The 57671-nt window shown below is 57.0% G+C and carries 47 protein-coding genes and 2 tRNA genes (1 of these 49 running past the window's edge); 14 read left to right on the top strand and 35 right to left on the bottom strand.

Annotated features, from left to right (window positions below; translation table 11 throughout):
• Positions 1 to 1467: the 5' portion of a type I restriction-modification system endonuclease gene (gene hsdR, locus FZF01_RS18105; RefSeq protein ID WP_150277061.1), read on the bottom strand. Its footprint begins 2052 nt before the window's first position; the window shows 1467 of its 3519 coding nt (coding positions 1-1467); its start codon is at positions 1465 to 1467; its stop codon lies off the left edge, out of view.
• Between the two features lie 349 nt (positions 1468 to 1816).
• Here hsdR and FZF01_RS18100 point away from each other — a divergent pair, with 349 nt between their 5' ends.
• Positions 1817 to 2509, top strand: coding sequence for a DUF433 domain-containing protein (locus FZF01_RS18100; protein WP_150277127.1), 693 nt, complete (start codon positions 1817 to 1819; stop codon positions 2507 to 2509).
• Positions 2510 to 2677: 168 nt separating this feature from the next.
• Here the strand turns inward: FZF01_RS18100 and FZF01_RS18095 are convergent, their stop codons facing one another.
• The 4 genes from FZF01_RS18095 to FZF01_RS18080 form a co-directional block, all read right to left on the bottom strand.
• Positions 2678 to 3619, bottom strand: a complete 942-nt coding sequence (locus tag FZF01_RS18095) for a cation diffusion facilitator family transporter (protein ID WP_150277062.1) — start codon at positions 3617 to 3619, stop codon at positions 2678 to 2680.
• Positions 3616 to 4509 carry a cation transporter gene (locus FZF01_RS18090; RefSeq protein WP_373286444.1) on the bottom strand — a complete coding sequence of 298 codons (894 nt, stop codon included), beginning with the start codon at positions 4507 to 4509 and terminating at the stop codon, positions 3616 to 3618. The genes FZF01_RS18095 and FZF01_RS18090 overlap by 4 nt, the downstream gene beginning before the upstream one ends.
• Positions 4510 to 4593: 84 nt before the next feature.
• Positions 4594 to 5085, bottom strand: a complete 492-nt coding sequence (locus tag FZF01_RS18085) for a M48 metallopeptidase family protein (RefSeq protein ID WP_150277063.1) — start codon at positions 5083 to 5085, stop codon at positions 4594 to 4596.
• A complete protein-coding gene (locus tag FZF01_RS18080) occupies positions 5082 to 5492 on the bottom strand; it encodes a PH domain-containing protein (protein ID WP_150277064.1) in 411 nt (136 codons plus the stop codon). Before FZF01_RS18080 ends, FZF01_RS18085 begins: the two co-directional genes overlap by 4 nt.
• 152 nt (positions 5493 to 5644) lie before the next feature.
• Here FZF01_RS18080 and FZF01_RS19655 point away from each other — a divergent pair, with 152 nt between their 5' ends.
• The 5 genes from FZF01_RS19655 (at position 5645) to FZF01_RS18055 (ending at position 14072) form a co-directional block, all read left to right on the top strand.
• Positions 5645 to 5806, top strand: coding sequence for a hypothetical protein (locus tag FZF01_RS19655; protein WP_223825401.1), 162 nt, complete (start codon positions 5645 to 5647; stop codon positions 5804 to 5806).
• Positions 5807 to 5829: 23 nt separating this feature from the next.
• Positions 5830 to 7173: a metal-dependent hydrolase family protein gene (locus FZF01_RS18070; RefSeq protein ID WP_223825402.1), complete on the top strand. Its 1344-nt coding sequence runs from the start codon at positions 5830 to 5832 to the stop codon at positions 7171 to 7173.
• A gap of 161 nt (positions 7174 to 7334) precedes the next feature.
• A complete protein-coding gene (locus tag FZF01_RS18065) occupies positions 7335 to 9485 on the top strand; it encodes a sulfatase-like hydrolase/transferase (RefSeq protein WP_223825403.1) in 2151 nt (716 codons plus the stop codon).
• A gap of 79 nt (positions 9486 to 9564) precedes the next feature.
• A complete protein-coding gene (locus tag FZF01_RS18060; RefSeq protein WP_150277065.1) occupies positions 9565 to 11739 on the top strand; it encodes a sulfatase-like hydrolase/transferase in 2175 nt (724 codons plus the stop codon).
• 254 nt (positions 11740 to 11993) lie between these two features.
• Entirely contained in the window at positions 11994 to 14072 is a 2079-nt protein-coding gene (locus tag FZF01_RS18055) for a tetratricopeptide repeat protein (protein ID WP_223825404.1), read from the top strand.
• An 80-nt stretch (positions 14073 to 14152) separates the two neighbouring features.
• Here FZF01_RS18055 and FZF01_RS18050 read toward each other — a convergent pair whose 3' ends face one another.
• The 4 genes from FZF01_RS18050 to pedF form a co-directional block, all read right to left on the bottom strand.
• Positions 14153 to 15142 carry an alpha/beta hydrolase gene (locus FZF01_RS18050; protein ID WP_150277067.1) on the bottom strand — a complete coding sequence of 330 codons (990 nt, stop codon included), beginning with the start codon at positions 15140 to 15142 and terminating at the stop codon, positions 14153 to 14155.
• 282 nt (positions 15143 to 15424) lie between these two features.
• Complete coding sequence (locus tag FZF01_RS18045) at positions 15425 to 17197, bottom strand: PQQ-dependent methanol/ethanol family dehydrogenase (RefSeq protein WP_150277068.1); 1773 nt, start codon at positions 17195 to 17197, stop codon at positions 15425 to 15427.
• A gap of 219 nt (positions 17198 to 17416) precedes the next feature.
• Positions 17417 to 18271: a substrate-binding periplasmic protein gene (locus FZF01_RS18040; RefSeq protein ID WP_308420813.1), complete on the bottom strand. Its 855-nt coding sequence runs from the start codon at positions 18269 to 18271 to the stop codon at positions 17417 to 17419.
• A 45-nt stretch (positions 18272 to 18316) separates the two neighbouring features.
• Positions 18317 to 18748, bottom strand: a complete 432-nt coding sequence (gene pedF, locus FZF01_RS18035; protein WP_150277131.1) for a cytochrome c-550 PedF — start codon at positions 18746 to 18748, stop codon at positions 18317 to 18319.
• A 373-nt stretch (positions 18749 to 19121) separates the two neighbouring features.
• Here pedF and exaA point away from each other — a divergent pair, with 373 nt between their 5' ends.
• Together exaA and FZF01_RS18025 are read left to right on the top strand one after the other, a co-directional pair.
• Positions 19122 to 20993: a quinoprotein ethanol dehydrogenase gene (gene exaA / locus FZF01_RS18030; RefSeq protein ID WP_150277070.1), complete on the top strand. Its 1872-nt coding sequence runs from the start codon at positions 19122 to 19124 to the stop codon at positions 20991 to 20993.
• A 67-nt stretch (positions 20994 to 21060) separates the two neighbouring features.
• On the top strand, positions 21061 to 21732 hold the full coding sequence (locus FZF01_RS18025) for a pentapeptide repeat-containing protein (RefSeq protein WP_150277071.1): 672 nt from the start codon (positions 21061 to 21063) through the stop codon (positions 21730 to 21732).
• Positions 21733 to 21747: 15 nt separating this feature from the next.
• Here FZF01_RS18025 and FZF01_RS18020 read toward each other — a convergent pair whose 3' ends face one another.
• Complete coding sequence (locus FZF01_RS18020; protein ID WP_150277072.1) at positions 21748 to 22389, bottom strand: response regulator; 642 nt, start codon at positions 22387 to 22389, stop codon at positions 21748 to 21750.
• Positions 22386 to 23675: a sensor histidine kinase gene (locus FZF01_RS18015; RefSeq protein ID WP_150277073.1), complete on the bottom strand. Its 1290-nt coding sequence runs from the start codon at positions 23673 to 23675 to the stop codon at positions 22386 to 22388. The genes FZF01_RS18020 and FZF01_RS18015 overlap by 4 nt, the downstream gene beginning before the upstream one ends.
• Before the next feature lie 156 nt (positions 23676 to 23831).
• On the opposite strand from FZF01_RS18015, the gene FZF01_RS18010 reads away from it, so the two are divergent.
• The 5 genes from FZF01_RS18010 (at position 23832) to FZF01_RS17990 (ending at position 28461) form a co-directional block, all read left to right on the top strand.
• On the top strand, positions 23832 to 25013 hold the full coding sequence (locus FZF01_RS18010; RefSeq protein ID WP_150277074.1) for an ABC transporter substrate-binding protein: 1182 nt from the start codon (positions 23832 to 23834) through the stop codon (positions 25011 to 25013).
• A 48-nt stretch (positions 25014 to 25061) separates the two neighbouring features.
• Positions 25062 to 26087 carry a YVTN family beta-propeller repeat protein gene (locus FZF01_RS18005; RefSeq protein WP_150277075.1) on the top strand — a complete coding sequence of 342 codons (1026 nt, stop codon included), beginning with the start codon at positions 25062 to 25064 and terminating at the stop codon, positions 26085 to 26087.
• Positions 26084 to 26821, top strand: coding sequence for an ABC transporter ATP-binding protein (locus tag FZF01_RS18000; RefSeq protein ID WP_150277076.1), 738 nt, complete (start codon positions 26084 to 26086; stop codon positions 26819 to 26821). Before FZF01_RS18005 ends, FZF01_RS18000 begins: the two co-directional genes overlap by 4 nt.
• Positions 26818 to 27624, top strand: a complete 807-nt coding sequence (locus FZF01_RS17995; RefSeq protein WP_150277077.1) for an ABC transporter permease — start codon at positions 26818 to 26820, stop codon at positions 27622 to 27624. Before FZF01_RS18000 ends, FZF01_RS17995 begins: the two co-directional genes overlap by 4 nt.
• A gap of 174 nt (positions 27625 to 27798) precedes the next feature.
• Positions 27799 to 28461, top strand: coding sequence for a response regulator (locus FZF01_RS17990; RefSeq protein WP_150277078.1), 663 nt, complete (start codon positions 27799 to 27801; stop codon positions 28459 to 28461).
• Here the strand turns inward: FZF01_RS17990 and FZF01_RS17985 are convergent.
• The 6 genes from FZF01_RS17985 to ercA all read right to left on the bottom strand — a co-directional run bounded on the left by FZF01_RS17985 (position 28446) and on the right by ercA (position 39361).
• On the bottom strand, positions 28446 to 31082 hold the full coding sequence (locus tag FZF01_RS17985) for a hybrid sensor histidine kinase/response regulator (RefSeq protein ID WP_373286443.1): 2637 nt from the start codon (positions 31080 to 31082) through the stop codon (positions 28446 to 28448). The genes FZF01_RS17990 and FZF01_RS17985 overlap by 16 nt on opposite strands.
• Positions 31066 to 32214, bottom strand: a complete 1149-nt coding sequence (gene nosP / locus FZF01_RS17980; RefSeq protein ID WP_150277079.1) for a nitric oxide-sensing protein NosP — start codon at positions 32212 to 32214, stop codon at positions 31066 to 31068. Before nosP ends, FZF01_RS17985 begins: the two co-directional genes overlap by 17 nt.
• A gap of 155 nt (positions 32215 to 32369) precedes the next feature.
• Positions 32370 to 33536, bottom strand: a complete 1167-nt coding sequence (locus FZF01_RS17975) for a porin (protein WP_150277080.1) — start codon at positions 33534 to 33536, stop codon at positions 32370 to 32372.
• 117 nt (positions 33537 to 33653) lie between these two features.
• The gene (locus FZF01_RS17970; protein WP_188434416.1) at positions 33654 to 36347 is read right to left on the bottom strand and encodes an insulinase family protein; all 2694 of its coding nucleotides are present in this window, start codon (positions 36345 to 36347) and stop codon (positions 33654 to 33656) included.
• Positions 36348 to 36456: 109 nt separating this feature from the next.
• Positions 36457 to 38214, bottom strand: a complete 1758-nt coding sequence (locus tag FZF01_RS17965) for a PAS domain-containing hybrid sensor histidine kinase/response regulator (protein WP_150277082.1) — start codon at positions 38212 to 38214, stop codon at positions 36457 to 36459.
• The gene (gene ercA / locus FZF01_RS17960; RefSeq protein ID WP_150277083.1) at positions 38198 to 39361 is read right to left on the bottom strand and encodes an alcohol dehydrogenase-like regulatory protein ErcA; all 1164 of its coding nucleotides are present in this window, start codon (positions 39359 to 39361) and stop codon (positions 38198 to 38200) included. The genes FZF01_RS17965 and ercA overlap by 17 nt, the downstream gene beginning before the upstream one ends.
• A gap of 215 nt (positions 39362 to 39576) precedes the next feature.
• Between ercA and FZF01_RS17955 the strand changes: the two genes are divergently transcribed.
• A complete protein-coding gene (locus tag FZF01_RS17955; protein ID WP_150277084.1) occupies positions 39577 to 41730 on the top strand; it encodes a NosR/NirI family protein in 2154 nt (717 codons plus the stop codon).
• A 241-nt stretch (positions 41731 to 41971) separates the two neighbouring features.
• Here FZF01_RS17955 and FZF01_RS17950 read toward each other — a convergent pair whose 3' ends face one another.
• The 18 genes from FZF01_RS17950 to FZF01_RS17865 all read right to left on the bottom strand — a co-directional run bounded on the left by FZF01_RS17950 (position 41972) and on the right by FZF01_RS17865 (position 57398).
• Positions 41972 to 43876, bottom strand: coding sequence for a S9 family peptidase (locus tag FZF01_RS17950; protein ID WP_150277085.1), 1905 nt, complete (start codon positions 43874 to 43876; stop codon positions 41972 to 41974).
• Positions 43842 to 45002, bottom strand: coding sequence for a pyrroloquinoline quinone biosynthesis protein PqqE (pqqE, locus tag FZF01_RS17945; protein WP_150277086.1), 1161 nt, complete (start codon positions 45000 to 45002; stop codon positions 43842 to 43844). Before pqqE ends, FZF01_RS17950 begins: the two co-directional genes overlap by 35 nt.
• The gene (gene pqqD / locus FZF01_RS17940; RefSeq protein WP_150277087.1) at positions 44974 to 45252 is read right to left on the bottom strand and encodes a pyrroloquinoline quinone biosynthesis peptide chaperone PqqD; all 279 of its coding nucleotides are present in this window, start codon (positions 45250 to 45252) and stop codon (positions 44974 to 44976) included. Before pqqD ends, pqqE begins: the two co-directional genes overlap by 29 nt.
• A complete protein-coding gene (pqqC, locus tag FZF01_RS17935; RefSeq protein ID WP_150277133.1) occupies positions 45249 to 45986 on the bottom strand; it encodes a pyrroloquinoline-quinone synthase PqqC in 738 nt (245 codons plus the stop codon). The genes pqqD and pqqC overlap by 4 nt, the downstream gene beginning before the upstream one ends.
• Before the next feature lie 25 nt (positions 45987 to 46011).
• Positions 46012 to 46923 carry a pyrroloquinoline quinone biosynthesis protein PqqB gene (gene pqqB / locus FZF01_RS17930; RefSeq protein WP_150277088.1) on the bottom strand — a complete coding sequence of 304 codons (912 nt, stop codon included), beginning with the start codon at positions 46921 to 46923 and terminating at the stop codon, positions 46012 to 46014.
• A gap of 69 nt (positions 46924 to 46992) precedes the next feature.
• On the bottom strand, positions 46993 to 47064 hold the full coding sequence (gene pqqA, locus FZF01_RS17925; RefSeq protein ID WP_081941331.1) for a pyrroloquinoline quinone precursor peptide PqqA: 72 nt from the start codon (positions 47062 to 47064) through the stop codon (positions 46993 to 46995).
• Positions 47065 to 47318: 254 nt separating this feature from the next.
• Positions 47319 to 48839, bottom strand: coding sequence for an acetaldehyde dehydrogenase ExaC (gene exaC, locus FZF01_RS17920; RefSeq protein WP_150277089.1), 1521 nt, complete (start codon positions 48837 to 48839; stop codon positions 47319 to 47321).
• 341 nt (positions 48840 to 49180) lie between these two features.
• Entirely contained in the window at positions 49181 to 49525 is a 345-nt protein-coding gene (locus tag FZF01_RS17915) for a YggL family protein (protein ID WP_150277090.1), read from the bottom strand.
• Between the two features lie 158 nt (positions 49526 to 49683).
• A tRNA-Pro gene (locus FZF01_RS17910) sits at positions 49684 to 49760 on the bottom strand.
• Positions 49761 to 49848: 88 nt separating this feature from the next.
• Positions 49849 to 50208, bottom strand: coding sequence for a MerR family transcriptional regulator (locus tag FZF01_RS17905; RefSeq protein WP_022964137.1), 360 nt, complete (start codon positions 50206 to 50208; stop codon positions 49849 to 49851).
• Entirely contained in the window at positions 50189 to 50491 is a 303-nt protein-coding gene (gene ihfA / locus FZF01_RS17900; protein WP_036992243.1) for an integration host factor subunit alpha, read from the bottom strand. The genes FZF01_RS17905 and ihfA overlap by 20 nt, the downstream gene beginning before the upstream one ends.
• Positions 50492 to 50494: 3 nt before the next feature.
• Positions 50495 to 52876: a phenylalanine--tRNA ligase subunit beta gene (gene pheT, locus FZF01_RS17895; protein WP_150277091.1), complete on the bottom strand. Its 2382-nt coding sequence runs from the start codon at positions 52874 to 52876 to the stop codon at positions 50495 to 50497.
• A 40-nt stretch (positions 52877 to 52916) separates the two neighbouring features.
• The gene (gene pheS, locus FZF01_RS17890; protein WP_150277092.1) at positions 52917 to 53921 is read right to left on the bottom strand and encodes a phenylalanine--tRNA ligase subunit alpha; all 1005 of its coding nucleotides are present in this window, start codon (positions 53919 to 53921) and stop codon (positions 52917 to 52919) included.
• A gap of 104 nt (positions 53922 to 54025) precedes the next feature.
• Positions 54026 to 54382 (bottom strand): 50S ribosomal protein L20, encoded by a 357-nt coding sequence (rplT, locus tag FZF01_RS17885; protein WP_150277093.1) that lies wholly within the window; start codon positions 54380 to 54382, stop codon positions 54026 to 54028.
• Between the two features lie 22 nt (positions 54383 to 54404).
• On the bottom strand, positions 54405 to 54605 hold the full coding sequence (rpmI, locus tag FZF01_RS17880) for a 50S ribosomal protein L35 (protein ID WP_022964142.1): 201 nt from the start codon (positions 54603 to 54605) through the stop codon (positions 54405 to 54407).
• A gap of 61 nt (positions 54606 to 54666) precedes the next feature.
• Positions 54667 to 55218: a translation initiation factor IF-3 gene (infC, locus tag FZF01_RS17875; protein WP_188434448.1), complete on the bottom strand. Its 552-nt coding sequence runs from the start codon at positions 55216 to 55218 to the stop codon at positions 54667 to 54669.
• Complete coding sequence (gene thrS, locus FZF01_RS17870; protein ID WP_150277095.1) at positions 55215 to 57140, bottom strand: threonine--tRNA ligase; 1926 nt, start codon at positions 57138 to 57140, stop codon at positions 55215 to 55217. The genes infC and thrS overlap by 4 nt, the downstream gene beginning before the upstream one ends.
• A gap of 181 nt (positions 57141 to 57321) precedes the next feature.
• Positions 57322 to 57398, bottom strand: a tRNA-Val gene (locus tag FZF01_RS17865).
• Positions 57399 to 57671: the final 273 nt, after the last annotated feature.

Below are 57671 nucleotides of genomic sequence, written 5' to 3'. Positions count from 1 at the left end.
CATCAGCCCGATGATGGTGTGGGTTTTACCAGTACCGGTGGCCATGGCCAGCAGCGCCACACGAATTTCTTTAGCCAGTGTGTTTTCTACCGCCACAATGGCCTTTTGTTGATAGGCGCGCAGTTTCAGGTAACCGAAAGGCTCGGCCTGCAATTGGGCTTGCGCGGCCTCTTTACTACGCGTTAGCAAATCGCGCAGGCCCTCTGGGCTGTGGAAGCTGGGCAGCGCTCTTCTGGTATTGGCCGGGTGCCGCACGTCCCGAAACCAGGTACCTGACTGTTCTGCCAGCTGCTTAACAAAGGGGCGCCCGTTGCAGGAGTATACGAAAGGCACTTTGTAATGGCCGTCTTCGTCATCGGGCCAAGCAACGGTCTGCCCTGCCTGCTCCCAGGCGCCAATAAGCGGCGCGGTGACGCTCAAGCCCTTGCTGTAACGCTCGGCCTGGCCAATCTTTCCGGCAACATTGGTGTTTTCCTTTTTGGCTTCCACCACGGCGATCGGTGTCAGGCCAGCAAACAGCAAATAATCGGCGCGGCCGTTCTCGCCTTTGTACTGGGTTGGCCATTCGGCTATGGCGAGGTTCTTGCCCTTCTCCGGGCGGGCTCCGCTCTTGTAGGTGAGGGCTTCACTATCAGCTTGCCATCCCGCTTCAATCAGCTGCTGATCAATCAAAATGCGGGTGAGGGCTTCATCCAGAACAATATGCTGGGTGGCGGCTTGCGTGTTGCGGCTGAGTGTCTGGCGTTGAGCGGTTTGTGTCTTGTCATCCTGTGACGTCAGTTCAGCTTGAAGGGCTTTGATACGGGCTTCATAAGCCTGCTGTTGCTGATTGAGCGCCTGCTCATGGGTGGCAGCTTGCTGGGCCAGGGCTCGCGACTCTTCATCCATAGCATGGGCCAGGGCTTCGTATTCGTCCTTCTCTTTGGCGATCAGCTCATTGAGCTGCTGGCTCGAATCAAGGCCCATATTGGCTTGCTGCAGCTCGTATTTCAGCTTGCTAATTTCAGTCTGCAGGTTGCGCAACTGTTCGCTGGGATCAGCAGGCGGGATAAAGGGGCCGGGCTTGAAGTGCACACCGGTTTTGCCAAAGGTTTGATGAAACCAGATGGCCAGTTTGCGGGCGACTACCAGACCGCTGATGGCTTCCTTGTGCAGCGTCTTGAATTGGTGCGTGGCTTTGTTGCCCTCGATACGCAGGGTATGAAACAGCTCGCGCACCACCGGTTCCAGCTTGAGCTCACGGTTGATCTTGAACAGCAGATCGGCCTGGCTGGTTTGATCGTCGAACTCGATACCGGCCCGGGCAGCAAGGTGCTGGGCCAATGCCTCACCCAGCTGACGCAATTTGATCAGAGTGGTGTTGGGGTCGCCAGCAAAGGCCCGCTCGGCGGACTGGGCAATTTCGACAAAAAGCGGATCGTGTTCTGCCAGAAAACCAAAATTGCTGGTGGGTTCAGGCGATGTCATCAGTAAGAAACTCCCTTTCAACCTGAAAGCTCGGCCGTTCCAGTTCGGACACGTTCTCTCCAAAATCCTTGTCAGCACGAATACGTTACCGAACAACACTCAGGTAGCCGGTTTGTTATGTGATCCACTTTGCATTATCTGAGGTCCGTTGTCTCTAGGGACAAACATAAGCGGCTTGATCCGGGCGCGGATCGAGCGCGATCTAGTGACTAACAGACCTCGCCGTAAAAGCATTTCGATTTAGGCACTCATCCTAGCTGCCTGTTTCCGAATTATGGCTATTGGTCCATACTTCATATCATTACGCATCAACACGGAGCCAAGGATGGCAATGATCAGTACCTTAATCATGAAAACCCCAGAACCTCTAAGCCCTTTGCTCGGCGTTGGTCTCTACAGCCTGCCCGAAGCTTCCAGTTACACCGGTATTCCGGCGGATCAGATCAACCGCTGGGTCTTCGGTTACCGTGCGGGCGGAAAAAGCCACGCTAGCCTATGGCAACCTGCACTAGGAGAGCTCGAAGAGAAAACCCTGAGCTTTCATGACCTGCTTGAAATCCGTTTTGTGCATGCTTTCCGTCAATATGGCGTCAGTCTGCAGTCCATCCGAGCGGCTGCCGGTCATGCACGAGAGTGGTTTGACCAGCCCTACCCCTTTACCTGCAGGCGCTTCCAAACCGACGGTCAGAGTATTTTTGCCACGGTCATGGAAGAGACCGGTGACGAAACTCTTATCGATCTCGTAAAGCGCCAATATGCCTTCAGGCAGGTTATCAGCGCCTCGCTTTACGCTGGCATCGACTATGACAGCGATGGCGAGGCCCTGCGCTGGTATCCTCTCACACGGAGCAAGGCCGTGGTGCTTGACCCAGCGAGACACTTCGGCAAACCCATTCTTGCCAAGTCCGGTGTGGATACAGAAACCATCGCCGCCGCGTACCAGGCCGAAGACCAGAATATCCGCAGGGTCGCCCTGATTTACGATCTAACCCCTGCCGAAGTGGAGGCAGCCATCAGGTTTGAGCGCAAGGATGCCGCGTGAAATTTCTTCTCGATAACAACCTGCCACCACCTCTGGCCAGAGCATTGGAAGCGGCGCTACTAGGAGAAGAGTTAACTATCTCGCATCGATTTACCTTGATGTAGCTTTAATGGCTACAGTTGTAGCTTAAAAGGCAATACATCAAAACCGTCATTACTTCTTGCTGGTCTAACGGTGAACATGCGCACCGTCCGAGCCGCACCCAACACCAACCACACACCCCAACCGAATCTCCGCATCCTCCGGCTGCAAGGTGCTGTGCTCAATGCCGAAGCGCTCCCGCAGCACAGTCTGCATTTGCGGTAATACCCTGTGCCACTGGGTCATGGCATCCAGGTCCACATGGGCGGCCATGGCATGGCTGGTGGAGGACAGGCTCCAGATGTGCAGATCGTGAACGGCGCGCACCCCTTCTATCTCTGACAGAGCCTGGCTGACGTCGCCTGGCTCTATCCCCTGTGGTACGCCTTCCATCAGCACCCGGGTGACTGCGCCCAGCAGCCTGACAGCAGACACCAGGATAAGCACACACACGAACACCGACAGAATCGGGTCCATGATGGCTGGGCCGCCAAAGTAGATGATCGCCCCTGCAGCTACCGCAGCCACTGAGCCGAGCAGATCGCCCATCACGTGGAGCAGCGCGCCACGTACGTTCATGGTTTGCTCACCGCGCATCAGTACCCAGGCGACGATGATATTGACCAACAACCCCAGCCCGCCGATCAGCAATACCGTGCCCCCGTCTACCTCCGGGGTATCGAGCATCCTGAGGATAGCTTCGTAGGCGATATACACGATCACCAGAAACATGAAAATCACGTTGAACAGCGCGCCCAGCACCTCCGCACGTTGCAGCCCGAACGAATGCCTGCGTGAGGCGGGCTTGTTGGCGAGCCAGGCGGAAAAGGCACCAACGGCAAGTGAAAGCGAGTCAGTGAGCATGTGCCCGGCATCAGACAACAATGCCAGCGAGTTGGCCATCAGCCCTGCAAAAACCTCGACGATGGCGAAAGCTGTAGTAAACACCAGGGCAAAAAGCAACGTTTTGCCGGTGCCGTGGTTATGGTTGTGATGGGCATGACCGTGATCGTGGCTGTGTTCGCTCATGATTTCAGCGCCAATATACGGCGCGCTCCGTTGAGTACAATAAGGCCTACGACTGTACCGATCACCAGGTCAGGCAGATTGGAGCCGCTCCAGAGCACCAGCACTCCGGCGGTGATCACGCCCAGGTTGATCAAGACGTCGTTGGCCGAGAATATCCAGCTGGCTTTCATATGCACACCGCCGTGGCGATGCTTGTGAATCAACAGCAGGCAGATGCTGTTGGCGATCAGGGCGACAAAGGCAACGGCGATCATCGCGCTGGATTGCGGGTCGCTGCCAAACAGGAATCGACGCCCTACGTCAAGCAACACGCCCAGGGCCAGGACCAACTGCAATACACCGGCAAAGCGCGCCGCATTCATCTGATACCTGGCAGCACGCCCTACCGCATAAAGCGCGAGACCATAAACCGCGGCGTCGGCAAACATATCCAGGGAGTCGGCAATCAGACCGGCAGACTGGGCGATGAGCCCTGCAGTCATTTCAACAACGAACATGACAGCGTTGATGCCCAGCAACCAGCGCAAGGTACGTGACTCTGCAACCTCGGTGAGTGCAGAGCCTTCCGCTTGCTGCACCTGATCGGCGTTGGCAGGCTGAGTCTGCAGGAGCTGAGCCCCGAGGTTCAGGGTCGCCAGTTTGGCGGAGATCGGATCTACCGGACCATCATGCAGTACGGTCAGTTGGCGATCGGCCAGATCAAACAACAACGCCTGAACCGTATCGGAGCCGTTAAGTGCCAGCCGAATAAGGCGCTCCTCTGATGGGCAATCCATTTTGGGGATCTTGAACAAGCTTGCCCACTGGGCAGAACCTGCGTGCACGGTATTTACCTGGGCAACAGACTCACTCGAACAGCAGCAGGGGCTGGCAACACTGTCGTCCTTCACTCACTTGCGTCCTTTTCCCGGATTCGATTGCGCCATTAAAAACCATATAGCTACTGGAGGGTCAAGCGGTGCATATCGGGCTGTTCAACCGCGCAGGGTCAGATACAGCCGCAAGTCGAGTTCCAACTGATGGTAGTCGGGCTCCATGTGCTGGCAGAGTTGGTAAAAGGCCTTGTTGTGATCCTTTTCGCGCAAATGCGCCAACTCATGCACCACGACCATGCGCAGCAGCGGTTCCGGGAGGGATTTGAGGAGTGCCGAGACCTTGATCTCGTTCTTGCGCTTGAGCTTGCTGCCCTGCACCCGACTGACAAACTGATGTTGACCCAGGGCGTTGTCGATGACGTGCATGCGCGTATCGAAGAAGACCTTGCTGACCGGTCCGCTGCTACGCATATGTTGCTGTTTGAGGCGCTGGGTATAGTCATAGAGAGCAGCATCGGTCTGAACGCTGTGCCCACTTTCCGGCGGGTAACGCTGCTCAAGCCAGGTGCCCAGCTGATTATTGTCGATCAGCCGCTGCACCTGCTGCCTGACATCCGGACTGTACCCGTTGAGGTACTTGAGCGCTGTCACCCTACTGGATTGCTCACGCTTTCAATCTGGCGCTTGACCGTCATCGGATCATCAATCGCTTTGAAGATCACATCGCTGATACCGCGACCGGTGATTTTGACGGTGCCGTAACCAAACATGCGTCCGCCAATACCCTGGTCGATCTCGACCGTTTCGATTGACTGCAGCTTCATTTCATCGGTTTTGCGACTGATGATGCCGCGCTTGAGAATGACGCGCTTGTTGGTCACGCCCTGCTCCATGTGCTTGAGTTTGAGGTACTCATAGAGCGCTAACAGCAAGGTGATACCCAGAGTCGGTATGGCCAGTACGATCCAGAGGATCATTGGCAAACGGGCGAACCAATGCAAAGGGAAAAGTGCTTCGACTTTCTCTCCCGCTGACAGGGATTCTTCGATATAGGTCATGTAAAGGGCTCCGTAGGCGCATTGATTCTGGGTCAGGGGGCGAGTTTACACCAGATTCGTCGCGCCCCACTCCCGGACTACGTCTTCACACGCATTGATCGAATAAATGTGACTAGAAGTAAACAGGGTTATCACACATAGGGAGTCGGATCATGGGTACATTTAGAAGCTACCGCGCGCCTGGCCCAAGCCCAGGGCGCAAGCGTATTGATAACCAACGAATGATCGCCACGGCGCTGGATAAATCCGAGCGACTGGACTGCGTTTTTCTGAATGCGGGCATTGCGCTCAGTGATGAATTCATTGATAAATAACCAGCCCCCACCGGAGTCTTGCCATGATGCGCCTACCCGTTGTGCTTGTATTTTTTGTTGCCCTGCTGGGCCCTGTAAGTAGCCAGGCAGCCCCGCCCGTAGCCCGAGACATGCTGCTGCGGAACGTCTATGTGTTTGATGGCACATCCGCCGAACGCAGCAGCGCGCCGATGCATGTACTGGTGCGCAACGGTAGAATCGACAATATCAGCAGTACCCCCATCGAATCCGCAGCGAATGATGGCCTCGTGGTCTTTGATGGCGGGGGCCGTACGCTCATGCCGGGCCTGATTGATGCCCACTGGCATTCAGCCCTGGTCAGCCCATCCTCGATCGGCGCAATGACTGCGGATATCGCCTACATCCATCTCCTCGCCGGTCGGGTGGCAGATGCCACTCTGATGCGTGGATTTACCAGCGTAAGGGACATGGGTGGGCCGTCCTTTGGCTTGCGCCGCGCCATTGAAGAAGGGCTGGTAACGGGACCGCGCATTTTCCCCTCTGGGGCCATGGTTTCCCAGACCGGCGGCCATGGTGACTTCCGGCTACCCCACGAAGTACCCCAGGCGCAAAACGCTCCCTTGAATTACGCCGATCGCGTTGGCGTTACGGCGATTGCCGACGGGTCCGATGCGGTACTGAAGCGGGTGAGAGAACAATTGATGCTGGGCGCCACGCAGATCAAGCTGATGGCCGGTGGCGGCGTTTCTTCAATGTACGACCCGCTGGATGTGACCCAATACACTGCGGATGAATTGAAGGCAGCGGTCGATGCTGCAGAAAACTGGGGCACCTATGTCGCCGTGCACGCCTATACCTCCCGTGCAGTCACCATGGCGCTGGAAGCGGGCGCGCGCAGTATTGAGCATGGGCAACTGGTAGACGAGGACACCGTGCGGCTGATGGCAAAAAAAGATGCCTGGTGGAGTCTGCAACCCTTCATCGACAACGAGCTGTCCAACCCGAAAACAGGTGCGGCGCGCCTCAAGCAACAAATGGTGCAACAGGGCACCGATCGCGCCTTTGAATTGGCGCGCAAGCACAAGATCAAGGTCGCCTTTGGCACCGATATGCTGGGCACCGGCAATCTGGGTGAAAGCCAGAACGCGCTTTTGGTGTCCATGCAACGCTGGTATACCCCTGGCGAGGTTCTGCAAATTGCCACCGGTAACAATGGCGCGCTAATGAGCCTGGCCGGTCCACGTTATCCGCTGCCCGCGCCGCTGGGCGTCGTCAAGGTCGGCGCTATTGCCGACCTTTTGCTGGTAGAGGGTGACCCGACCGCAGATCTCGCGCTGATCGCTGACCCCGAGCAGAATTTTCGGATGATCATCAAGCAGGGAGTGATCTATAAAAATACACTTTAGGGCAAGAGCATGGCTCCTGAAACGCGATCAGGGGCCTCTGAAGCGAATCAAGTGCATACATGTTCATGGCACCGGGCTAGTATTGGACACACACCCACCAGCAGAGCAATTCTCACTTGGCCGACCATCCAGGCGCCTTAGAAGAACACAAGAATCTTCACTTGGTACGCATACTGGCTTTGATGCTTTCGCCCCTGTTGCTGACTGCCTGTCTCGACAGCGGTGGTAGCAGTGCATTATTAAAGAGCCCGGCGCCGGACAGCGGAAACAAACCCAATCTGATTCTGATAATTGCTGACGATGTGGGCGTCGATCAGTTGAGCAGTTTTGGCTTTGGCGGTACGCAGCCGCCAGCCACGCCTACCATTGGCAACCTCGCTGCCACTGGTGTGAGCTTTTCCAATACATGGTCCATGCCTACCTGTTCGACCACGCGTGCAGCCCTGTTCAGCGGCCGCTATCCGCCGCGGACCAATGTGAACACGGCGATCGTTTCTACCGATTTGGTCAACTCGCAGACCTCACCCTTTGAAAAAACCCTGCCTCACGTTCTGGCAGCCGAGGGTTATGTCAGCGCCTATATTGGCAAGATTCACATTACAGGTTCGGATGTGAATCCGGCCAACCACCCTTTTGGTGATGAAGCGATCAGGGCCCTGGGGTTTGATTATTTCGCCGGTTATTTTGACGGTGGCCCGCGCCCGATCGATGTGACGGCAGGGTTGGACAACCTCGATAGCAGCGCCGCCCCCTTCAGTTGTGGCTTCGTACCCCTGGCCTCTGATCATCCCCAGGGCGCCGATACCGGGGCCTGCTATCAGCCAAGCGGCAGTTGTGAATTGCTGACGACTGGCAATGCATCCGTACCCGGCAAGGTGTGCCTGGAGCGCGGCGGCCTGTTTGATCCCGGCCAGCAATGCGCTGCGCAAATACCCACTTATCTCGACTTCACCCGTCAGAATGCCTATTACACCGCCGAAGTCGTGATCAGCGACGAGAACAGTTCACGGCGCCTGGACGTGGATGACCCCGCCTCAAGACTTTATCGCACGCAACTGGAGTCCAACCTTGCCATCGACTGGATGCAGGCGCAGGCGGACGACCAACCCTGGATGCTTTCGCTTGGCTACTCGGCCTCACACGCACCGCTGCAACCAGCACCCGCCAGCCTGGCACCCGTAGCCGGTGCGCTAGATACCGGCATTGACTGTGACAACGACGCAGACACCCGCCAGTTGATGAATCAGACCATGGAAGCGCTGGATACCGAGCTACGCCGTGTGCTGCTGGCGGCAGGGGTCTTTATCGAAAACGATGATGGCGAGTTGGAATACAACCCAGCGAGCAATACCGTGGTGGCCTTTGTGGGTGACAACGGTACCTACGGCCCGGTAGTCAAGGAGCCATTCCTGCCTGCCCGCAGCAAGGGTACGGTTTACCAGGGTGGTATCTGGGTGCCGTTGATCGTCACTGGCGCCACCGTCGAACAACCCGGCCGCTCGGTGGGCGCTATGGTCAACTCCACCGACCTCTATCACCTGTTTGCCACACTAGGCGGTGCTGACCTGAGCGCTCCGGCCGTTGCTGACCGACTGGATGCCCAGCCAATGGACAGCTACCTTGCCAACCCGGATGCGCCGCCCGTGCGCGACACCAATTTCTCCATGTCGGGACGCAACCTGGCTGACAGTATTCCGCAGCCCTGCGTGCTCACCGACGTCAATATCTGCCTGCAGCTGTTCCCGCAGAAAGGCCTGTGTCTGTCCGAGGGTGGCACCTGGTATGGCGATGACGGTGTGGTGCCCGGCCAGTCCTTTAGCTCCTGCTGCGCGGTAAACACCTACCGGGAAAACGGCGGCGAAGCGCCTTTCGATATTCTTGCCGAAACCCAGCGAACGGTGCGCAATGATCGCTTCAAGGTGCTGCAGCTGGAAGAACCCAACTGTGCAGCGGGTGATGGCAGCCTCACGCTGCGCAACCAGTTATATGAAATAAACGAAAGCGGCTCCCTTCAGGGTCTGGACAACTTTGCCACCCAGGATCTGCTGACCCGCCCAGCGCTGACCTCGGACCAGCAGCAGAATTACGAAACCTTGCTGGCGGAGCTGGACAGCATAGTCACTAGCGAACCGCCCTGCCCTGGCGATGGCAATCTGGATCGGGTCGTCAACCAGAAAGACCTGCGCGACTGGGCGGTGTTCGCTCAACTTAACCAGGGACGCTCCAGCTGGTACGACTTCAACCTGGATGGCCTGACTGATGCCGCGGACCGGCAGATCATCGAGGACAACCTCGGTCTGGAGTGTCTGTGACCGGCCATGCAATAATCAATACCTGCAGCTCAACTAGCACTTACGCTTGGAAAAGCTCGAATAATTAGAAGAGATTCTCATGAAATCAACACTAGGCGTCAAAGTGCTGCTGTTGGCTGGATTATTTGCCCTTGCTTCCTGCCGATCGGACTCAGGGGGTGACAACTCCCCTCCTGTCAGTGGCGCCGAGACCCCGAACATTCTGTTCGTAATCATGGATGACGTGGGTGTCGATCAGCTCAGCACTTTCGGCTACGGTGGCGCGGAAGCGCCGAGCATGCCGACCATCGGTGCTATCGCTGATGCCGGGGTGCGTTTCCGCAATACCTGGTCGATGCCCGAGTGTTCCCCGGGGCGCTCCGCTCTGATGACCGGGCGCTATCCCTTGCGGACCAATATCAAACTGGCCATAGGCCCTAACGACCTGGCCAATTCGCAGACCGATCCAGAAGAGATCACCGTTGCCAAGCTATTGGAGCCGGCCGGTTATACCAGTGCGATGTTTGGCAAGTATCACCTGGCTCAGGCAGGGTTCAACGAGGCCGGTAACGGCGCGCCAGCCCAGAGTGGCTGGGGGACGTTTTACGGCTGGGTCGACGGGGTGCCCGACTCGATCGATACCACGGCTGGCGGTGTTGCCGCGCCCGGGACGTACAACTGCGGATACATACCGGATGAAACCCAACCCAACGGCGCTAGCTATGGGGCATGCTATGTGCCTACCGATAGCGGTAGCCAGTGCACGGAAATCGTCGGTGCCAGCGCACTGGGAGATTCCGCCGGCCTGCAGTGCGTGTCACGCGGCGGCGTGCTGGTACCCCAGGCGACCTGCCAGGCTGACGCACCCGCCGAGGTGAATTTCCAGCAGGCCAATGCACATTATGTTTCGCCTCTGGTGGTGAACGCAGGGGGCAATGTGCTCGAGGCGCCCTTGAGCGATACGCGCGGGCGCGGCTACCGTTCGACCATTGAGGTGAATGCGGCGATTGAATGGATCAACGCCCGCAACAGTCAAGCCGACCCTTGGATGACCACCCTGAGCTTTAGCTCGGCTCACACGCCGCTGCAGCAACCGCCTGCCGAGCTACTACCATCCGGCATCAACGCAGAATTGACCAGTGACTGCAGCGACTCGCTGAATCAGCGCCGCCTGTCCGATGCAATGATCGAAGCCATGGATACCGAACTGGGCCGTTTGCTGGTCGAAACCGGCATCGCTCAGGTACGGCCTGATGGCTCCCTTATCTATGATTCGGCCGCGAGCAACACCATGGTGGTTGTGATTGGCGATAACGGCAGCTTCGGCCCTGTAGTCAAGGCGCCCCTGGACCCCAACCGCGCAAAAGGCAGCACTTATCAGACGGGTGTCTGGGTACCGTTGATTGTCGCCGGCCCCATGGTGGAAGCACCTGGCCGGGCCGTGGAGCATATGATCAACGCAGTTGATGTGTTTCAGCTGTTCGGCGAGACGGCCGGTATAGACGTATCTGCCGCGGTACCGCGTGGCGTGGACTCGGTAAGCATGCAGCCCTACCTTGCAGACCCCGCGCAGGAAAGCCTGCGCGAGTACAACTTTACCCAGGGGGGCCTGAATATCCAGGTTAACGGCGGGCGCAACGGGCCCTGCGTATTCTTCGGCAGCTCCTGCTCACACACCCCCATCAGCAAAAGTGTGTGTGAGGACAACGCTGGCGTCTGGTGGGGTCTTGGTGCCGACGACCCAACGGTTCTCAAGGGTGCTCTCACCCAATGCTGGGAAGTCAATCAGGCCATCTACGATAACGATCCTGCCAATTACGACACCAACCGCATTGTCATGAGCCCGACTGGCACCCAGGCGGTGCGCAATGACGCGTTCAAGCTGGTGCGTAATCAGGCGCTGGATTACGACGTCACTACCGACACTGGGGTTGAAGTGGTCTCGGAAGAGTTCTATGCCATCGATCAGAATCCGATCCTGCCACAACTTGACAGGGCCGGCCTTGAACTCGATACGCAAAATCTGAACCCACAGGAGCAGAGCAATCTTGCGCTCTTGCAAACGGAGCTCAACACCGTTCTGGCTTCACAGCCAAGTTGTCCCGGAGACGGTAATGGCGACGGCGTGGTGGATGATCTGGATCTGAGCGCCCTGGCCGTCGTGCAGGCGCGCTGGGGTGGGTCCAGTACCTATGATTTCAATATCGATGGTTTTACCAATGACCTGGACCGCGACATCATCAATGCCAATCTTGGTCCTTGCCCGCAACCATGAGTAGGCGTTGGACCTGGCCGCTGGTCCTCCTGCTGTTAGGTGCAGCAGCGACGGCGTGGTGGGCAGTGCCCTCGCCCACTGCACCAATACCTGAGTCTGAGTCTGAGTCTGAGTCTGAGTCTGAGTCTGAGTCTGAGTCTGTAGCCGAGCACAGCACCGCCATAACCCCGCCCGAGTGGGTTAATGAAGCCCAATGCCAGAGCTGCCATGCCGCGGCTTTTGCAGACTGGCAAGGCTCGCACCACCAACTGGCGATGCAGCCGGCCGCCGAGCATTCGGTCCTCGGCGACTTCAGCGGGCAGCAGATCGACAGCGATACAGAGAGCAGCCGGTTTCTACGCGACAACGGAGCCTTTGTTATTCAGACCCCGGGGGCTGACGGCCAGCCCGTAGACGCCAAGGTGGCCTACACCTTCGGTATTGAGCCACTGCAGCAGTATCTTCTGGAAATGCCCGGCGGCCGTTTGCAGGCCCATGGCATGGCCTGGGATACGCAGCAGCAGGCCTGGTTTCATCTGTATCAGGACCAGGGTGTGGACCACCAGGATCGCCTGCACTGGACTGGTAGCGTACAGAACGCCAACTTCATGTGTATCGAGTGCCACGCCACTGACTTCAAACGCAACTACGATGCCGCCACCGACACTTTCGCCAGCCGCTGGCAAGCCCCGGGCGTGGGCTGCCAGAGCTGCCACGGTCCTGCGTCGGGGCACCTCGAATGGGCCGCAGACACTCCAGCAACCGAGCCCGATCAGCAAAATAACTCCATGGGGTTCGCCACCAGCCCGAGCATTGCATCCACTGAAGAAGTGGAAGTCTGTGCCCGCTGCCATAGCCGTCGCTCGCCGCTGGATGACGGTTACCAACATGGCAATGCATTGATGGACGACTTTCTGCCGAGCATTCTCAGTGCGGACCTCTACGAGGTAGACGGCAAGATCAAGGCCGAGGTGTTTGAATACGGCTCCTTCAAACAGAGCAGGATGCACGCCGCCGGAGTGGTCTGCTCCGATTGTCACAACCCGCACAGCGGTGAGCTACGCGCATCGGGCAATGGCGTATGCACCCAATGCCACAACAGCAATGCGCAGCCGACCCGGGCCGCAATTCAGGGCGGCGGCCTGCAAGCAAAGAACTATGATTCACCAGACCACCACAAGCACCCAAACGGCTCGCCAGGCGCGCAGTGCATCAATTGCCATATGCCCGGCAAGCTTTACATGACCAACGACTTGCGCCATGACCACAGCTTCACCTCGCCCAACCCGGCGCAGGCACTGGAGCTGAGCCATAGCGATGCCTGCCTGGGCTGCCATCAGCAGGTCGAGCCTGGAGAGCTAGTCGCGCAGTTTCTGGCGCAGTATCCCGAGGCGCTGCCACGCGATGGCGGATATGCTCAGGATATGGCCGCTGCACGTGGCGGCAAGCCTGGCGCTGCAGCCGCCCTATTCAGGCAGCTCGCCCGTGACGATCAACCGGCTATCAGAGTGGCCACGCTGGTCAGCGAACTGCCCCGCTACCCTTCCCTCGCTGGACTACAGCAACTGGCCCGCGCAGTGCGACATCCTGATCCCAGCGTGAGGGTGGCGGCCATCAACAGCTTGCCCGCGCTTGCCAGCGAAACCCAACTGCGAGACCTGCTCGCGCCGCTGGCAGCCGATCCCGTTCGTGCCGTGCGTCTGGCAGCTGCCTGGCAACTGGCCCAGTTGCCCGCGCAGACACGATCCGGGCTGACTGCCTGGCCGGCACTGCGCGCTGAATACGAGCAGGTGCAGAACAATCTGCTGGAGCGCGCTGACGCGCACTTCAATCTGGCCATGCTGTATCAACTCAGCAGCCGTGAAGATAAGGTTGAGGCTGCCCTGCGCGATGCACTTGAACGCGATGCAGGTTTTTTCCCCGCCATAATCATGCAGGCGCAATGGCAGGAGCAGTACTTTCGCCTCCCGAAACGGGGCCTGACGCTGCTGCAACAGGCCATCGCACGGCATCCAGACGAACCCAGCCTGCACCACGCGCTGGGGCTCGCTCTGGTACGCCAGGGCAACCTCGCCGAGGCCCTGCCAGCGCTTGCCCTGGCCCTGGCCCAGCAACTGGGCTCTGATAACGCCGACTACGCATACGTGCTGGCAGTCGCTCTGCATGACAGTGGCGAGCGGGACAAAGCGCTGCGGCTACTGGAAGAGAACCTGGCTGCCGATCCTGCCAACCGCCAGGTGCGGCTGGCATTGGTCAGCTACCTGAGTGTGCAGGCGCCGGCAAAATCGAAGGCACTGATGGAAGAGCTTCGAGCGCAGAATCCTGATGATCCGGCAGTTCAAAAGTTGCGGTAGCTATGGCCGTAAATATAGATTCTGCATCCACTGCAGACAAAGCGCTCTAGCTCGCCTTTTTGAGCACATGAATAAACCTGTCACCTTTTGCTGCGCAGATTATCCAGATCACGCAGCTCACTCATTGCTGCAATCAGGGCGTTGAGCGCTGGCTGCATAAGCGTCAGCCCCACGTGATTTGCACCTTCAACAAGCGTAACCGGCACTCTCCTTTCAGCTGCACCAAACACATCGACAAACTCCGCCGGATAAAACATCTCGTCCTGAGCTCCAACTAGCACCTGTGTAGGCTGCTGAATCCCCTTTATCACCTCGACGTAATCGGCCTGTGGTCGATAGTTCTCTGCAAGGTTGAAAGAGTATTCCGGCGTCAGCGATTGACGTGCTTGCTCACTCAGGGCGTAACTCACTACAGGCAGGTGATTGAATTGCTTAATACCCATCTGGTTCAGAATGGCTAGCGCCACATAGCGAGGCAGACCCACGTTCACCCAGCCGCCGCTGCCCGAGCGATAAGTGGGAGCCTCATGACTGACGAACGGAGCGAGAAGCAGATAGTGATCAAAAATCGCGGCATGCTCACCGCCCGCTACACGTAAGGCGAAGCCGCCACCGGAAGAAAAGCCCACCAGAGTGACCGGCGCAGCCGGCTGTACTTGCTCCATGAAGTCCTGGAGGTCGTCCTCGAGCTGGCCCACATAAGCGACGTGCCCCTTGGCCCCCGAAGCGCCATGCCCGCGCACATCCAGAGCATGCACGGCAAAACCTGCGTCTACCAAAGCCTGTGCCATCAGATGCATGCTACGACTGTCAGCGGATGAGCCGTGGAGCAGCACCGCACTGCCCTGCGGATTCGCGACGTCATATCGGCGAAACCCCAGATTCTGGCCGTCCCGAGCGGCGTAGTTGCTTAGCTCGGGTAAGCCGGAATAATCCACTGAATCAAATGGGTTGTTTGCCGACGCCATAACCGACGGCGCGGAGGGACCGCCGAAAACGACCGACAATACCAATGCACCAACAAAAGACACTACAACGACCGCCAGCGTGGCGAGCAGAGGCTTTTTCATGACTTATTCCTTTATGTGAAAAACAGCTAGTCCGTGCTCAAGATGTGAACTCTATCACAGGCTGGAGACAAGTTAGCAATTCAGGATTTAGTCATATACTGATACATAGTTATTTTTTATCCCGCTCAGTGCGAGGTATCCGCACCGGCGCTGCAGTTGATCCCAAACAAAAGGCCAATCATTTATGATTGGCCTTTTGTTGGCTATTGGCAGGAGCTGATTGATTCGAACTCCCAGCCCTTACCTCCTACCTACACACCTGTTGCTGGTTAAACCATGTACTCAACGCTTGGCCACCGTAGATGATGACGGAATTTTGAAGGTCCACAGCATGCCGCCCTGGTTGAAGTCCTTGACGATCTCGGCTACCTGGCCGCCCCACAACGGCACCGCGCCGCCCCAACCTGAGAGCACGGATACGTATTGTTCGCCATCCATGTCCCAGGTGACCGGGTTGCCGATTACGCCAGAGCCGGTGTTGAACTCCCACAGCTTTTCTCCATTTTTGGCGTTGAAAGCCATCAGGTAGCCTTCCGGGTTGCCGGTAAAGACCAGGTTACCTTTGGTGCTCAGTACCCCACCCCAGAGTGGCGCCGGGTTCTTCACGCGCCAGACTTCCTTGCCGGTTCTGGGGTCCATTGCCCTTAGAACACCAATGTAGTCATCGTGGATAGGTTTGATGGTGAAGCCAGCGCCCAGGTAGGCGGCACCCTTTTTGTATGCGGTGCTTTCGTTCCAGATATCCATGCCCCATTCGTTGGATGGAACATAGAACAGGCCGGTATCCTGACTGTAGGCCATGGGCTGCCAGTTCTTGCCCCCAAGGAACGCAGGAGCCGCGTAAACGGTTTTCCCCTGATCACCCGATTCTGTGGGCGCACCTGGACGGTGATCCTCGCTGTAGATTGGCCGACCGTTCTTGTCTAGCCCTTTGGCCCAGGTGATGGTGTCAACAAAAGGAAAACCTCGGATAAACTTGCCATTAGTGCGGTCCAGCACATAGAAGAAACCATTACGATCAGCTGTCGCGGCAGCCTTGATTTCCTTGTCGCCCTCCTTGTAGTTGAAGGACACGAGCTCGTTTACTCCGTCGTAGTCCCAGCCATCATTCGGCGTGGTCTGAAAATGCCATGTGATGGTGCCGTCGTCGGGGTTGAGCGCCAGTCGTGAGGAGCTGTAAAGGTTGTCGCCCTTGCGCATATGCGAGTTCCAGGGCGCGGGGTTACCGGTACCGAATAACAGCAGATTGGTTTCAGGGTCATAGAAACCGCCCAGCCAAGGCGCACCACCACCGGTCTTCCAAAGATCGCCGGGCCAGGTTCTGTTGGCTTCGCCACCGGAAATACCTGCCTCGATGGCTTTACCGTCCTTGTAGGTATAACCCATGTGACCTTCGATGGTCGGACGAGTCCAGAGCAGCTCTCCGTTGGTCGGGTCGTAGGCTTCAATCTTGCCAACAACCCCAAATTCACCACCCGACACGCCGGTAATCAAGCGGCCGTTAACTATCAGCGGCGCTGCGGTAATGGCATAGCCTGCCTTGTAGTCGGCTACGGTCTTGCGCCATACAACCTTGCCGGTGTCCTTGTTCAGTGCAACCAGTTTGGCGTCAAGCGTACCGAAGATCACCAGATCATCGATCAAGGCAACCCCGCGGTTGATCACGTCACAACAGGGCATGATGCCATCTGGCAGGCGGGCGTCGTATTGCCAGAGTTTCTTGCCGGTGCGGGCATCGACTGCAAACACACGAGAATAGGAGCCGGTGATATACATCACGCCGTCCTTGATCATCGGCTGTGCTTGCTGGCCGCGCTGTTTCTCACCACCAAGCGAAAAGGCCCATGCAGGCTGCAGCTGGCTTACGTTGGTGTCGTTTACCATGGTTAGTGGGCTGTAGCGCTGGCCCTGGGTACCCATGCCGTAGGAGACAATGGAGTCGGTTGTGGTCGCGTCGTTGGTGATATCGTCATAGGTGACGCCAGCGACAGCCAAGCCGGAAAAACTCATGGCGGTTACCAGGGCGGTCAAGGCGAAGGATGAGCGGTGTGTCATTGCTGCTACCTCAAAGATGTATTGTTGTGATGGTCGAGTCAGCGAAGAACCGGGAAATTTTCCCGCCTCAGGCCCTGATTGTTCGCTGCGAGGATCTTCTCAACAATGCAACCCAGGGGTGATTTACCTCATCACTTGGTAGCAATACCCTGATCGCGGGCACAAAAAAGCCGGCTGGCATGGCAAGACTGCCATGCCAGCCGGCAAGCATGAACCGGTTCAGATATCGGCGTAATAACTCGGTAACATGTAACGCAAACCATACTCGGCATAGAGCGCTGCCATGCGTCCATCCAGCACCATGGCTTCAGTGATATCACCCAGGGCATAAGCCAGCTGGCGGTTGGAGTCATGGACTGCCATCCCCAGATCCCAGACCTGTTTGCCCATATTCGGATAGGCATTTTCGGTCAACTGCATGCCGGCCTCGGCATTTCTGGCAAGTAGCCAGTCAATCTCGGCCTGCGTGCCCATCACCGCGTGTACCTCCCCAGTCTTCATAGCCTCGAAGGCGAGAGCCAGGTTGCGATAATGGCGGGTCATTTTGCTTAATTGACCATTCATGACACTGGCCAGGTAGAACGAGGGAATCGAATCCTCTTCAACGCCAACAGGGTGATATTGAAAGATCGCAATGCTGGGCACCGCGTCTATCTTCTTCGGGTTATAGGCAGCTTGCCAACGCTCCTGTTGATACGGGCCGAACATGTGAACCAGCTCGTGAGCAGGCAAGCCAAGGTCATCACGCATTGTGCTGTACGCTTTGTCGTTGGGTGCCCGCAACATCACATCGGCGATCTGACCAGGGCGCAGGTAATGACCTTTCCAGAGGTGATTGCGCAGGTCACCGTCAAAGGTTTCGTCCGGCTTCATCCATTGCAGCCGCAACTCCAGGTCAAGCTCTGCAGCCAGCACCTTGGCCAGCTCGACGTCAACGCCTCGAGGCTGACCATCGTGCATAAAGCTATAGGGTGGGTAGTCTTCATAGACGGCCACCTTGAGATAACCGGAATCGATAATTTCATCATGGTCGCGGATATGCGTGATGTTGAACGCCAGCGCCGGCATGGCCATCAACAAGCAACACCATAAGCCCACAATCCTCAGGGAAAGCATGCTTTATTGCTCTACCGCAACAGTTTCCAACCAGGTACGAATTGCCCACAGAGCTTCCTGGCTGAGCACGTCGCCCATACGCGGCATATACACCCGGCCGTCGCGTACAGCGCCATTGACGACCCGCTCCTTGAACCACTCATCACCGTAATCACCGGTCTCAAGCTCTCGTAAATCGGGCGTCATACCCCCAGAGATGGCTTCCAGTCCATGGCAGGACGCACAGTTCTGGTTATAGGCAGAAGCACCTATTTTTACTGCTAGGTCATGTTGCGGATGATCTCGATAGGGGTTGGTTTCAAGCCACTCCTCGCCGAGTTTCTCCAGGTTTTTGGTATCCACTGACTGTGGCGTGACGTTGCCGTGCGCCAGGGACTGGCCAGAAGCCAATAGTAATCCCAGGGCGCTTATCTTCAGGGCTTGTTTGAAATGCATCATTAGGCTCACCTCTCGGCCGTGTCAGGCACGGATCATTATTTGAGTATCCGAGGGCCATGGTAGGAACGGACCGACCTGACCCCAATGCTGCTTTGGTGGCCGCAAATTAGTCCGTTGGTATTAAACACTTCAGCCACCGCACCGGATTCTCAAGCCAGGCAAAGCCGCTTTTAACAGCTAGAACAGCCAAAAGCATTGATTTGCTCCGTCCAAAGTAGCGCTCCAATTGAGGGCATCCCAAGCGCCAGCTACCCGGGGTTTTTTCCCGCAAACCCCGGGTCATTTTCCGTATCACCGAAAAAGACGACTGACCAAGATGGGGACGTGGACCAGCATTGCTGCCCTAATCCAACAACAAGGAAACACTGCCATGAAAACAAGAAAGTTAACTGCTCCAAGCCCTCTCGCCCAGGCCATCAAATGTCTGACAATGGCTGCCAGTATCAGCCTGGCTGCGCCCTATGCCATCGCCAAACCTGTCACCTGGGACGATATTGCCAACGATCACACCTCAACTCATAACGTGCTGCAATATGGCATGGGGACCAACGCCCAGCGTTGGAGCCCGCTGAAACAGGTCAACCGGGACAACGTTTTCAAACTGACGCCGGCTTGGTCTTTTTCCTTCGGCGACGAAAAACAGCGCGGACAGGAATCCCAGGCAATTATTCATGAAGGCATTATTTACGTAACGGGCTCCTATTCACGTATTTTTGCACTCGACGCAAAGAGCGGTGCCCGTTTGTGGAGCTACTCGCATCGGTTGCCCGACGACATTCGCCCCTGCTGCGACGTGGTAAATCGCGGCGCGGCAATCTATGGGGACAAGGTCTTCTTCGGTACCCTCGACGCTGGGGTAGTGGCTCTGAACAAGGACACGGGCAAAGTGGTCTGGCGTAAAAAATTCGGGGACCATAAGGCTGGTTACACCATGACTGGCGCCCCAACCATCATCAAGGACCAGAAGTCCGGCAAGGTCATGCTGATTCATGGATCCTCCGGTGATGAGTTCGGCGTAGTGGGGAAACTCTTTGCGCGCGACCCTGAAACGGGTGAAGAACTGTGGATGCGGCCGTTCGTTGAGGGCCACATGGGCCGTCTTAATGGCGAAGAGAGCACCCCTACTGGCGACGTAAAGGCGCCGTCCTGGCCTGATGATACAAACTCGCCCACCGGCAAAGTTGAGGCCTGGAGCCAGGGTGGAGGTGCCCCTTGGCAGAGCGCCAGCTTCGACCCGGACACCAATACCATTATTATCGGGGCTGGCAATCCCGCGCCCTGGAATGGATGGGCGCGCACCTCAAAAGACGGCAAACCGTCCGATTACGATAGTCTCTACACCTCAGGTCAGGTCGGCGTTGACGCCACCACCGGCGAGGTCAAATGGTTCTATCAGCATACACCCAACGACGCCTGGGACTTCTCCGGCAACAACGAGCTGGTGCTGTTTGATTACAAGGACAAGGACGGCAAAACGCTCAAGGCCACCGCACATGCTGATCGTAACGGCTTCTTTTATGTCGTGGACCGCAATAACGGCAAGTTGGCCAACGCATTTCCCTTTGTGGACAACATCACCTGGGCAAGCCACATCGATCTGAAGACCGGCCGACCGGTAGAAAATGAAGGGCAACGCCCTGCCCGGCTCAAGCCTGGCCAGGAGCGCAGCGAAGCGGTAGAGGTATCACCCCCTTTCCTCGGCGGCAAGAACTGGAACCCCATGGCCTACAGCCAGAATACCGGACTGTTCTACGTGCCAGCGAACCATTGGAAGGAGGACTACTGGACCGAAGAAGTCAGCTACAACAAAGGCTCTGCCTACCTCGGCATGGGTTTCCGGATCAAGCGCATGTATGAGGATCACGTCGGCATTCTGCGTGCAATGAACCCCACTACAGGCAAGGTCGAGTGGGAACACAAAGAACCCTTGCCCCTCTGGGCTGGTGTGCTGGCGACAGCAGGCAATCTGGTCTTTACCGGCACGGGTGACGGCTATTTCAAGGCCTTCGACGCCAAAACTGGTGAAGAGGTCTGGAAGTTCCAGACCGGCACCGGAATCATCTCACCGCCGGTTACCTGGGAATTGGATGGCGAACAGTACATCGGTGTTACCACCGGCTACGGCGGCGCGGTACCACTCTGGGGTGGCGAGATGGCTGAGTTGACCAAGCCCGTTGCGCAGGGCGGCTCGTTCTGGGTATTCAAGTTGCCTGGCTGGGATACCAGCAGCGCCAAGCGTTGAACCTCTAACTCCTTTAACCCTTGAGGCACGCCCGGCAAGACCGGGCGTTGCCATAGGAGCTGCGACAATGAAATCACTATTTGCCACAAGCTTTATCGTTCTAGGGATCATTGCTGCCCAACCTCTTGCCGCGCAAGATGCCGACTTTGCGGAGGAGGATGTGGTTACTGTCAACGGTTGTGCTTTGATGCCAGGCACACGCTGTCCTGGCGTTGACCTGCGTAATCTTGACCTGCGCCATGTGGACCTGCGCAAGGCCGACCTTGTTGGTGCAGACCTGCGCGGAGCAGACCTGCGACATGCCCGACTGGATCAGGCGAAGCTGGACAATGCCCGGCTGGACGGGGCCAATCTCAACCGGGCGAGCCTGCAACAAACCGCAATGCGTGGTGTAAGCGCCGTGGGTACAAGCTTTGTTGGCGCTCAGGCCTGGAACCTGACAGCCCAGGGAGGGCATTTCAAGGATGCTGACTTTACCGGAGCCAACCTTGAGTTTGCCCGCTTCAGTGGTGCCAGCATGCACGATGCCACTCTGCGTGCTGTGAACCTGGAGATGGCCTGGTTGCCCAAGGCGGATCTGAAGGGTGCAGATCTGCGCGATGCCAATCTGCAGGAGTCAAAGATGAATCACGCGAATCTGGAATCTGCCGATATGACCGGTGCCCGACTGCATTACGGCACCTTTCTCAACATGCACATGAGCAACTGCACTGCCTGCCCTTTTGACTGGGAAAAGTGACATATACTGACGTGCTCAGGCCACCTGCACTCGAATTACTCCTGTATCGATAGCCAGGTGGACCAGTTCGGTGAGAGAACTGACATTCAGTTTCTGCTTGAGCACGGTCAGATTATTCGAAACCGTTTTGCTGCTGATGCACAGATGACTGGCGATGCGCCTGGGTGGCGTGCCCTTGGCGAGCATGACAAAAATCTCGAACTCCCGCTGAGTCATGCATTTCAGCCGCGGGTCCAGGGTGTTGTCGGGACCAGCACAGGCCAGCTGCGTAGCCAGTTCCTGTTCTATATAGCGTTGCCCACCCAGGCAACGCCTCACCGCCTCAAGCAACACATCCGGTGCTGCGCCTTTGGTGATGTACCCCAGTGCGCCAGCAGCCAATGCCTGGCGCACCAGCGGTAACTCATCATGCATACTGAAAAACAGAATGCGCAGTGAGGGCCACCGCAGCAGCAGACGCCGGGCAGTTTCGATGCCGCTGATGCCCGGCAATCCGATATCCAGCACCACCAGATCAGGCACCTTTTGTTGCGCGGCGCTGATGGCCTCTTCTCCACTGGCGGCCTCACGGATGTCAGCCTGGGTGAAAGTCATACCCAGCAGGCTGGTATAGCCTTGACGCACAATCGCGTGGTCATCGACCAGAAGAATATTCATGCGGCGAGCCCCTTCAGTGGAATAGTGAGCGACACCAATACACCCACGCCTGGGCTTGAGGTGACTTGCAATGCGCTTTGCAGACAGCGAGCGCGTTCGCGCATTGATCGCATGCCCACTCCGCAGGATTCGTTTTGGTCTTTCAGACCGTCGCCGTTATCCCGCACACTGACTTGCAGCACGTTGCCCTGAAGTACCAGCCGCACCCATACCGAGCTGGCTTTGGCATGCCGAGCGACATTGGTCAAAGCTTCCTGCAATAGACGATATAAATGCGTGCGCTGCTCTGTTGCCATATCAGGCAAAGGGTTATCCAGCTCCAGCACACACTGGATGCCCTGTTGTTGCTGCCACTGCCCTGTCAACTGACGTAGAGCCTGTTCCAGCCCTAACCGGTCCAGCACGACTGGATGCAGATCCTTGACCAACGCCCTGAAGCCACGCTGTAAACCATTGCATGCCTCTAAAAGATGTTGCGCGTGCTGCCGAATCAGATCGGGCTGACCAGATGATTCGCCAAGCATATAGGCCTGGGCCCGGATGCCGGTCAGGTATTGCCCCAGATCATCGTGCAGGGCGTGAGCCAGGTGCATCCGCTCCTTCTCCTGCAGGGTCATCAATGCACGGGTCAGTTGCTGGTTGCTTGCTTCTGCCCGCTCCAGGGCCGTGGCCATGAGATTGAAGCGGTTGGCCAATTGATTCAACTCAGTCTGGCTGCTAGGTGACAGGCGTGCCTGCAATTCACCAACCCCGATAAGCTCCAAAGCTTCAAGCAGATGCCGGTATGCTCTTAGCCCACGACGCAACGAGAGATGGATGACTACCAATGACAATACAAGAGCAACAGCAAAAACGCCGAGCAGCAGGAGCAACGACTCCCACACCTCCTCAAGCTCGTCGACTGGATCAGGACTGACCAGCCATCGCTGGCCATCGGCAAAGTCCAGAGATACAGGTGCAAATGACTTATCTATCACCGGCTGCATCCAGCGCAGCAACCACCCTGGCACTGCACCAGAAGTTTGTTGAGCAATATCATGGCCGACACTGCCAGTCTTCGCGATGCGCACATGGCGGAGATCATCGAGAACCTCAACCGCGGGAGAGACCCGCCGCTGAGCCATGTTTTCGAGCAAGCTCAGTGCCATTGCCCGGCCGCTCTGCAGCTCACGCACGACATCCTTTTCAGCCTGCCTGAGCAACACACCCATGGTGACCAATAACACTATGCTGAAGGCCACACAAACCCAGGCCGTCAGGCGAGTTGCAGTCGAAATAGAGCGCATTGGCTAATTCCTGGACGAATCTAATACAGTCCGCCCTATCGTACGGTTTGAACAAAACCTCGGAATAGTACCTTGGTACTGGCCGATTGGTACTTTCTTCGGATTTACCAGGCACCTGCCAGCTTCCATGCTGGACTCAAGATAAAAGGAGTCCACATGCGCTCAACGGTTTTGTATTCCCTGTTCTGTTTTATGACAGTCATCAGCGCCAGTGCAGTGGCCACGAGCAGTCAGGTCCAGACGCTGACGGTCAATATGGCTTATGTCAGCTGGACTCCAGACCCAGGCCCGATCATGTCTAACGTCATTCCTGAACCGCCCGATGCGGGCCTGCAGGGTGCGCAGTTGGCATTGGCAGACAACAACAGTACTGGGCGCTTTCTGAAACATGACTATCAGTTGCTGGTCGCCGCTGAAGCGGAGTTGCAGGCTACTCTGGATGCCGCAAGAGCGCTGCATGCTCAGGGCGTAAGGCTGTTCGTCATCAATTTGCCCAGCCAGGCGCTGTCCGAGCTGGCAAACGAGTTTTCCGCTGATAGCTTGCTGATCAACGCCGGCAGTCACGATGACAAGCTGCGCACTGAGCAGTGCCTGCCGAACGTACTGCATACACTCCCCAGCCGCGCCATGCTGACCGACGCGCTGGCGCAGTTTCTGACCGTACGCAAACTCACGCGCTGGCTGCTGATCAGTGGCCCCACGGATGACGACCTGGCCTATGCCGCCGCTTTGAAACGCTCCGCCAAACGGTTCGGCCATAAAGTCGTGGCTGAAAAAGTCTGGAGTTTTGATACCGATCTGCGCCGCACCGCACAGGCGGAGGTCCCCCTGTTTACCCAGACCTCCGAGTATGACGTTGTGGTAGTGGCTGACGAGCGCGGTGATTTTGGTGAATACATCCCTTACAACACCTGGTATCCAAGACCAGTAGCTGGCACACAGGGCCTCACCCCACTGGGCTGGCATAAAGTGGTCGAAACCTTCGGCGCTGCCCAGTTGCAAAAACGTTTTGAACTCCAGGCTGGCCGCTGGATGAATAGCCTGGACTTCGCCGCCTGGCTGGGTATTCGTACCTTTGGTGCAGCTGTCACCACACTCAATAGCACCGATCCAGCGGCGATCAAAGCGCTGAGTCTGTCCGACGATCTTCCGCTGGACGGATTCAAAGGCAGAAAGCTGAGTTATCGCGACTGGAGCGGACAACTTCGTCAGCCCATCCCCTTGGTGCAACCCCGCGCACTGGTAAGCAACTCACCACAGGAAGGCTTTCTGCATCCCGAGACCGATCTTGACACTCTGGGGTTTGACCAACCCGAGAGCAAATGCCGGCTGCTGTGAATCTGGCCCGGTCACCCAAAATCCCAAAAACAAGAACCTGGAGTACCCATGTACAAGAAAAGCCGTCACACCTCTGCTGTACTCGCGCATAGTCTGCCGATCAGGAAGTTCAGTCTGTCACTGCTTGCAGGCGCTTTGTTGACCAGCACGTTCAGTCTGACTGCCCTGGCCGAGACGGCTTACGTTACAAACGAGAAAGACAATACCGTTTCTGTTATCGACCTGGACAGCATGCAGGTAGTGGAAACCATCGATGTGGGACTGCGTCCGCGCGGGGTCTTGCTCTCGAGCGATAACAAACTGCTGTATATCTGCGCCAGCGATTCGGATCGGGTACAGATCATCGACCTGGCCACCCGCAAGATAATCAAGGAACTGCCTTCAGGCGCTGACCCCGAACAATTCGCTCTGCATCATAACGATCGCTGGCTGTATATCTCCAATGAAGATGATGCACTGGTGACGGTAGTTGACGTTGAAACCAGCGAAGTGCTTGCACAGATCGATGTAGGTGTCGAGCCCGAGGGCATGGGCGTCAGTCCTGATGGCAAGTGGGCCGTCAATACCAGTGAAACCAGCAACATGCTGCACTGGATCGATACCAGCACCAATACACTGGTAGCCAATACTCTGGTAGATCAGCGCCCTCGACATGTGGAGTTTACCAAGGACAGTAGCTTGCTTTGGGCGTCGGCCGAGATCGGCGGTACGGTCAAGATAGTCGACGTAGCCAGCAAGGAGGTCACCCATACCATTGAGTTCGCGATCAAGGGAATTCATCCGGATCGCGTCCAGCCGGTCGGGGTCAAGCTGAGTGACGATGGCCGATACGCCTTTGTTGCTCTGGGCCCTGCCAATCATGTGGCTGTAGTGGACGCCAAGACCTATGAGGTGCTTGAGTACATTCTGGTAGGCCGCCGCGTCTGGCACATGTCGTTCAATACCGACCAAAGCAAACTCTTGACCACCAACGGTGTAAGCGGAGATGTCTCGGTCATCGATGTGGATTCGTTGAAGGCAGTCAATACCATCAAGGTCGGCCGCTATCCATGGGGCGTGGTGGTCACTCCTTGAACGCCTTGCAAGTTGATCAGGTCAGCTTCAGTTTTGGCGACAAGGTCGCACTGGACCAGGTCAGCTTCGGCATCGAGACGGGCCGGCTGAATGCCCTGCTGGGCCCCAACGGCGCAGGTAAAAGTACCCTGATAGCCTTGTTCAGCCGGTTATACCGGCTGCAACAGGGCGATATCCGGGTTGGCGGGGTGTCACTTCGGCGGCAGCCCCGCCAGGCACTGCGGCAGCTCGGGGTGGTGTTCCAGCAGAGCACGCTGGATCTGGATCTCAGCGTACATCAGAACCTCGCTTACCATGCCGCCCTGCATGGCCTGAGTGCCCGTGCGGCAGCACCGCTCATAGAGCAGGAGCTAATGCGTCAATCATTGTTGGCGCACCAGCACCAGCGCGTACGCGAGCTTAATGGGGGGCACCGCAGGCGAGTGGAGATTGCCCGAGCACTGTTGCATCAGCCGAGCATTCTGCTTCTTGATGAGGCCAGTGCCGGCCTGGATCCTGCGAGCCGTCTGGCACTGAATCAGCATATTCGTACTCTATGCGCCGAGCAGCGGATTACCGTTGTCTGGACGACCCACCTTATGGACGAAATTGCGTTGAATGACCCTGTTGTAGTCCTGCATGGCGGGCGGGTCCTGGCGGCGAGCAGCGCTGAAGGCATTATTGCCAAGACCGGCCACACCAACCTGAATGACGCTTTCCGGTACATGACCCAGACCGCCGGGGCATCAGCATGAGCCCGGCAGCTTATCTGGCTTGCCTTAACGGCGTACTCAAGCGTGAGTGGTTGCGCTTCTATCAGCAACGGTCGCGTTTTCTCAGCGCCCTGGTACGCCCACTGCTCTGGTTACTGGTCTTTGCCGCCGGTTTTCGCGCAGCGCTGGGTGTCTCGATCATGGCGCCTTACGCCACCTACATCACTTACGAAACCTACATACTGCCTGGGCTATGTTGCATGATCGTTCTGTTCAATGGCATGCAGGCCTCGCTCTCAATGGTTTACGACCGTGAGATAGGCAGCATGCGGGTGCTCCTGATGAGCCCCCTGCCCAGACCTTTTCTGCTGATCAGCAAACTGGCTGCCAGTGCATTGATCTCTCTGATTCAGGTTTATGCGTTTCTTGCGATTGCCTGGATGTTTGATATTCAGCCACCGCTCTGGGGTTTGCTGGCGGCTGCCCCGGCACTCCTGCTAGCGGCGCTGCTGCTAAGTGCCCTGGGCTTGTTGCTGTCCAATGGCATACGTCAGCTGGAGAACTTTGCTGGCGTGATGAACTTTGTCATTTTCCCGATGTTTTTTCTCTCATCGGCACTCTACCCGCTGTGGAAAATGCGCGAGTCCAGTGAATGGCTCTATTGGTTATGCAGCCTCAACCCCTTCACTCACGCGGTCGAGCTGGTGCGCTTTGCCTTGTACCTGCAGCTCAATGGTCAGGCGCTGGTCGTATGTCTGGTCCTACTGATGGTGATTACCAGCGCCGCAATCATGACTTTCAACCCGCAACATGCCGCGGTGCGGCGTCGACCTCAGGGTGACTAGCGCAGGATGACAACGAAATTTACTACTTTAGTACTGCTTTAGTGTGCCAATGTATCATTTGCAATACAGTCGGCACGGGTTGTAATGCTCAAGTAGCAATGCCAAATCACTAGAAGGCTTTCTACTGCGAGCCGAAAACATAAAAAAACAACAACAAACAGGTTGAAACTGGCCATGTACAAGATACTGATAGCCGACGATCATCCATTATTCCGTGAAGCCATCTGCAATGTCATCACGACGGGATTCGCTGGTTCGGAGCTTATTGAAACCAACGATCTGGACAGTGCACTGGTCATCGCCCAGGAGCAGGACGACCTGGATCTGATCCTGTTGGACCTGAACATGCCTGGCATGCATGGCCTGAACGGCTTGATCACGCTGCGTAACGAGTCGCCTTCCATTCCGGTGGTGATTGTCTCTGCCGAGGAAGACAAGCAGGTGGTGTTGCAGGCGATCACTTATGGCGCCGTGGGTTTTATTACCAAGTCCTCACCACGGGCGGAAATGACCAGGGCCATCGAGCAGATAATGGCCGGGAATGTATACCTGCCCTCAGACATCATCCGCTCCAATCGTGTGATTACTCGCCGGCACCCGGAGGAGCACCCTGTATCCCCTGAGCTGCTGTATGCCCTGACGCGCAAGCAACTGCTGGTTCTGGAACGCATGGCCAAGGGCGAATCCAACAAACAGATTGCCTATCACCTGGAGATTGCGGAAACCACCGTCAAGGCTCATGTCTCGGCGATCTTGCGCAAGCTCAATGTACACAATCGCGTGCAGGCAATCCTGTCCGCGAGCGATGTCGATTTCAGCTCCTATCTGAGACGCTGAACGTCCCTTGGCTGGCCCGCCTGAGTGGCCAGCAAGTGCCCCATTGCGGTCTTCAGTTTCAGCGGCTTCACGGGCTTGTGCATCAGCACATGCCCCAACTCGCGCACCTGAAGCTTGAGGTCGTTACTGTAGTTTGCCGTTATCAGTAGCACTGGCAGTGGATGCCCCCGTCTACCGTTGATAGTGGCGACCACATCCACTCCATTGACCTCGTTATCCAGATGGTAGTCGGCTATCAGCAGGTCAGCGTGGGCATGGAAGTTGTCAACCTGGCTGGCGAGGTCTTCTTCAGACAGTGCCGTTACTACATGACAGCCCCACCCTTCCAGGAGCGTACGCATTGCTGCACAGATCGATGCATCATTATCCAGCACCCAGACGCGGGCATCCTGCAATCTTTGCCCCTGCATCATCGGCGCTGCGGAAGGTTGATCGAGCCTTGTCTGCAGCTGACCGTAGGGTAGATCGACCGAAAATACCGAACCCCGCCCTTCCCAGGAGCGCACACGGATGCGGTGACCCAGCATTCGCGCAATCTTGTCCACAATTGCCAGCCCCAGGCCCAAGCCGCGGTCTCGGGTGTTTGCGCTGGGATTTACCCGTTTGAATTCCTGGAAGATCTCGAGCAACTTATCTTCTGGGATGCCCATACCGGTGTCCCATACTTCAATGCGCAGACCGTGGGCCTGGCGACGACACCCCAGCAGCAATTTTCCGGATTGAGTATAGCGAATCGCATTGGTGAGAAAGTTTCGGAGAATGCGCGCCAGCAACTGTGCATCACTACGCACGACCGCATCGCTGCCGACAAAATGCAATTCAAGGCCCTCCACGCCTGCTATCTGGCGATACTCGTTGGCCAGATTATCAAGCAGCTCAGAGAGCTTGAAAGGGGCGATATCGGGCTTGATAACGCCGGCGTCCAGCTTGGAAATATCCACCAGTGTCTCCAGGAGATTTTCCACATCCTCCAGGGAGTGACTGACCTGCCTGATCAGCGGGGCACTTACCTCAGGCACCTCATGCTCAAGTAGCGCACCGGTAAACAGACGTGCTGCATTGAGAGGTTGCAGCAAGTCGTGACTGACTGCCGCCAGGAACTTGGTTTTCGACATATTTGCCTGCTCGGCCTCACGCTTGGCCTCCCGCAGACGTGACTCAACCTGGGCCCTTTCACTGATTTCCTGTCGCAGTTGGGTATTGAGCTCGGTCAGTTCCTGCGTGCGTTCGAGGACACGCTGCTCCAGGTGCTGATAGGCTTCGCGCAGGGCTACGGCGGTATGTCGTCGTTCAGTGATATCGCGGATCAATACAAAGATACCGATCACCTTGCCCTGCGCATCGCGGTTGGGCACATAGGATCGCAACAGATACCGCTCAAGATTCTCCGCGTTGCATTCGTCGAATTCAAAGGTGACGCTCTCGCCCTGAAATGCACGCTCTATATAAGGTTGCAAGCGCGCAAACTGCTCCTGGCTATGAATCCGACGCAAGCTCTTGTTCTGGCTCTCGCCACGCCGCCAACCGTACCACTCGTCATACACCTTGTTGGTGAACTGATAGGTCAGATCCTCGCCCACATAGGCAATCAGTGCGGGTACATGATCAGTAATCAGCCGGACCCAGCGCTCGCTCTCCAGCAAGGCCTTGGCGTAAAGATCACGCTCGGTAATGTCAGTATAGGTATTGACGTAACCGCCCGTCGGCATCGGGTGAGTGCGCACTTCCAGCACCTTTCCGTTGGCCAGACGCTGCTCGCAGGTCAGTTGCTCGCTTCCCGAAATGCCGTATCGGCCCGGAACAAACAACTCCAGCTCGCTTTCATCCATCACCTCGGCAAAAGGCCGGTGGGGCTCAATTGGCGCCAGCCCGGCCAATTCAAGGAAACGCCCATTCCAGACCTCGATACCGCCTTGCTCGTTGATCACTGCCACGCCCTGGGACAGACTGTCGACTGTGCGCTGGAGCAGCCGGGTTTTCTGCGCCAGAGCCTTTTCTCGTCGCGCAGTTTCTGATTGCTTGAGATCGGTGATATCCGTGTACATTATTACCAGGCCGCCTTCACTGGTCAGCCGCTCACTGACCTGTACCCAGCGTTGGCCGCGCAGCTGATACAGAACATGACCGTCAGCTGCCGCGTCGACCTCGGTTACCAGTCCAGTGCTTACCGCAAGACGCTTGATCTCGGACAAGGACGTTCCAGCCGTGACCTCCGCTCGCGTGCCTTTCCAGAACGCGGCAAAACGGCTGTTGAAAAGGACGATACGCTCGTACCTGTCAAACAACACTAATGCATCAGAAACGCTTTCTATGGCATCTGAAAGGTGATGGTGTGCGCGCTCAGCGTGCGCCCGAGCATCGATCAGCAGTCGATTGCTGGCCTGGAGTTCAGCCATGGTTTCGTTCAAGGCATGGGTTCGCTCCCGTACCTGCTCGGCCAGTTCGACCGAGTGCTGGAACGCCGCATAGCTTTCGGTACGTTGACTGGAACTGGATTCCACGCGCTCGATCAGTGCCGCATTGATGCGCCGCAGCTTATTGTTCTCGGCCCGCAGTCTGCGCACTTCCGCGTTATCAGAAGACTCCTGAGAGGATGCAAGCGGTTCAGTCAGGTAGGGCAAAGGCCACCCCGGTAAACGTCTGGTTGATGTGCATACCGTTGTATTGTTCGCCGTAGGTATTGAATCCCACTACCTTGCTGCTTGCCAGAAAGGCAGAAAGCGCCTGGTCTTCGCCGCGCAACTCGGCTTCCTTGCGGCGCAGAAAGCAATCGCAGCCGAGAATCAGCACCGGCTCGCCCAGGCGCTGACGTAATATCTCAAATTGAACCTGTAAACCCGGCAATAGAGGTCCAGGACGCATCGCGGTCAACACTATTCCGGTGTCTACCGCGCAATAAAAGGTCAAGCTCAGGTCGGCATTGACCCTTTGAATCGAGCGCACATAGAACTGGTCACGAATACGTACAGCCAGAGCGTTGAGAGCAAAGGTGGAAAGGTTCAGATCCTCTACTGCCACCCCGACCAGACGTGCGTATTCCTCGGCCGCAGGCTCTGCATTGAGCTCCAGAACAGTGCGCGTATCGCTGTCTGCCGCGGTAACAACCAGCTTGTTTTCCATCGGCTGCATGTGGTGCGTGGTGAATACCTCGAAATCCAGCCAGGTATTGAACATGATTACCACTGCAGCCCCGGTATGGAAGACGCCCTGGTAATACACATGGGTATGACTCAGGTGATTATCATCACCCGCAGAGCCACCAAAATTGGGAATGCTGCCCAGGGCAGTACTCAGGGTCGACAGCACCACCTCCTCCCGGCTTGAAAGCCCGTCGAGCAAGGTCAGGGCAAATGTCTGGTCCTTGATGGGCGCAAGGCCGATACCCCGGCAATGGCTGAGCATCTGGTCAACAGCTGACTGCGCGTCGACCAGCGTAAAATTGTCCAATGCCTGAATCAGGGTGCAATCCACAGCAAAGGCGGACGAGTCAAAGCCAACAGCACTGATACAACCTCGCCCATACCCATCGGACGTTATCTCACCAGCGCTGGTGCAGCCGATGACCATCACCCCGGAAAAAACACGCTCCAGCGCCTCGGCCAGTGGCGCCAGCGAGTATTCCGCAGAACAGAAAAACAGGACGCAACCAAGCCCCGGATGCCGTAACTGATCCGCCAATTCGGCAGCGGCCAGCTCAGGATCCTGTACGCAGGTCCTGGCTGTGAGAAAACACTGCGTCACTGTGCGATGCATGAAAGGCTCCGTGGCTGGTTCATCCGCCATAACATCGATTCTAGTCAGGCGTAAAGTCGATCAACATGCTACTTGAGTACTGTCTCAGCACGCCTTAAGACGCAAACAAAACAACCGAAGCCAGGCTTCGGTTGTGTATGGAACTGCCAAATTACCTACCAGCTGAGCACAACACCCAGGGCAATGGTGTCTGTCTCCTCAATGGTTTGCTTGGTGGTGGTGTTTTCTATCTCGAACTGATTGTATTCGGCAACCAGTGTCAGGTTGTCATTGATGCTGTGGAATACACCCAGACCACGAGTCTCATAATCCGCCTTGAAACCCAGTCCGTTGCCATCATCCTCGGTCTTGCCAAACGACAGGGCCACGCGTGTCTTGTCCGCAAATTTGTAGGATCCCTGCAGCAGGTATCCGGTGCTGTCGATCTCACGCAGAACCGGCTCCCCAGCGTTGTTGGTGAAAAACGGGTTGACCCCTTCGGCGTCAAAACCCGAAGCTGTCAATGACATGTTCCCCATCTTCGCCTGCAGACCGTAACCCAGACCCTGGGAAGTGACTGAATCAACGGTGGAGTCGGTATTTTCGGATTTCTGATGCATACCGTTTACCCAGCTGAACAAATCAACGCCACCCAGTTGCGTCTGGTAGGTAATCTCTGATTCAAAGCGCGGCGTGTCCTGGTAGTTCTTGCCCACAACGGAATCATCGGTTGTGTCCACAGGATCCATGATGCCGACCGCAACCCGGAAACCACTCATGATCGGAGAGCGGTAAGTGATCTGTGCCGTGGGAAACGGATAGGGGTAGCCGGTACCGATATTACCGAAGGACACACCGCCGCCATCGACCAGGCCCAGGGTGTCGCTCACCTGACCGTAACCGGAAAGAAATTCATCAACAAAAATGTTCGAGCGGGAAAACAAGCCGAAATCCTTGCCGACCAACACCTCGCCCCATTCACCCGCGACGGTGCCGTAGAATTGCCGTACGTCGATTGCGGTGCTGGTGCCATTGGTTTCGCCATCATTGATGGTGACCCAGAACGACGAACGTGCACCCATCGTCAGGTTGTCCATCTTCTTGCCCATGTTGAAACCGATATAGTTGGGCAGGAAACCCATCTTCACCCGGGATTGGTCCCGGTCCAGGGTGTCATTGATATTGTCTGTGTCGGTCTGAACGTAGAAGGCGTTGACGTAGCCGTCTGCGGAAAAGGTGGTGCCGTCTTCGTCATACAGAGTGATTGCTGCACTGGCCGGGGCGCTCAGGATGGTTGCTGCGAGGGCAGTCAGTACTGGGTAGACCGATTTTTTGTTTTTCATTTTTACTCTCCGATGTGATCCATGGCTGACGGATTAGAACGTCCAGCCGATTATCGGAAAGCTGCGGGCCAGGCCCTATTGTGCCTGGGGAGCAAAACCGGTGCGCTTTGGTTGTGCCTATAAAGCGCCGGTACTACTGTGCTTTTGCAGGTGTACCTGGTGCGCTACCTTGGTATTGGTTTCGCTGGCCAGACGCAGGCGCAACGCTCTCTCCCAGAGTTGCGACTGAACGACCTGCCATTGCTCCGCTCGCATACCTCGCAATACTTCACACTCCGCCTCAAGACTCTGGCCTTCACGCCCGAGCAGTGTGCTCCAGCACTCTTCAAACATGCGGTCAGCGGCGCTTTGCTGAGCCTGGAGGGCCTGTGCCAGGCGCTCAGCCTGGGCCTTTATGAGGGCAAAAGGCATAGCCGCTACCAGCTCTTGCTGCTCGAGGAGAAACTCGTCCACTGCGCGGGTTATCTGCTTGTGGTCATGACTGGGAGATTGGACCAGAAACAATAACCCAGGTACTCCCGAAATCGGATGATAGCGAGCTACAACCCAGTAACCCAGTTGCTGTCTGGTTCGCAGATCGTCAAAGAAGGGGCTGGCCAGCAGTTGCTGCAGAAGCCGCCAGCCAGCGCGCTCAAGCACACCACCACTGGGCGCCTGACAGTACAGCAACTGGCATCTATCCGGGGCCAGCACGGGAATAGAGAGTGACTCGATACCTGCTTGCAATACTCTGGGACGAGGTTCAGCCCAGCCAAAGCTCCGCTTCAGGCCCGGAAACCCTGATGCCATGAGGTAGCCGTCGAGCGTGCTCGCATGCAGGCCAGAGGGTTTCAGCCAGAGCAGTTGTGCCTGCTCGCTTAGATGGCGCCACACATTCAATGCCGTTGTCGCAGTCATCTGATCATCCAGACTGAAGCCACACTCTGCAGCGTCGGCAAGCAGCCATGCATCCAGCTCCGACAGGCAGCGATAGGCCGGCAGTTGCGCAGCCTGCTCCGCCTGCCAGCAGTAAAGTCGATGACAGGCAAGGTCCAGCAAGCCGGGCGCAGGGGGCTGTGTGATAGCACCGATTACGCTACGCAGAATGCCTGGCACAGAGCTATCCGTCCCATCTGCCAGGCCTGATAGCGTCAGGCTGAGCACGCCAGCGTCCTGCTGCCAGGCGATCCTGACGCCTGACAGTTCTGCGCGGCGCGCAATGGGCTCGATCTGCAAAGCCCAGCACGATTGCAGCAAATACCGCTGCGCCCGGGTGCTCTGCCCCATAGGCCAACACCAGGCCAGACGTGTTTGTACCTGCTGCCCTGAGTGTTCGGTGTGGCCGTCTCGAGCAGGCAAGTCGTGCTGCCGAAACCCCGGCAATTGCGTAATACAGACTATCGGGTTGTTGCTGCCCATCGCACAGTCGAAATCGGGCCCCTGGTCAGATTGTAATGGCGCTTTCAGAACCGGCGCACGCCATGTCAGTTCACTAAGCGTATAACCGGTGCCGGTCCATGGTGTTCTCTCAGTCCATGTGGCATTGCGGCGCGGCTGTACAAGCAGCAGTCTGGTCGGCTGCAGCTGGTCCAGCAGGCGCCGCCAACGCTGGGCATTGACGGGTTGCCGGTTTGCCGTTGGTTCAAGCAGATGGTCAACCGGTAAGCGCATCAACCGGTGTGCAAGATCCTTGAGCCACTCGACCGGGTCACCCTGGCGCCCCCGGGCAAAGGCCTGATCCAGCAGGCAGGTTCTGGCTGCAAACGGCCAGCATTGCGGGTCCACCTCCAGCAGCCAGTTCAGCCAGCTCTGCCATGCATCCAGCAATTGCTGGTAATTCTCCAGCTTGAGTAGTGGTTCAAGTTCGACGTAGAGCAACGCCTGGTTGTCCGCCATCACCTCAATCCGGACATGCAGTTCGGCAATCAGGCCACACTCACGCAGCCAACCCAGGGCACCCGCGGGACCAGGACTGGCGATCCACTCACACAACCACGCGCCACTGCTGTCGTGCTCCAGCCAGTCGAGTCCGGTCAGCGGATAGACCAATTGCCATCTGGGCGACCCCTGTGCTGTCTCACGCTGAAGGCGGCAGGGCAATCTTTTGGGGTCAAATAACGGCGGTCGACAACGTTTCGGTCGCCCGCCCGGTATTTGCCGGTCTGCAAATGCAATGGCCAAACTGAGTAACGCTGCGGGCGTTTGCTTGGCATGAAGCACCAGAAGCATGTCTGCCGCGCGATAATACTGCTGATGAAAGCCCCGCAAGTGCTGCACCAGATCAGCGTCAGTGCCGGTGAGGCTTACTGCGTTTCCGGCGCTGAAACGGCTCATCGGGTGTGCCGGATCAAGAGCTGCAGCCATGGCTGCCTGCTGATGCAAGGCATCATCTGCCAAACGCGTATGAAATTCCGCGTCTATGACCTGACGCTCGGTACCCACCAGGGAGGGTTCAAACAACGGTGCGCAGAGCATGTCGCCCAGCTGCTCAATACAGGGTGATAGCCCATCGGGGCCAACGCTGAAAAAGAAGCGGGTAATTTGTGCCGCGGTGCTGGCATTGAAACGGCCCGCATAGCGATTCACAAGTGCGGGGAAAGAGCCGGGATGCGGATAACCCTCGGAGCCCATGAACAACATGTGTTCCAGCAGATGGGCCAAGCCGGAATGGCCGCCTAGCTCGTCTTCACTGCCCACGTCTACCTGGGCTACACAGGTTGCAAGACTGGCCTCAGGGTCGCTGATCAGCAGGCAGCGCAAACCATTGGCATGCTGATAAAGCCGATAATCACGACCATCGCGGGGAGTGGCAGCCAGAGGAATACAATGCACTGAGCGCTCCTGGGCGGATCTTGGCAGCCCAGAGTAACCCCGCAAGCCGGGCTTTTATTCCCAAATGCCACCAAAGTAGTAATGAGTGACACTAAAGCACTAGGTGCGGTTACTCCTTGAGCATCTGCCCGAGCATCGCGCGTAGCTTGGCTGCCTTCAATGGCTTGCCAAGCACCGGAATACCCAGCTCACGGAGGGTCTGCTGACAGTGCTCACTGCGATCGGCTGTGATCATGATCGCCGGTACCACCTGCTGCCAATGCTCGCGCAAGCTACTTACCGCGTCGCAGCCGTTGCGGCCCTCATCCAGGTGATAGTCGACCAGAACCGCATCCGGGACGGATCCGCCAAGTTGTTCCAGCGCGGCTTCATGGTGAACCGCCACCCGCACATTGGCGCCCCACTGTTCCAGCAGGTCGCGCATGCTATCGAGAATGATCTGTTCATTATCTATTACCAGCAAAAGCCGTCCCTGCAGCGGTGCAACAAGCTGCTCCAGAACCCTGGCGGAGGGCAGCGGCGCGGCTGGCGCCATGGTAGCCAACGGGACACTGACCGAAAATACCGAACCCCGGCCAACTCTGGAGCGCACCGTCACGCCGGCCTCCAGAAGCGTGGCGATACGTTCGACAATCGCTAGCCCCAACCCCACGCCTTTGCGCTTTCCCTGCAGGTCTGACTGCGGAAGATTTGCCGACTGGGAGAGCTGATTGAACTCCTTGAAAATCGCGCGAAACTGCTCGACAGGTATGCCGCGCCCGGTATCCCAGACCTGTATTTCCAACCGACCGCCCTGCCTGCGAGCCCCGATCAGCACCCCTCCCCGATCCGTATAACGGATGGCATTACTCAGGAGGTTACGCAAAATCCGGCTGAACAGCCGGTAATCGGTATGCACCGCGCAGTCCGAGGGATGCATGCGCAAGCGGATGCCATTGAGGTCGGCCAACCCCTGAAACTCGGCAACCAGCGGCTCGATCAACTCCGCAAGACTATAGTTGCCGAGCTCCGGCTTGACGTTGCTCTGATCCAGACGGGCGATATCGAGCAGGTCGGTGAGCATGTCCTCGGCGCTTTCCAGCGCGCAATGGGAACGCTCGACCAGTTGCGCCTCGTCTGCCGGCAATGTCCGCTCACGCAGGGTCGACATCAACAAACGCGCTGCATTCATCGGTTGGAGCAGGTCGTGACTGGCCGCAGCGAGGTAACGATCCTTGCTCGTATTGGCCTGCTCAGCGGCATCCCTGGCTTCGCGCAGCGCCCGTTGAACCCTCTCACGCTCGATAATCTGGTGGCGTAAATCCGTATTCAACGCTTCCAGTTCCTGAGTGCGCGCCTGCACTCGCCGCTCCAGATCCTCGTTCAGCCGCTGCATGCTTGCCTGGGCGTTCTTGCGCTCGGTGATGTCGGCGACAAACCCCTCGACCACAGGCCCCTGCGCATCGGGGCGAAGCAGCATATTGATGCGTACATCCAGGTGCCGTCCATCGGCGCGAACCAGGCGCGTTTCGTATCCGGCCAGCTCACCCTGGCTCAACAACGCGCGGGTGATGGCCTGGAGCTCCTGGTCGCCATCAACAAAAACAGCTGCCCAACCCTTGTCGTGGCCAGCAATCACGGCTTGTGCATCGGGATAGCCGAGCATGCGGGCCAGGGCCCGGTTGACCGACAGAAATCCCTGGTCGAGCCCCGCCTGAAAGATACCGTGAAGCGCATTCTCGAACAGCCATTTGTAGCGATTGCGCTCGGCTTCCAGGTCCTCCAGTCGCGCCAGCAATTCGGGATAATAACTCTTGCGCGACGACTGGGAGCCCAGCCCCAGCAACCCCGTCAGTACTTCCCGGCGTGGGTCAGAGGGCTTCTGCATACACAACCTCGACGTCCTTGAGGCTGGACTCACGGGGATTGGTCAGGATGCAGGGGTCATGCATTGCGTGCATTGATAACATGGGAAGATCCGACATGCTGACGCCATGCATGGCCAGGCTCTGCTCGAAGCCCACAGCCTTCTTCAGATCGATCAGGTGTTGTACCAGCCGTTGCCGGATCTGTGGCGTTGTGAGGCCGCGAGTATCGATACCCAGGGTTTGAGCCACGACCTTGAATCGGTCGGGTGCCGAGGCATAGTTGAATGCGACCACGTGCTCGACCAGGATGGCATTACACAGTCCGTGGGGCAAATCGAGAAACCCCCCGAGACTGTGCGACATTGCATGCACTGCGCCAAGGATCGCGTTGGAAAATGCCAGTCCGGCCTGCAAGCTGCCAAGCATGATCTTTTCGCGCAGGGCAATATCCTGGGGGCTCTGGATCATCGCCACCAGATTGCCATTGATCAGACGCATGGCTTCCAGGGCGTGGGCGTCCGTCATCGGACCACTGCCGGTTGATACGAATGCCTCAATCGCATGAACCAGTGCATCGACTCCGGTACAGGCGGACAGAAACGGGTCCATGGTCGAGGTGGTTTCCGGATCGATCAGCGACACATCCGGGACCACGGCCTTACTGATGATGGAAAACTTTACCTTCTCCTGCTGGTTGGAAATGATCACGAACTGCGACACGTCGGCCGAGGTTCCGGCCGTGGTCGGCACCATGATCAGCGGCGGGATGGGCGCGCGTATGGTGTCGACGCCCTCGAAGGTGAGAATGTGCCGATCATGCGCCACCACGATGCCGATTGCCTTGGCACAATCCATGGGGCTGCCGCCGCCTACGGCAACAATCACGTTGCAACCGGCGGCTCGATACACCTCGGCGCCGAGCATGATCTCTTCGACACGTGGATTGGCGGATACCTGGGTGAAGAGCACGTAATCAATACTCTGCTCCTGCAGGCTCTGCTCGACATCCGCGAGCCACCCGGCAGCCTGTACGCCAGGATCGGAGACCAGCAAGACCTTTTTAGCGCCAAAGGTGGAGGCGTAGTTGGCGACGGTCTTGCGCGCGCCGGCACCAAAGATAATCTCCGGCGTAACGAACTTGCGTAACTGACTTATATCGTAGGACATGGCGATTCGACTGGCTTGTTATTGTGGGGCAAGAGTACCTGATTAACCGCCGCACCATAAGCATATTGCCCTTGAATCGGCCTCTTCCTACCCATCTGGAAGCCGCTTGGCAGGCGTACTAAGACCTAAGTATCTGCCGGGTTACCTGCAAGTCGCATGGTCGTCAAACGCCCTGCCCCGCAACATTGAAAAAAACCATAAATCCGGGATCAGCCATGCAAGCGCATTCAGTTCTGTCAGTTGCTCTGCGGGCAGCGTGTCTGCTTTGGCTCTTTTTCAGCCAGACACTCTACGCATCAGTTGATAACAGCGAGATTCAGGCACTGTTTCCCAAAGCCACGCGTATCGAACCAAAACAGGACAACCCTCCTGTCTACAGTGTCTATCAACTGGATGACTTGCTTGGCTACGCTTTCGAGTCCCAGGACTATTCAAGTCTCCAGGGCTTTTCAGGCAAGCCGATTCGTCTGCTTATCGGGCTGGAGCCACAGGGCATTCTGGTTGGCGTAAAAGTGCTCGAGCATCATGAGCCGGTATTTCTGCATGGCCTCGGGGAGCAGGCACTCTTTGACTTCGTCGAGCAATACCGCCAGCAGGACATCCGTACGCCGATCGTGGTTGGCGGCCGCCAGGCCACAACAGTGGATGGTACCTCCATCACTCAATTCGACGGAGTAAGCAAGGCCACTGTATCGGTGGTGATTCTGAACGAGACAGTACTGGTCTCAGCGTTAAGCGTCGCTCGCCAATTGCTCGACGACTTTGCCGGCAGCCCGCTGGCCACCCCACGATCTGATCTTTTCGAACCCCTGGATTGGCAACAGCTACTGGATCGGAGTTACCTGCAGCACTGGGAAATTTCACAGGCTGAGGTGGAACAGTCCCTCAATCAGCACATCGCCTATTTTCCCGACCTGGATATTGAAAGCCCCGAGCAACCTTTCAGCGAGTTGTACTTCGCCTACCTGAACACCCCCAACACCGGCCGCAACCTGCTTGGTGAAGCTGGTTTCGCACGCCTTACCAGCGAACTGAAAGCAAACGAACAGGCATTGCTGGTGATTTCCAGTGGGCTATACCCCCATGTCCCCGACGACTTCATTCCCGCCAGCGCGCCGAGCCGCCTGGTGCTGACGCAAAATGACAAGGCGATCGAACTGCACGATATGAACTACAACAACGGCGACATCCTGGGATCGCTGAATACGCCCATCAGCGAAGGTGTAGCCCATATTTTCCGGATCAAACCCCATGCCGGTTTCAACCCGGCAGAACCGGCCAGCCTGCAGTTGAATGTCAGTCTAAGGCGCAATCCGCTGGTTGAGAGCAGCGCACCCTTCACCCATCCCCTAACGCTGGATTCCACGCTATTCGATATCCAGGCTGCGCCTGCCGTACACAAACCAGTGCCTGTCTGGTTGCGCATGTGGCAGGAACGCGGCTGGCAGGTCGGGTTAACGCTGCTGGCTTTGGTCCTGTTGAGTATGGTCTTCATGTTCCAGCATCGTATCAGCCGCCACGGCCAGGCCTTTCATGTATTCCGCGCAGGTTTCTTGCTCTTTACCCTGTTATTTCTGGGTTTGTATGCCCAGGGTCAGCTCTCGGTAGTAAATATTTTCACTCTGCTGCTCGCCCTCGGACCTGACTTCGACTTGACCGTATTCCTGATGGATCCGGTGATTTTCATTCTTTGGAGTTTTACCTTCGTCAGCCTCTTCATCTGGGGACGGGGGCTGTTCTGCGGCTGGTTATGCCCATTCGGCGCGCTGCAGGAAATGCTCGGCTGGATCGCCAAAAAGCTAAACATCAAGCAATTGAAAATAGCTGATCCGTTGCATCAGAAACTGCAATGGATCAAATATGTGATTCTTGTCGGTTTGGTGCTAACGGCATTTTTATCATTGACGCTGGCTGAACGCCTTGCCGAGGTTGAGCCCTTCAAAACCAGCATCACCCTGTTCTTCATGCGCAGTTGGCCGTTCGTGCTGTATGCGCTGATATTGCTGGGCATGGGATTGTTTGTGCACAAGTTCTATTGCCGCTACGTCTGCCCCCTCGGCGCAGGCCTGGCAATGCTGGGCAAGTTTCATCTTTTCTCATGGCTCAAACGGATCGACGCCTGCGGCAAGCCTTGCCAGCACTGCAAGAACAGCTGCGAGATCGGCGCAATCAAACGTGATGGCAGCATCGACTACGGCGAGTGCATTCAGTGTCTGGAATGCATTGTCATTCTCAATAATGACAACCAGTGCGTGGCCACCATCAGTGCCGAAAAGCAAGCTCGCAAAGCGCGCAAACGCCTTGAGCAACGGGACATTATTGCGACCGATACGCCCTGGCGAGATGCGGCTACGCCGACCCAGGGCTGAATCCGCCCGTCTACCCTCGAGGGCTTGCCCATGCGTCACAGCCTTACTCAAACAACCGGAAAGCAACAGACTGAGGAAAGAACAGGCATCGGGCTACTTGTCTGGCGCCTGCGTCTTCTGGTGATAATGAACGCCGCAGCGGTGATACCGTTACTGCCGTTACTTCCGCAAGACCAGGTGCATGCCGAGGGGCATCCAACTGTTGCGCAGGCAAAAAGTCAGACAGAGCGCATCTGCACGCTCAACCTGGCAGCCAGCGCTGATAAAATGCCAACTCTTGCTCCAGCACGCTGCACAGTGTTTTTGCCTCGCGAAACCCATGACGTTCCTCTGCAAAGGTAAAGCACTCAACAGGGACGCCATGCGCTCGCAGTGCAGCCACCATGCGCTCGGTTTGCTCCGGTAGAACCACACCATCCTTGAGCCCCTGGAAAAAGATAACGGGTGTGCTGATTTCAACTGCGCGTTCCAGTGGCGAGCGGGCTAAGTAACGTTCGGGCTGACTCTCAGGATCGCCGATCAGCCAGTCGATATAGTCAGCTTCGAACTTGTGAGTATTTGCCCTGAGCCTTAACGGATCGCTGACCCCGTATAAACTGGCCGCTGCACGAAAACGCCCCTCGGCAGCTAGCAGGCTGCACAGAGTGGTGTAGCCCCCGGCACTGGAACCCCGAATAAACACCTTGTCGGGAGCTATATAGCCCTGCTGTACAAGATATTCGATCGCTCCGAACACGTCTTCCACATCGACCACACCCCACTCACCGCGCAGGCGTTGTCGGTAGGCTCGACCAAATCCCACGCTTCCCCGGTAGTTCAGATCGACAACGGCGAAGCCACGCTGCGTCCAGTACTGGATGCGATTATCAAATACCGCATAGGTCGCTGACGTTGGACCACCATGGGTAAAAATAACCAATGGCGGTAATTCTGAGGGGGAGGAATGACGACTATTGTGCGGCGAATAGAAAAAACCGTGAGCGACCTCACCATCTGCGCTGGGGTAGGACACTGATTGCGGCTGCGATATCTCATCTTCTGCCAAGGCGGGCATGATCTGTCGTATGACCTGATGCTCATGTGTCAACAGGTCTATTCGCAGTATGGCAGCGCTGCAGTGCACAGAGCCTGCCACACAGAATAACCATCGACTGTTCGCCACCAGCGCGCGGAAGCGCTGGTACCCGTGCGCCAACCGGCTTTCCTCGGCAGATTCAGCGTGGCGCAGCGCCAGGTGTCCGAGACCCTGTTCCAGCCAGCTGAGCGCCCACAAGCCCCCCGGCAAGCCCAGCACATGCCGCGGATTAAGCTGCCAGGGCGCTGGAGCATGATCGGCATTCCGGGCAGGCAGAGGCTGCAGGGTGTTGTTGTCGAGTACGCGCCAGGGCCGCCAGAAGCCATTCCTGTCGGTCAGGCACACCAGTGTTCCAAGTGCATCGAACTGTGGTTGCTGAAATGCTTCGGGGTGACCTGCTTCAGCCTGACCGCAGGAGCATACAGTGCGTTCCTGGATGCCCCCCTGTTGGTCGAGTACGGCGACCATAAGGCGCGTTCGGGTCCAGGCCAGGTCCGGCCGGTCCCACTCGACCCAGGCCATGCGGGAGCCATCGGGGCTGATACAAGGGCTATTATAGAAATCAGCGCCTTCGGCGACTATGCGGCGCACGCCCTGGGGGCTGATTGACACTAACCGGTGCTCTACAGCAGCGACGCTATGACACTCTTCGATTGCGATGAGATGACCGCGTTGGGAATCATAGACAAGTGCTCCGTACCGGCAATCGGGACGCTTTGTCAGTACCTGACAGTCCAGATCGAGCAAGGATTGGACATAGATCTGTTGATCGTATTCGTTGACAAAAAACAGCTGGCCTCCATGCAGGCAAAGCGCACCACCACCGTATTCATAAACACGGCTGCGGGCGCTGAAGCCATTTGGCGTCAAGCTACGCTGCCCACCCGGGGTCCATTCATGGACCAGATTGCGGCCGTCCTCTGGATGGAATTCAATCCAGAGCAGCCGCTCCTCGTCACAGACCAGATCGGCGTAATCACTTGCCGCTGCGACCGCTTGTGCGGCAGTGAACGAACTGGTCCAGAACCCGGGACGTTCAGCCTTTGCAGATGATTCGCGAGGTTCGCTCATTACGGAATGTCAGCACCTCTATTGGCGGTTGGGGCAACTCGGCCTCAGAGCGAGCAGCCAGTATCTTGTCGTGATGCGGTGATTTACTGCAGACCGGGTCTGCCTGGGTTGCATCTCCTGTAAGCATATACGCCTGACATCGGCAGCCACCAAAATCCTTTTCCTTTTCGTCACAGGAGCGGCAGGGTTCGCTCATCCACTCATACCCACGGAAACGATTGAATCCGAACGAGTCGTACCAGATGTGCGACAAGCTGTGCGCGGTAACGTTGGGAAAACTCACCGGCAATTGCCGAGCACTATGACAGGGTAATGCCGTGCCATCAGGCGTAATGCTCAGAAAGATATTGCCCCACCCATTCATGCAGCCCTTGGGCCGCTCTTCATAATAGTCGGGGGTCACCAGAATCAGTTTGCAGGGGTGATTTTCAGCGGCCAGTTTAAGGCGGTATCGCTGGGTAACGGTTTCAGCATGGTCAAGCTGGGCCTTGGTGGGCAACAGGCCAGCCCGGTTCAGGTGCGCCCAGCCGTAATATTGGCAGGTAGCCAATTCAACGAAATCCGCCTCCAGTGCCAGACAGAGCTCGATAATTTTCTCTATCTCGTCGATGTTGTGCCGATGCGTCACGAAGTTGAGCACCATAGGGTACCCGGCCGCCTTCACGGCGCGCGCCATCGCCAGCTTTTGCTCAAAAGCCTTGCGCGAGCCAGCAAGCAAGTTGTTGATCTCGGCATCGGACGCCTGAAAACTGATCTGGATGTGATCGAGCCCCGCCTGCTTGAACGCGTTTATCTTTTGCTCGGTCAGGCCCATACCCGAGGTTATCAGATTGGTATAGAACCCGAGCTCACGCGCCGCGCCGATCAACTCGACCAGGTCGTCACGCACCAGTGGCTCGCCACCGGAGAACCCGAGTTGCGCTGCACCCAGCGCCCTGGCCTGAGTGAATACGTCTACCCATTGTGCTGTAGTCAGTTCATCCTTGTGATTGGCGAACTCCAGCGGGTTTGAACAATAGGGACATTGCAGCGGACAGCGATAAGTCAGCTCGGCCAGCAGCCACAACGGTGGCCCCTGCTCTGCAACCAGCGGGCTGTCAGCGGACCTGGATCCAGTGTTGTGCATTGGCCACCTCGATAAAGGCGAGGATGTCTTCATCCAGGCCTGGAACATTCGGAAAACGATCGGATAGGCTGTCTATGATGCCTTTGATTTGCCGCTCGCCGTCGATCAGCAACAGCACCTGGGCAGCACTCTCGTTCAATTTGACCATCCCTTCCGGGTACAACAGAACGTGGCTGTTCTGGATTGGCTCCCACTGCAGACGAAATCCGGGACGCAGTACTGGCACCTGGCTTTTCTGAAAGTCGATCACAGTTCTATTCCCCTATGCCAGACAGCTTGTGTTGTAACCGTGTGATAGGGCGCGCGGCCCAGTTCGTAGGCCATGGTCATGGCATCAAGCATGCTCCAGAGGATGTCCAGCTTGAACTGCAGGATATCGAGCATGCGCTGCTGAGCGGTGTGGGTTTGATAATGGCTGAGCGTGATGCGCAAGCCATGCTCGACGTCGCGCCGCGCCTCACTCATGCGTTTACGGAAATACTCATATCCGCGACTGTCTATCCACGGATAATGCGCCGGCCAGCTATCAAGACGTGACTGGTGAATCTGCGGCGCAAACAGCTCGGTCAACGAAGAACTGGCCGCTTCCTGCCAGCTCGCCCTACGGGCAAAATTGACATAGGCATCTACTGCAAAGCGCACGCCCGGCAATACCCGTTCCTGCGACAACAGAATGTCCCGATCCAGGCCTACAGCCTCGCCCAGTCGTAACCAGGCTTCAATACCACCCTGCCCGTCCGCCTCGCCATCATGATCTACAATCCGCTGTATCCATTCGCGACGGGTAGCCGAGTCATTGCAGTTAGCCAGAATCGCCGCATCCTTGAGCGGAATCTTGATCTGGTAGTAGAAGCGATTGGCAACCCAGCCCTGAATCTGCTCGCGGCTGGCGGTGCCGTTATACATGGCTACATGGTAGGGATGATGAATATGGTAATAGGCTCCCTTGGCCCGCAGGGCCTGCTCGAAAGCATCGGCGTTCATTGGTTGGGGCTGCAAGATGGACTCCTTAAAGCGTGATGTGCATGCCGTCAAAAGCGACTTCAATTCCGTGCTGGGTCAGTTCGGCCCGCTCAGGCGAATCCTCATCCAGGATAGGATTGGTATTATTTATGTGGATGAGTACCTTGCGAGAGGCCCGCTGCTCATCGAGCAAGGCAATCATCCCGTCAACGCCGCTCTGCTGTAGATGCCCCATTTCGCTACCCAGCTTGTCGCCCACGCCAGCGAATGCCATTTCGTCATCACGCCACAAGGTGCCGTCCACCAGCAGACAGTGGGCGTCAGCCATCACTGCCCTGACTCGATCATCTGGACGACCCAGACCTGGTGCGTAGAAAAGGACGCCACCGGTATTCAGATCGCGCACCAGTAATCCGATGTTGTCACCAGGATGGGGATTGTTACGATGCGGCGAATAGGGAGGCGCTGCGCTGCGTAACGCAATGGCGGTAAAACGCAAAGCAGGACAAACGGGAATGCTGAACTCTCCAGCCAAAGGGATCGGATTCCATTGCAAGCCCCCATTCCAGTGCGCCAACATCTTGAACAGGGGAAAACCGGTGCTGAGATCCTCATGTACCATGTCGGTACACCACACCTGGTGTGGGCAGCCCTCGCGCAAGGTCAAGAGGCCTGTTACATGATCGATCTGGCTATCCATCAACACAATTGCACCGATTGCGGTATCGCGCACAGCGCGCGCGGGCTGCAGCACCGGAGTGCTTTCCAGCTGAGCACGAATATCCGGCGACGCGTTGCAAAGAATCCAGTTGATACCGTCGTCCGACAAGGCGATAGAAGATTGGGTGCGCGGCTTGGCGTTCAGGGTGCCCTTGCGTACTCCGTCACAGTTATGGCAATTGCAGTTCCACTGCGGAAAACCGCCCCCCGCTGCTGAACCTAGTATCTGAATATGCATGGGTTTTCCTGAGGCTCACCGAATCGGTTTGATCTGAGAAACACCCCGGCAAGCCGGGGTGCCGACTGCTCAACGATTAGCAAAGTACATGGTGACTTCAAAGCCGATACGCAGATCGGTAAAGCTCGGTTTAGTCCACATAGGTCGATCCTCTTGTTTTACGAGTGAGTCATGTCGGTCAATGCCGACAGATTCAGTTAAACACCCGCATTGAACTCCAAGAATGGTACTTTGGAACTAGATTCGGCCCGATTTGGTAGGGCCTGAAAGTGCCTGATCTGGTTACAGTTATCCGCCGGGCATAAAAAAACGCAGCCGAAGCTGCGCAATAATGGAGACCACCCACAGAATACGCCCGCCCGGGGGGAGCAATCCCGGGCGAACGCAACAGGGACCTAGAAGAAGCCCAGTGGATTGGTGTCGTAGCTGACCAGCAGGTTCTTGGTCTGCTGATAACTGTCGAGAATCATCTTGTGCGTTTCCCGTCCGACACCTGACTGCTTGTAGCCGCCAAAAGCCGCATGGGCCGGGTACAGGTGATAGCAGTTAGTCCATACTCGACCAGCCTGGATCGCACGGCCCATGCGATAGGAGCGATTGTTGTCGCGCGTCCAGAGCCCTGCACCAAGGCCGAACTCGCTGTCATTGGCAATCGCCAGTGCTTCGGCTTCGTCCTTGAAGGTGGTGACGCTGACGACCGGACCAAATATCTCTTCCTGGAATATGCGCATCTTGTTGTGACCCTTAAGCAGGGTCGGCTGAATGTAATATCCGTTGTTGATGCTGTCTTCCAACTTTTCTGCATTACCGCCAATCAGGAACTCGGCGCCCTCCTGACGAGCAACCTCCATGTAAGACAGGATCTTGTCGAACTGCTGCTCGGAAGCCTGGGCACCGACCATGGTTTCCGTATCCAGTGGATTACCACGCTTGATGCTCTGGGTGCGTTTGATTGCCAGCGCAATGAATTCGTCGTACATGGATTCCTGGATCAACGCCCGTGATGGACAAGTGCAGACTTCGCCCTGGTTGAAAAACGCCAGGACCAGACCCTCCACAGCCTTACTGATAAATGACTCTTCCGCCTGCATGATGTCGGCAAAGAAGATGTTGGGAGACTTGCCACCGAGCTCAACCGTGCAAGGAATAATATTTTCCGCAGCAGCGTGCATGATGTGCCTGCCAACCGGTGTGGAGCCAGTGAAGGCGATCTTGGCGATGCGCTTGCTCGTAGCCAGTGCTTCGCCTGCTTCACGTCCGTAGCCGTTGACCACGTTAAGAACGCCCGGCGGCAACAGGTCACCGATGATCTCCATCAGTACCAGGATACCCAGCGGCGTCTGTTCCGCCGGCTTGAGCACGATGCAATTACCCGCGGCCAGCGCTGGCGCGAGCTTCCAGGCAGCCATCAGCAGTGGGAAGTTCCAGGGAATGATTTGACCCACGACGCCAAGCGGTTCATGGAAATGATAAGCGGTGGTGTGCTCATCAATCTCCGCCAGCGTTCCTTCCTGGGCGCGAATACAACCAGCGAAGTAGCGGAAATGATCCGCTGCGAGCGGGATGTCGGCGTTCAATGTTTCGCGAACGGCCTTGCCGTTGTCCCAGGTCTCGGTAACAGCAAGCTTTTCGAGATTCTGTTCAATGCGGTCAGCTATCTGCAGAAGAATATTGCCACGAGCCTGCACCGAGGTTTTGCCCCAGGCTACCTTGGCTGCGTGAGCGGCATCCAGAGCCTTTTCGATATCTTCGCCAGTGGAACGGGGAATCTCGCATATAACGCCACCCGTCACAGGCGAGAGGTTGGTGAAGTACTGCCCTTTGACTGGCGCGACAAATTCACCATTGATGAAGTTGCCATAACGCTCTTTGAAAGAAACGACAGAGCCCTGAGCTCCGGGATTTGCATAAATCATGATTGTTATCCTCTGCACGTTGCCTGGCTCCTCACGAGCCAAGTCTTGAAACGATACTAGTTACAGCAGAGGGTCCCCGGGTATGCCTCCTTGGCAGGGTGGGGTTCGTTATTTAGTACTACTAGCACCAAAATGAGTTCAAGCGGATCAGCAACAGCCAACTCTGGGGCCAAAAACAATACGCATAAAAAAGCCCAGTCATTTCTGACTGGGCTTTTTCATCAATATCCATCGGGACGGGCGTCGCAACGACGACTGAGCGTTACCACGCAGCGACAGAAGCTGGCCATGGTAGCCTGATTCTACTTCTGAACCCCGTCAGGTATGGAGCGATTACCACTTCAGGCCGAAGCAGTAATTGCCGTGTCTGGATACCAGGCATCCACCAGCGGACTGACTTCCACTTTGCTCAGTTCGCTACGGCCTTTGAGCCAGCTCTCTACCGCTGCACGCTGTTCTTCGCTGACAGAGCCCCGCTCGGCCAGGCAGACCAGGCCGAAATCTTCACCGCCAACATAGTTCAGGCCGTTGGCTTCCAGAGCCTGCAGAATGAACTGATCGAGGAAGCTATCGATCTCTTCAACACCAAGGTCATCCTTCAGATCCAGGTTCAGCTCGAATCCCAGTTCCTGAAACTCATCAACACAGAGCTTTTTGCGCAAACGACGCGAACGGGTGGTAGCCATGGAAAATTCCTCTTTGGATGATTTAAGCAGGGAGAATAACAAGCTTGAAGGTCGGTCAGATTACAAGATACAGGGCAAACAGTTTGCCGGGAGTCGCCCTTCAGCTCCCAGAAATGAAAAAGCCCAATGCGTCAACATTGGGCTAAATCACTGAATATTGGTCGGGACGGAGTGATTCGAACACTCGACCCCTTGCACCCCATGCAAGTGCGCTACCAGGCTGCGCTACGCCCCGACTGTGCTTCGACTTTGTCTGTCGAAGCGGGTCGCATAATACATTAACTATCTGATACGAGAAAGTTTTTTTTCATTATGCGGGTAAATCAATGGGTCCGCAGAACCTGCAGCACTTCTTCCAGTTCGGTGATGGTCTGGCGGATCAATTGCTTGTAATGGGTGACGTCTTCCTTTGCTTCATCACCGGACAGACGCTGACGGGCGCCGCCAATAGTGAAGCCCTGATCGTAAAGCAGTGCACGGATCTGACGGATCATAAGCACGTCCTGACGCTGGTAGTAGCGACGGTTGCCGCGGCGCTTGACCGGCGACAGTTGTGGGAATTCCTGCTCCCAGTAACGCAATACGTGCGGCTTGACCGCACACAGCTCACTCACTTCGCCGATGGTGAAGTAACGCTTGCCGGGTATGACTGGTAGTTCGTCGTTATGGCTGGGTTCCAGCATATGCTTCTACTCGTGCCTTGAGTTTCTGTCCGGGGCGAAAGGTGACCACACGCCGGGCGGTAATAGGAATTTCTTCACCGGTCTTGGGGTTGCGGCCTGGCCGCTGGCGCTTGTCGCGCAGGTCAAAATTGCCGAATCCCGACAGTTTGACCTGCTCGTTGCTTTCCAGGGCGTTCCGAATCTCTTCGAAAAACAGTTCTACCAGTTCCTTGGCTTCACGCTTGTTGAAGCCAAGTTCCTCGTAGAGACGTTCCGCCATTTCTGCTTTTGTCAGAGCCCCCATAGGCTATTTCCTTAGTGTGGCATTGAACCTTTGCTCCAGAGACGTAAGCACTTTGTCCATGACAGCGTTCACCTCATCATCAGTAAGAGTGCGTGACGAATGCTGTAACGTCAAGCCGATTGCCAGACTTTTTCTATGCGGATCAATACCTTTACCTTCATAGACGTCAAACAACCTGAGGTTCTTCAATGCTTCGCCCGCATTGCTTTGAATGTCGGCAAGCAGATCTGCGGCCACCATTGTCTTGTCGACGACCAGAGCGATGTCCCGACGAACTTCAGGGAAACGGGACAACTCAGCGAAACGCGGCAGGCGCCCCTTGATGATTTTGCCTAGAGCCAGTTCGAATACGAACACGGCACCTTGCAGATCCAGCTCGGTGGCCAGTTGTGGATGCAACGCACCCAGCCAGCCAACTGTGTGTCCGTCGCGGGTGATACGCGCGGTCTGACCCGGATGCAAAGCAGGGTGCTCTGCGGGCTCGAAGCGGTACTGATCACCCGCACCGCCCTGCCCCAGCAACGCCTCTACATCGCCCTTCACATCATGGAAGTCGAGCTTGTCGCTACTGTTGGCCCAGCCTTCGGGTGCACGGCTGCCCGTGGCGATACCGGACAGCATCGGTTCCTGCAGCAGTTGGCCATCGGCCTGGGGCACGAAGCGCAGACCGCTTTCGAACAGGCGGACGCGGCCCTGCTGACGGTTCTGGTTGTACTGCACGGCCTTGCTCAGACCTGGCCACAAGGACGTGCGCATAACAGCCATGTCGCTGGAGATCGGATTAGCCAGGGCCAGGGGCTCGATCTGCGGGTCGAACAGTTTGTTCAGACCCGGCTCGACGAAGCTGTAGGTAATGGCTTCATGGTAACCGCGAGCAACCAGCAGGCGACGCAGTACCGGCAGCTCGCCACGGGTTTCCGGCTTGGCAGTCAGGGTCAGCGCTGCGGTGGGCGCACTGACGGGTAGACGGTTGTAGCCATACAGGCGGGCCAGCTCTTCGATCAGGTCGACCTCAATGCTGATGTCGAAGCGGTGGCTGGGTACATTGATCTGCCATTGCTCGGCGCCATCGGCGTTGATCTGCAGTCCGAGGCCTGTGAGGTAGCCGGTAATATCGGCGTCGCTCATCTGCATGCCCAGCATTTGCGTGATGCGCTCGTTACGCAGGGTGATGTGCTTGAGCGTAGGCAACTGCGCCTGCTCAACCGCTTCAACGATCGGACCAGGCTCGCCACCAACGATTTCCAAAATCAGTGCGGTGGCGCGCTCGGCTGCTTCGCGCTGCAGCTGCCAGTCGACGCCACGCTCGAAACGGTGTGAAGAGTCGGTGTGCAAGCTGTAACCGCGGGCTTTGCCGGCGATCGCGATGGTGTCGAAGAACGCGCTTTCCAGGAACAGATCGGTAGTCTTCTCGCTGACGCCGCTATGCTCGCCGCCCATGATGCCGGCCATGGCCAGCGGCCGTTCGTGGTCGGCAATCACCAGGGTGTCGGCACGCAGGGTTATTTCCTGGCCATCAAGCAGTACCAGTTTCTCGCCCTCCTCGGCCATGCGCACACGAATACCGCCGCGGATCTCGGCCAGATCGAATGCGTGTAGCGGCTGACCCAGTTCGAGCATGACGTAGTTAGTGATATCGACCACTGCATCAATGCTGCGGATATCGCTGCGACGCAGGCGCTCGACCATCCACAGGGGCGTCGGGCGGGACAGGTCGACATTGCGAATCACGCGGCCGATATAGCGCGGACACGCCTGGGGCGCGAGCAGCTCGACCGCGCGCTGTTCGTCATTGATTGCGGGCACGGCTGGAACGGTCGGACGGCAGACCTGCTCGCCGTAGTTGGCTGCGACTTCACGGGCCAGGCCGGCGATCGACAGGCAGTCACCGCGGTTGGGAGTCAGGTCGACTTCGATAATAGCGTCGTTCAGACCCAGGTATTCGCGCAGATCCTGGCCTGCGGGTGCATCCGCGGGGAGTTCGTACAGGCCGTCGTGATCGTCGGACAACTGGAGCTCGGCAGCGGAGCACAGCATGCCCTGGGACTCGACGCCGCGCAGCTTGGCTTTCTTGATCTTGAAGTCTTCACCCAGTACCGCGCCAACAGTGGCGAAAGGTACCTTGATGCCGGCACGCGCATTAGGCGCGCCGCAAACAACCTGGTGCTGCTCACCGCCGGCGCTGACCTGGCAGACACGCAGCTTGTCGGCATCGGGGTGTTGTTCGGCGCTGATGATCTCGCCGACTACCACGCCACTGAAGGCCCCGGCGGCGGGCGTGACGCTATCGACTTCCAGACCGGTCATGGACAGGCGCGCTACCAGCTCATCGCTGGAGACCGGCGGATTCACCCAGGTGCGCAACCACTGTTCACTGAATTTCATTGTTGGTTCCTGCTTTCAAAGGGATTGGCGGGTGCGTCGCTTAGCGAAACTGCTCGAGAAAACGCAGATCGTTATCGAAGAAGATGCGCAAATCGCCCACTCCGTAACGCAGCATCGTCAGGCGCTCGACGCCCATGCCGAAGGCAAACCCCTGATATTTTTCCGGATCGATACCGGACATGCGCAGCACATCCGGGTGCACCATGCCGCAGCCCAGCACTTCCAGCCAGTCGGCCTTTTCTTCACCGTTCTTGACCACGGTGCGGCGGATATCCACCTCGGCGGAAGGTTCGGTGAACGGGAAGAACGAGGGACGGAAACGCACTTCCAGGTCAGCTTCGAAGAACTCGCGCAGGAACTGCTCGATGGTGCCTTTCAGATCAGCAAAACTCACGCCCTCGTCGATCAGCAGGCCTTCGACCTGGTGAAACATGGGTGAGTGGGTCTGATCCGAGTCGCAGCGGTAGACACGGCCCGGACAGATGATCCGGATCGGCGGCTGCGTGCTTTCCATGGTACGTACCTGAACCGGTGAGGTGTGGGTGCGTAGCAGGGTGTTAGCGTTGAAGTAGAAGGTGTCGTGCATTGCCCGGGCCGGGTGATGGCCGGGAATGTTGAGTGCTTCGAAGTTGTGATAATCGTCCTCGACTTCAGGACCTTCCTCGACGGTATAACCGACGTGGGCAAAAATCTGTTCAATCCGCTCCATGGTGCGCGTAACGGGATGCAGTCCGCCGCTGACCTGGCCGCGGCCTGGCAGGGTGACGTCAATCCGCTCGGCAGCCAGCTTCTGATCCATGGCTGCTGCTTCCATGCTGCTCTTGCGGGCATTTAGCTCGCTCGAGACCTTCTCCTTGGCTTCATTGACCATGGCGCCTACTTTGGGGCGCTCTTCGTTGGGGATATTGCCCAGGGTCTTCATTACCTGGGTCAGTTCGCCCTTCTTGCCAAGGTATTGCACACGTATCTGTTCCAACGTGCTGACATCATCGGCCTGTTCGATTGCCTTCAGGGCTTGGCCGACCAGGGCGTCAAGATTTTCCATTTACAGACTCCAGAAACAAAAATAGGGGAAGAGCGATGAGGCTCTTCCCCTATTAATGACGTTGCCAACCGGAGCCAGGCTCCGGTGATTGTCGTAACGAGGGCTTAAGCCAAGCTAGCCTTTGCTTTTTCGACAATCGCGGTAAACGCCGCTTTTTCGTTCACAGCCAGATCGGCCAGAACCTTGCGGTCGATTTCGATGGACGCTTTCTTCAAGCCAGCGATCAAACGGCTGTACGACATACCGTTCATACGCGCACCAGCATTGATACGGGCAATCCACAGAGCACGGAACTGACGCTTGCGCTGCTTGCGGTCACGGTAAGCATACTGACCTGCCTTGATGACCGCCTGCTTGGCAACACGGAATACGCGTGAGCGTGCACCGTAGTAGCCTTTGGCGAGTTTCAGAATTTTCTTGTGACGCTTACGCGCCATTACACCACGCTTAACACGAGCCATTCTTTATATCCTCAACCTTGACTTAACGGAGACGCAACATGCGCTCGACTTTTTGCACATCAGCAGGGTGCAACTCGGAAGTACCCCGAAGTTGACGCTTACGCTTAGTGCTCATCTTGGTCAGGATGTGGCTCTTGAAAGCATGCTTGTGCTTGAGACCGTTGCCGGTCGCCTTGAAGCGCTTTGCAGCACCCCTTTTGGTCTTCATCTTTACTTTAGCCATGTTCAATTTCTCCGCATAGAGCGTTAATAGATAACCGCAAGGCCTGGCGATGCCCTGGAGGTTACTTTTTCTTCTTGGGTGCGATGACCATCATCAGCTGACGACCTTCCATTTTCGGATGCTGTTCGACGGTGCCGTATTCCAGCAGGTCTTGTTCGACCCGCTTCAACAACTCCATCCCCAGCTCCTGGTGGGCCATTTCGCGGCCGCGGAATCGCAATGAAACCTTGGCTTTATCCCCATCACTCAGGAAGCGTATAAGGTTACGTAGCTTGACCTTATAGTCCCCGTCTTCCGTCCCTGGTCGAAACTTTATTTCTTTGATCTGAATCTGTTTCTGATTCTTGCGCGCGACGGCCTGCTGTTTCTTCTTTTCGAAGACGTGCTTGCCGTAGTCCATGACTCGGCAAACCGGCGGCTCTGCATCAGGAGAGATCTCAACCAGGTCCATCTTGGCCTCTTCTGCTGCGGCCATGGCTTCCTGAATGGACACGATACCGATTTGTTCACCTTCGGCACCGATCAGGCGGACTTCGCGCGCCGTGATGTTCTCGTTGATCGGCGGGCGTTGTGCGGCTCTTTTGTCTTGTCTCATCTCGCGTTTAATCTTTATAGCTCCGAATTCTGGCGGCCTCGTTGTGCAACGTCACGGGCGAGGTATTCGGAGAACTCGGTAACAGTCATGGAACCCAGATCTTTACCCTCCCGTGTGCGCACGGCCACAGTGTGCGATTCGACTTCCCTATCTCCAATTACCAGGAGGTAAGGTGTCTTGTGCAAAGTATGCTCGCGAATCTTAAAGCCAATTTTCTCGTTTCTCAAGTCCGCAGTGGCCCGATAGCCCATTTCATTGAGACTTTTCTCCACTTCGGAGCAAAAATCGGCCTGATTGTCGGTGATATTGAGAATGGCGGCCTGCGTTGGAGCAAGCCAGGCAGGAAAATCGCCAGCGTAATGTTCGATCAGAATACCGATGAATCGTTCAAAGGAACCCAGGATCGCGCGGTGCAACATGACCGGAGTCTTGCGTGCGCCGTCTTCGGCTACATACTGGGCGCCGAGGCGACCTGGCAGCATGAAGTCCAGCTGCAGAGTTCCGCACTGCCAAACGCGGCCAATGCAGTCCTTTAAAGAAAATTCGATCTTCGGACCGTAGAACGCACCCTCGCCCGGCTGCAGATCCCATTTCAGTCCGGCCTTGTTCAGGGCAGATTCGAGACCCTTTTCAGCCTGATCCCAGAGCGCGTCGTCACCAACCCGGCTTTCCGGACGGGTCGACAGCTTGAGCTCGACGTCGTCGAAGCCGAAGTCCTTGTAGACCTGCAAGGTCAGCGCTATGAAGTCGGACGCTTCGGCCTCGACCTGCTCATCGGTGCAGAAGATGTGCGCATCGTCCTGGGTAAAGCCGCGCACGCGCATCAGGCCATGCAGGGAGCCGGAGGGCTCGTTGCGGTGGCAGGAGCCGAACTCGGCCAGACGCAGCGGCAGCTCGCGGTAGCTCTTCAGGCCCTGATTGAACACCTGTACGTGGCACGGACAGTTCATCGGCTTGATGGCGTAGTCGCGGCTTTCCGACTCGGTGGTGAACATGGCGTGGGAATAATGCTCCCAGTGGCCTGAGCGCTCCCAGAGCACCCGATCAACGACCTGAGGGGTCTTGATCTCTTTGTAGTTGGCACCGCGCTGGATCTGGCGCATGTACTGCTCGAGCACCTGATAGATGGTCCAGCCATCCGGATGCCAGAACACCATGCCCGGGGCTTCTTCCTGAGTATGGAACAGGCCCAGGCGCTTGCCGATCTTGCGGTGATCACGTTTCTCGGCTTCTTCCATACGCTGGATGTAGGCAGCCAACTGCTTCTTGTCGGCCCATGCGGTGCCGTAGATGCGCTGCAGCTGCTCGTTCTTGGCATCGCCACGCCAGTAGGCGCCGGAGATGCGGGTCAGCTGGAAGGCCTTGAGAAAGCGGGTGTTGGGCACGTGCGGACCGCGGCACATGTCGACGTATTCTTCGTGGTAGTACAGGCCCATGCTCTGCTCGTCGGGCATGTCTTCGACCAGACGCAGCTTGTATTCCTCACCACGGGACTCGAACACCTCGATGACCTGGTCACGCGGGGTGACCTTCTTGATCACGTCGTAATCGGTGGCGATCAGCTCACGCATGCGCGCTTCGATGGCGGCCATGTCTTCGGGGGTGAAGGAGCGCTCGTAGGCGATGTCGTAATAGAAACCGTCATCGATTACCGGGCCAATCACCATCTTGGCGGTCGGGTACAGCTGCTTTACAGTATGACCAATCAGGTGAGCGCAGGAGTGGCGGATGATCTCCAGCCCCTCTTCGTCCTTCGGCGTGATGATCTGCAGGGTCGCATCGGTGTCGATGGTGTCGCAGGCGTCTACCTGCTTACCGTTGACCTTACCGGCCAGAGTGGCTTTAGCCAGGCCTGCGCCAATGGATTGCGCGACCTCGAGTACGGTAACGGGGTGATCGAACGATTTCTGACTGCCGTCGGGGAGAGTAATAGTGGGCATGTGCCGCTCCTTCTCAGTGGTGACCCCTACGCAAGGCCACATGATGGAAAAGTCCGTCCGGAATGCCTGATGCTGCAGTTCAGACCAGCTAACGATCGCCGGCGCCCACACGGGCTACTGCACAGGCGCCCCGAAGGGCGCTGAAACAAAAAACCCGGCCACAGGGGCCGGGCTTTTAATTTGGTAGGCACGAGCGGATTCGAACCGCTGACCCCCACCATGTCAAGGTGGTGCTCTAACCAACTGAGCTACGTGCCTGCAATGGCCGCGAACTTTACGCAGCACGCCGAACCTTGTCAAGCGGTAAGTTACTGAATATCTGCAAGTTACCTGAAGGGCGCGGTGCGCGGCTCAGGGCCGGCGGAACGTTTCTGGAGCGGAAGGTCAAAATGGTTTCCCGCGTGCGCGGGAATGACGGGGTATTGGGGCGGGCAGCGGGAGTCTGTCTGATAAATGTTGAGCCGGTCACATAGGTAACACCACAAACCGGCCACATAGGTAACACCTATGTTGGCCGTATTACTCGTCCCC

It is taken from the genome of Halopseudomonas salina, from assembly GCF_008641105.1.
Note: the sequence above shows the minus strand (reverse complement) of the source record. Positions and strands in the feature narration are given on the sequence as shown.

What these genes read in the sequence shown, in the direction of transcription:
- FZF01_RS18100 (WP_150277127.1), top strand. Translation starts at nt 1,817, where the DNA reads ATGAAAACCCCAGAACCTCTAAGCCCTTTGCTCGGCGTTGGTCTCTAC.
- FZF01_RS18095 (WP_150277062.1), bottom strand. Translation starts at nt 3,619, where the DNA reads ATGAGCGAACACAGCCACGATCACGGTCATGCCCATCACAACCATAAC.
- FZF01_RS18080 (WP_150277064.1), bottom strand. Translation starts at nt 5,492, where the DNA reads ATGACCTATATCGAAGAATCCCTGTCAGCGGGAGAGAAAGTCGAAGCA.
- FZF01_RS19655 (WP_223825401.1), top strand. Translation starts at nt 5,645, where the DNA reads ATGGGTACATTTAGAAGCTACCGCGCGCCTGGCCCAAGCCCAGGGCGC.
- FZF01_RS18070 (WP_223825402.1), top strand. Translation starts at nt 5,830, where the DNA reads ATGATGCGCCTACCCGTTGTGCTTGTATTTTTTGTTGCCCTGCTGGGC.
- FZF01_RS18060 (WP_150277065.1), top strand. Translation starts at nt 9,565, where the DNA reads ATGAAATCAACACTAGGCGTCAAAGTGCTGCTGTTGGCTGGATTATTT.
- FZF01_RS18055 (WP_223825404.1), top strand. Translation starts at nt 11,994, where the DNA reads ATGCAGCCGGCCGCCGAGCATTCGGTCCTCGGCGACTTCAGCGGGCAG.
- FZF01_RS18050 (WP_150277067.1), bottom strand. Translation starts at nt 15,142, where the DNA reads ATGAAAAAGCCTCTGCTCGCCACGCTGGCGGTCGTTGTAGTGTCTTTT.
- FZF01_RS18045 (WP_150277068.1), bottom strand. Translation starts at nt 17,197, where the DNA reads ATGACACACCGCTCATCCTTCGCCTTGACCGCCCTGGTAACCGCCATG.
- FZF01_RS18040 (WP_308420813.1), bottom strand. Translation starts at nt 18,271, where the DNA reads ATGGCCATGCCGGCGCTGGCGTTCAACATCACGCATATCCGCGACCAT.
- pedF (WP_150277131.1), bottom strand. Translation starts at nt 18,748, where the DNA reads ATGCATTTCAAACAAGCCCTGAAGATAAGCGCCCTGGGATTACTATTG.
- exaA (WP_150277070.1), top strand. Translation starts at nt 19,122, where the DNA reads ATGAAAACAAGAAAGTTAACTGCTCCAAGCCCTCTCGCCCAGGCCATC.
- FZF01_RS18025 (WP_150277071.1), top strand. Translation starts at nt 21,061, where the DNA reads ATGAAATCACTATTTGCCACAAGCTTTATCGTTCTAGGGATCATTGCT.
- FZF01_RS18020 (WP_150277072.1), bottom strand. Translation starts at nt 22,389, where the DNA reads ATGAATATTCTTCTGGTCGATGACCACGCGATTGTGCGTCAAGGCTAT.
- FZF01_RS18015 (WP_150277073.1), bottom strand. Translation starts at nt 23,675, where the DNA reads ATGCGCTCTATTTCGACTGCAACTCGCCTGACGGCCTGGGTTTGTGTG.
- FZF01_RS18010 (WP_150277074.1), top strand. Translation starts at nt 23,832, where the DNA reads ATGCGCTCAACGGTTTTGTATTCCCTGTTCTGTTTTATGACAGTCATC.
- FZF01_RS18005 (WP_150277075.1), top strand. Translation starts at nt 25,062, where the DNA reads ATGTACAAGAAAAGCCGTCACACCTCTGCTGTACTCGCGCATAGTCTG.
- FZF01_RS17995 (WP_150277077.1), top strand. Translation starts at nt 26,818, where the DNA reads ATGAGCCCGGCAGCTTATCTGGCTTGCCTTAACGGCGTACTCAAGCGT.
- FZF01_RS17990 (WP_150277078.1), top strand. Translation starts at nt 27,799, where the DNA reads ATGTACAAGATACTGATAGCCGACGATCATCCATTATTCCGTGAAGCC.
- nosP (WP_150277079.1), bottom strand. Translation starts at nt 32,214, where the DNA reads ATGCATCGCACAGTGACGCAGTGTTTTCTCACAGCCAGGACCTGCGTA.
- FZF01_RS17975 (WP_150277080.1), bottom strand. Translation starts at nt 33,536, where the DNA reads ATGAAAAACAAAAAATCGGTCTACCCAGTACTGACTGCCCTCGCAGCA.
- FZF01_RS17965 (WP_150277082.1), bottom strand. Translation starts at nt 38,214, where the DNA reads ATGCAGAAGCCCTCTGACCCACGCCGGGAAGTACTGACGGGGTTGCTG.
- ercA (WP_150277083.1), bottom strand. Translation starts at nt 39,361, where the DNA reads ATGTCCTACGATATAAGTCAGTTACGCAAGTTCGTTACGCCGGAGATT.
- FZF01_RS17955 (WP_150277084.1), top strand. Translation starts at nt 39,577, where the DNA reads ATGCAAGCGCATTCAGTTCTGTCAGTTGCTCTGCGGGCAGCGTGTCTG.
- FZF01_RS17950 (WP_150277085.1), bottom strand. Translation starts at nt 43,876, where the DNA reads ATGAGCGAACCTCGCGAATCATCTGCAAAGGCTGAACGTCCCGGGTTC.
- pqqE (WP_150277086.1), bottom strand. Translation starts at nt 45,002, where the DNA reads ATGCACAACACTGGATCCAGGTCCGCTGACAGCCCGCTGGTTGCAGAG.
- pqqC (WP_150277133.1), bottom strand. Translation starts at nt 45,986, where the DNA reads ATGAACGCCGATGCTTTCGAGCAGGCCCTGCGGGCCAAGGGAGCCTAT.
- pqqB (WP_150277088.1), bottom strand. Translation starts at nt 46,923, where the DNA reads ATGCATATTCAGATACTAGGTTCAGCAGCGGGGGGCGGTTTTCCGCAG.
- exaC (WP_150277089.1), bottom strand. Translation starts at nt 48,839, where the DNA reads ATGATTTATGCAAATCCCGGAGCTCAGGGCTCTGTCGTTTCTTTCAAA.
- FZF01_RS17915 (WP_150277090.1), bottom strand. Translation starts at nt 49,525, where the DNA reads ATGGCTACCACCCGTTCGCGTCGTTTGCGCAAAAAGCTCTGTGTTGAT.
- FZF01_RS17905 (WP_022964137.1), bottom strand. Translation starts at nt 50,208, where the DNA reads ATGCTGGAACCCAGCCATAACGACGAACTACCAGTCATACCCGGCAAG.
- ihfA (WP_036992243.1), bottom strand. Translation starts at nt 50,491, where the DNA reads ATGGGGGCTCTGACAAAAGCAGAAATGGCGGAACGTCTCTACGAGGAA.
- pheT (WP_150277091.1), bottom strand. Translation starts at nt 52,876, where the DNA reads ATGAAATTCAGTGAACAGTGGTTGCGCACCTGGGTGAATCCGCCGGTC.
- pheS (WP_150277092.1), bottom strand. Translation starts at nt 53,921, where the DNA reads ATGGAAAATCTTGACGCCCTGGTCGGCCAAGCCCTGAAGGCAATCGAA.
- rplT (WP_150277093.1), bottom strand. Translation starts at nt 54,382, where the DNA reads ATGGCTCGTGTTAAGCGTGGTGTAATGGCGCGTAAGCGTCACAAGAAA.
- rpmI (WP_022964142.1), bottom strand. Translation starts at nt 54,605, where the DNA reads ATGGCTAAAGTAAAGATGAAGACCAAAAGGGGTGCTGCAAAGCGCTTC.
- thrS (WP_150277095.1), bottom strand. Translation starts at nt 57,140, where the DNA reads ATGCCCACTATTACTCTCCCCGACGGCAGTCAGAAATCGTTCGATCAC.